Genomic DNA, 57671 nt, shown 5'->3' on the forward strand with positions numbered 1-57671 from the left:
TGATTTTAAATCACCCTAACCTTCCTTCAGTCTTGTCTTATGGTACTCTGGCTGCTTAAAAACTGTCCGGAGTATTGATATAAGTAAAGGTAATCTAATTTAGCCGGAAAAAACCTAAAACCCTATCAGGGATTGAAACCCAGGAAAACTGGTTTACGCTGTTCGACGGGCAATGCCGGAGCCGGAAAAAACCTAAAACCCTATCAGGGATTGAAACACGCTGGGGAATTGGTTGCTCAGGGATTGATCACCGGCCGGAAAAAACCTAAAACCCTATCAGGGATTGAAACTAAAACAATCAGCCCCGAACAGTGGAAATGTTCAGCCGGAAAAAACCTAAAACCCTATCAGGGATTGAAACCATGTCAGTCCTCTTGTGGGATTAGCCACCGCTTAGCCGGAAAAAACCTAAAACCCTATCAGGGATTGAAACAAAATATACCTGCGGATACGTAGCAGTTGTCTTGGCCGGAAAAAACCTAAAACCCTATCAGGGATTGAAACAAATAGAAATAGAACTTTACCTTTCAGCTTTATGAGCCGGAAAAAACCTAAAACCCTATCAGGGATTGAAACGCTTAAACGCCGCTCTAGTCCCGTCGTGTCGCCGCCGGAAAAAACCTAAAACCCTATCAGGGATTGAAACCCAAAAAATCTATCCACTCGCACCAGTGGAAATTGCCGGAAAAAACCTAAAACCCTATCAGGGATTGAAACAAAGTCTAAATCCCTAAAAGTTGTTGCCGTTAAGCCGGAAAAAACCTAAAACCCTATCAGGGATTGAAACTTAACCAGATTTTTTGAGGCGCATTCCAGCTAAAAGCCGGAAAAAACCTAAAACCCTATCAGGGATTGAAACTAATCAACTCCCCGACTGGTGTGTTGAGTGTTTTGCCGGAAAAAACCTAAAACCCTATCAGGGATTGAAACGAGCTTGAAAAATGGCGATTTTCGTTTCACATCGCCGCCGGAAAAAACCTAAAACCCTATCAGGGATTGAAACCAATACTGGCGACACCTGCCAGAGCTAACGCTGAGCCGGAAAAAACCTAAAACCCTATCAGGGATTGAAACGAGTGAAAGCTTTTGTTGACTCTGAGCTTCGAGCCGGAAAAAACCTAAAACCCTATCAGGGATTGAAACGTAAGCATCCAAAAGCAAACTCGCACGAAAAATGCCGCCGGAAAAAACCTAAAACCCTATCAGGGATTGAAACTACTTGGCTTACAAAGAACAAGTCTTTTCGCTATGGCCGGAAAAAACCTAAAACCCTATCAGGGATTGAAACGATCGCCATAAGGCCGGCACTCATCGGGCCCGTAAGGATAGCCGGAAAAAACCTAAAACCCTATCAGGGATTGAAACAAGTCAGGAAGCCGAACGTGCGCGAATAATGAAAGGCCGGAAAAAACCTAAAACCCTATCAGGGATTGAAACTTTACGGCAAGCTGAAGAAGCTTTGGGGTTGACAGAGGCCGGAAAAAACCTAAAACCCTATCAGGGATTGAAACGCTCTTACTGATGTTTTTGGAGAAAGCTCAATCGGGCCGGAAAAAACCTAAAACCCTATCAGGGATTGAAACTAAATAATTTATCGAGAGTATCATACAATCTTTGGCCGGAAAAAACCTAAAACCCTATCAGGGATTGAAACGCGGAAGCGTCGGCGGCTATGGGTGTAGTGGATAATGCCGGAAAAAACCTAAAACCCTATCAGGGATTGAAACGTGTATTTTGGATTATGGTAGCGGGCGGGCAATCGAGCGCCGGAAAAAACCTAAAACCCTATCAGGGATTGAAACAATAAAGGCCGCGCTAGCAATCAATATGTGGGGGCCGGAAAAAACCTAAAACCCTATCAGGGATTGAAACATAGGCTAAGGATTTACTAGACTTGTCTTGCGCTGCCGCCGGAAAAAACCTAAAACCCTATCAGGGATTGAAACTTAGGGATTTACTTTTAGGAGTTTCCGGGCTTCGCCGGAAAAAACCTAAAACCCTATCAGGGATTGAAACCTCTTCCTGAAATTGCCACCAAGTCAGAGCTTGAAATGGCCGGAAAAAACCTAAAACCCTATCAGGGATTGAAACATAGTTGCAGCAAAATTTGCATCATTATTAATGGCGCCGGAAAAAACCTAAAACCCTATCAGGGATTGAAACTGTGAGCCAAAAATACCATCACCAAGTAGTGGAGGGAGCCGGAAAAAACCTAAAACCCTATCAGGGATTGAAACAATTGTTCTGTGTCAAACGGTCTAGGAAATTGAGCCGGAAAAAACCTAAAACCCTATCAGGGATTGAAACGGAAGCAACTAAGATTCCTGAGTATTTGTTAAGGCCGGAAAAAACCTAAAACCCTATCAGGGATTGAAACCTGTGATACTGATTCCGGCAGTCGGGTTAGGACTGCCGGAAAAAACCTAAAACCCTATCAGGGATTGAAACGGAATTGTAAAGTTTTCGCACGCCCTGGTGTTGGTCACTCTTGCCGGAAAATACCTATTTCCCCATCTAGGGCTTGAAACGCCCAAACTACAAAATTATTGGCTCAAAAATAGACCTCTCCTCTCTCTTTTTATCTCCTCCCATAACCTCAAGCAATCGATCGACTACGCGCCTCCAAGTAAAATTTTCAGCCACAAAAGCCGGGCCCGCAACCCTCGCTTTCGCAGCCAATCCAGGCTGTTCGATCGCCCTGCACATCAAATCAATCAAATGTTCCCCCTCTGGAGCTAAGATAAATAACGTTTCCCCGTCACTTACCACACTCATAAATTTACTTTCAATCCGCAGTGCAAAGTCCGATCGCGTAAAATCATCTGTAGCGCCGCCCGCCGTGCAAATAACCGGCAAACCACAAGCAGCAGCTTCCAACACCGGCAGATTAAAACCTTCTGCCAAATAGGGAGAAACATAAGCATCGGCTGCTTGGTAAAACTCAGCTATTTGAGCAAAAGATAGCTGGGTACCAGTATAAATTAATCTCGGTAAAACCCTCGCTCTTTCGGCATCGTTGAGCATAACTCGGCTGGCTTCAGCAATCTCATCTCTCGACGGATAAAGCAGTTCAGAACCTTTTAAAACTAATCTCGCATCTGGATATTTGTCAACTACCGCAGCGAAGGCTTTTAATAAAGGGCGAATACCTTTGCGATCCGTTTGTCCTCCGATGTTTAAAAATATAAAATAGTTTGACCAGCCGAAACTTTCGCGCAGCGATTGACGCCGATCGCCCGCAGCAGGATAATAAATCTTAGGATCGACTCCCAAAGGTACGACGGCAATGCGATCGGCCTCAACACCGCTGCGAATTAAGCCGGCTTTTGACCAGGCCGACGGTGTAATAATTTTTACTTCTGAGTTAATCTGAGTTTCTGCGATCGACTTAACCCCGATCGCCCTTAATCCTCTACGAGTAATAATACCCCATTCTGTCGCTGCAAATACCCAAGTTTCGGCGCTGCTGGATGCCCAGAAGTTCCACGGGCAGTACATTCGCAGCGTAACATCGGCTGACTGATTTACCGCCGGACTCTTAACGCTGCGGAGTAATGTTTCATTTGGGCGATCGAACAAACTAATTTTCGTCTCCCAAGCTGCATCTATGTAGGGCATATCGCGGTGGAAAAGCTCAATTTGTCCTCGCGGGCGATCGAGCATTTCCAGCAGTTGAAATTGATTGACTACGCAATAGGAATGATAAATAAAACGCCAGCCTTCAACAATAATCTGCACTTCAAAACTCCCGCTTTTGGAATTATATCATTTCCGGTAACACCGGAATGATGTTGACTGTTCACTGTTCACTTTCAACAGTCAACAGTCAACAGTCAACAGTCAACAGTGAACTCGAATTTACTATTCCGATGCTAACGGATTTGATATTAAAAACTCACCTAATAATCAGAAATTGGGAATTAGTAATTAGCAAGCAGAAATTACCAATTACCAATTACTAATTACCAATTTCTTACTTAATCACTTGCCAATCCATAATCCGCCACTGTCCCTCTTGGCGGATCAAGTCGTAGCGCACCCGCAGGTTTTCATTGCGGGAAGAAACGAGTTGAGAACGATCGAACACTTCGGCTTTTTCCGCTACTTGGGCATCTACTTGGGCGCGATCGGGATTAGTCGGATTTGTGGTAACTCCATTAACTTGCAGCTTGTGTACATAACGCTGGTGCGCGTTGTTACGCTGTTGAGCTTCCGCCATCAATTGCCAGCGAGACAAAGCCGGTTCTGTGAGAACTTGCTTTAATTCTTCGACAGCGTGATTGGGGCCCAAAGCCGCTGCTTTCGCCGATAGCCAGCTTTGAACTATTTGTCCGGCTGATTCCTCAGTGATTGCTCCCGATACTGCGCCTGTGGCGCTCGGTTCTGGGGTTGCGGCCAAGGCAGGGATTTCTATGGGCGGTTCTTCCAGGCGAACGAGGGCTTGCTCTCCTTGGAGGGGGCCTGATAGGGCTTGCATCGCGCTAGCCAACAGACTGAGTATTAACCACAGGAATAACAGGCTCAGGACACCTGCCACTAGAAGCAAAGCCAGCTTGTTTGGAGGCATGGACTTGACTTGGGCGGTAATTTCTGTTGCCTTGGTGCGCGCTCGATCGACAAAATCGCCCTTTAGCCCCTTGCCACTTGCTCCGCTGCGCCCTGAATGTTGGCGTCTGCGATGTTTGGAAGTCGATTCTGCAGGGTGTGGCACTGTAGCTATCGGGAGAGAGACAGGGGCAACAGCGCTCGGCGTGGCCACCGTTGCCGGGGATTTCGTTCCCGAAGCTGCGGTGGAAGCCTCGCCCGGTACGGGGGTCAAAGTGACCGTACTGGCTCCCTGCTTGGCTGTGGGTGGCTGTGCGGGTATGGCAGCGGGCGATCGGCCTGCTGTCGGTTGCAGTCGCCCTGGCTGCTTGCCGGCGCGGGGCTGCACGACGACCCATTCGTTGGCGGTTTCTGCGTCTTGTGGCAAAGCTTCTAGGTAAGCTTGTACTTTCGGGTCGGCAAAGTAGTCTTTCAAGGACACTGACTCGTTGGCCAAGTCGCGGAAGTGGGGAAACACTTCTTCTTGTAGCCAGTGTTCGGCGTACAAGCACAGTCCGGGCAACAAGTCGGGTGAATCTTGGGAATGTTCGCGAATGAAGGCCAGGGGTTCTTTTTCCGAACTGAGTTCGAGGGCTCTGCTGGCTTCTTCTGTCTGGCCCAGCAGCAGGGAACAGACGGCTTTTTCCAGGTGAACGTCTTGGCGGCGACCGAGCTGCATCAGCATCAGCTTGGCCCGACGGATCATCGATGGCTGTCTGGCGGCAAATCCTTGGGCTAACAGGGTGTAGACCGAGAGGTAAGTGGCGACTGCGGAGGGGCGACCGGCTTCGGCTTCAAATAGCGCCTGCTGCTCGCTGCTAGTTAGGTGTTTACGCATTTGCTGCACGAACCGGAGGAAGTCTTCTATTCCTAAACCTGATCGATCGTCTCCCGAACCGTCGATACCGCCTCGTTCTTGAAGCATTTCTCGCAGGATTTCCAGTCCCTTGCGACGCTCAGCGACTTTTTCTTCGGGAAGTGATAATAGCTCTAAAATGTTGTACGGACGGAGTTTGTATATGTCGGCTTGCATTTCACCCCTCACGCTTGCAAATAGGCTTTCGCGCAGCAGCAATTCTTGACCTGCTTCTAATGATTTTGCGGCATTTTCGTACTGACCTTGCTGCCACTGTTCGCGGCCGAGTTCTAGACAGGCAAGGCTGACGGTTAAAACTATATCTGGCCTCACGAGCTGCGGGTCGCCGAAACGACCTTCTGCGATCGCGATGCTGCCATTGTTAAGATACGGGCGACCCAGCTTCTGTACGAGTTCGTATTCTCCCAGTTCTTGCAGTATGAGCAGGGCTCCTACGAATTGGTTGTCATCGATTTCAATACTTGGAGTGTGGGGGTCGGGAGCAGCCTCTAAAGCCTTGGACTCTGCCGGAACGGTTTCTCCTGCGTCTTGCAGGAAGGTGGCCGGGCCTGCTGAGGTTTTTGACCTCTGGTGCTTGGCTTCCTGTGCCGCTTCCGACTCTCGATCGTAAGTTTTGGCTAAAAAACTGGCATCGTAAGCTTTGCGCCCCTCTGAGTCTGACAGAACGGCGCAGGCTTCATCGAGCAGTTGTTTGCGGGCGACGATCGCAACTTCGGAATACTCCCGGCGCGGAAGCTGTAAAGTTCGATCGCGGTGAGCCTGCTGCAACTGTTCGGCAGTAGCTTGAATCGGTAGACCCAAAATCCGGTAGTAATCTAGTGGAATTAACATAAGTTAAAGAACTGTCCACTTCCCCAAAGCGCTAGCAACTGAATTAGCCTATCTTAAGTGACATACTCCCGCAAACCAAATCAAAAATTCTGGTGTTGGCTTCCAACCGCCCCATTCACGGTATGTTGGACTTGCCGTAGAGATACTCTGATTTTTTTCCCTCTAGGGCGTTTTACAGTGAGGAAAATGCAAAGGCCCATGGCCCGTCAGCTAAATGAGTAGTTTGACTCTTGAGCATTTTCGGGTTTGAGAGTAATGGAATTATATCATTCGTGTGCATGGGGTTTAGATGGGAGTTTGTTCTCCGAGTCCCGGCAATCCGCCCCGATGGCCAAACTCATTTTAACAATTGGTGAACTGCTGCGGAGTCAAGGTGCGATCGTTTTCGGCTGCGGTTGTGTCCCATCTGGGTTTAAACTGAGATGTTGCACCATTGTGAATAAGCCTTTTATGAACGGGTTCTCCGGCCCGTTCCACAAGAAAATCTATTCTTTGTGGAACAGGCATCTTGCCTGTTCTGGAGAATGGTGCAAGATGTGGGTTTAAATTTAGATGTCTAGGAAACCGATCGTCGGGTATTATAAAACTTCATTAAGATGGTAAGCATCAATAAACAATAGGACTATTATATAGTCACGAGAGTTAAATGAAATTTTTTCGCTCGTTACGAATGGAGAGTCTGGATGCAACTAACAGAACGACATATCATTAAATCTACGGAACACCGTTTCCCACTGATTGATGAATTAGCTTTTAAATCCAAAAATCTCTACAATGCCGCTAACTACGTCATTCGTCAGAGTTTTATCTATGGATGGGGCTATATCAACTACAACGAAATGAACCGTTTGATGAAGCATCATCAAGCCTACAAGGCTTTACCTGAATCGGTTAGCCAACAAATCTTGATGATATTGGATAAGAATTGGAAATCATTCTTTGAAGCGGTCAAAGCTTACAAAGCCGATTCCTCTAAATTCACCGGTGGCCCAAAACTGCCGAAGTACAAAGATAAAGCTAAAGGGCGAAACATTCTTGTCTACACGATTCAAGCGATTAGCACTACACAGTTGAGAAAAGGAATTATCAAGCTTTCGGGTACGAAGCTTTTAATCAAAACTCAAGTCAATTCCGCTCAAATTTGTCAAGTTAGACTGGTTCCCAAATGCGATTCCTATGTAATTGAGGTGATTTATGATGAACCGGAGTCCACCGTTAGTAACGGCAACTCTGTAGCTAGTATTGATTTAGGATTGGATAACTTAGTGGCGTTAACTTCAAATCAGCCGGGTTTTATCCCTCTGTTGATTAACGGGCGACCATTGAAATCAATCAACCAGTTCTACAACAAACGTAAAGCACAGTTACAATCTCAGTTGAAAGGAAGCCGCAAGAGTTCACCCCGCATTCAACGCTTAACTCGCTGGATCCACCAAAAAGTCAATAATTACTTGCATCACACAAGTCGCCTAATTGTTGACCATTTGGCAGCGAAACAAATTGGGACGCTAGTAATTGGTAAGAATGCACAGTGGAAAACCGAGATTGATTTAGGAAAGCAAACTAATCAAAACTTTGTCAGTATTCCTCACGCTCGATTAATTGAGATGTTGGAATACAAGACTCGGTTGGTTGGGATTAAGGTGATCGTGCAAGAAGAATCTTACACTTCGCGCGCAAATTTTCTGAATCTAGACCCAATCCCTGTTTACGGAAAAACCGATAAAGACCCTGTGTTCCAGGGTAAGCGAATCAAGAGAGGTTTGTACAAAACATCAGTCGGTCAATTAATTAATTCTGATGTTAATGCTGCGTATAACATCCTGAGAAAAGCAATCCCAAATGCCTTCAGCAATGGGATAGAGAGCTGCGTAGTTCAGCCGAGGCGGGTTAATCCGCTCAAAGTGAAAGTGAAGGGGGAGGGACTTGACGCCTCCCATGTCCTGTGCAATAAATGACTATACTTTTGCCATCTATTAATTATTTATGGTTCAGGAACGGACTTTACCAGTTTTTGACGCGCAAAGCGTAACCATTTCTCGGGATGAGGGCTTGATGCTCTACGAGGATATGGTCTTGGGGCGCTATTTTGAGGACAAGTGTGCTGAGATGTACTACCGGGGCAAAATGTTTGGTTTTGTCCACTTGTACAACGGTCAGGAAGCTGTGTCTACTGGCGTGATTCGATCGATGCGCCGGGATGACACCGATTACGTTAGCAGCACCTACCGCGATCACGTTCACGCTTTGAGCGCGGGCGTGCCGGCGCGGGAGGTAATGGCGGAGTTGTTCGGGAAGGAAACTGGTTGCTCGAAGGGCCGCGGCGGTTCGATGCACATGTTTTCGGCAGAACACCGACTGTTGGGAGGTTATGCTTTTGTGGCTGAGGGGATTCCTGTAGCTACCGGGGCGGCTTTTCAATCGAAGTACCGGCGCGAAGCTTTGGGGGATGAGAGTTCCGATGGCGTGACTGCTTGTTTTTTTGGCGATGGTGCTGCAAATAACGGGCAGTTTTTTGAGTGTTTGAATATGGCGGCTTTGTGGAAGTTGCCGATTATTTATGTTGTGGAAAACAACAAATGGGCGATCGGGATGGCCCACGAGCGAGCTACTTCTGACCCGCTGATTTACAAGAAGGCTCATGCTTTTGGCATGGCTGGTTTTGAGGTTGATGGGATGGATGTTTTGGCGGTGCGGGAAGTGGCGAAGGAAGCTGTGGCGCGGGCGCGGGCCGGCGAGGGGCCGACTTTGATTGAGGCTTTGACTTATCGCTTTCGCGGCCATTCTTTGGCCGATCCTGATGAGTTGCGTTCTAAGGAAGAGAAGGAATATTGGTTCCCCCGCGATCCGATTAAGAAGTTGGCTGCTGAGTTGATCGATCGAACTTTGGCAACGGCTGAAGAATTGAAAGAGATCGATCGTAAGATTCAAGCAGTAATTGACGATGCAGTGGATTTTGCTGAGAAAAGCGCTGAACCAGATCCTAGCGAATTGTATCGGTTTATCTATGCAGAAGATGAGTAAGCTGTTGTGCATTTAACTTGTATGTTTAGGGCGGGCTCTTAGGCCCAACCCCTACTCCCCACAAGAGTGATAGAACCCCGTAGGGATACGGCGAAAGCCTTTGTCCCTACTGCACTTCCTAAACCAGAAATACGCTGTAAGACTTACGTACAAACTCTACTTGTAGGGTGTGCATTGCGAACCTTACAACCATCAATTAGGGCTAGAATCAAAGGTAGACTTTCTAGACGAAAAGAGGCGATATGATAAATCTCGATCGCGCTCAAACTCAATCCCGCAAAAATATGGGTGCAGTTCGAGTCAAAGTCAAGCTAACGAATGCCTTTGATGCAGAGTTAGTCAAGAGAGGATTGCTCAATCCAAATCTGTTGCGCGTGTACGAAGCAGAAGCACTCATAGATACTGGTACGGTACGCACAGCTATTCCTGTAGAAGTCTGCGAACACCTGGGTTTAAGAATTAGGAGTCAATCGATTTTAGATTTTAGATTTTAGATTTTAGAGGCGACCCCACAGATAAATGCGGGGGCTCTTCTGATTTTCGATTTTCGATTTGGGATTGATTCCACGGATAAATCACGTGGCAACTACCACCTTTGAAATGGGTGGTCAGGAAATAGCAAAATATGCTGATGGCCGACAAGAAACAGTGGGTTTTACTGGGCCGATTATCATTGAAATGCAAGGGCGCGAAACGATTGATGCGGTAATGGTTTTAGGCGATATCATAATCATCGGTCACACTGTGTTAGACACTTTCGATTTGCTAGTAGATTGCAAAAATCCGCGTCTAATTCCCAATCCCGAAAATCCCGAAAGGTTTGTATTGAGAGTTCACTACTATATCCAACTTCAATACCTCCCCGGAGGCTAAGCTGTTCGATCTTTAAAGGAGGATAGTAGGGGGCCCAGCGTCAATAAGCGTTTCCCATGTATAGTAAGTGTTCGCGAATGGCGCACCTTACCTGGATCGTTAATGGTTTAAATGCTCCACAGCTTAGCGAATTTTGGATAACCTGCTTTCCCCGAACGATATCGACTAAACGCATCTTTCAAGTCAATCAAAGCATTTTGATAAACTCGACTATACAACTGGTTCATCCAAACGAATTTAGGCTGTTTCTTGACGTGGTTGGTGAGAATTTTTTTGACTTGGTTGAGTACCTTGGAGTCAGAAAGCTTCCCATCGCTATACATTTGGGTTCTCCGGCTTAATCCACAATTAAATACTACGTGCCAAAATCCTAGGTGTTTGGCCACCAAGGTTGCTTCATTGTTATTCAATTTTAGCGATAGTTTGACGCCAAATATAGTTAAACTTACTTGGAGCTGCTTACTTGATTCACTATAGAGGAATCCGAACAAGGATCTATACCCTCTACAATATTCTTAACTTTAGCTTTGTATTTCCGCAGTCCGTAGAGGCGGGAAGAAAAACAGTGGATTATGGAAAGCAAGTCTTGAGTCAATTCTTCATGCGGTGAAAGGCTTTCGGCGTTGGCGACGATAATTGTCCCGCCATTCCACTCTAGAATTTGCTCGACAAGTTCAAAACCAAATCGGCACAGGCGATCTTTATGGGCCACGTACAATACCCTAACATCGCCCAGCATCGCCCATTGTAAGATTTGCAGAAATTTGGGACGTTTGAAATTAAGTCCACCCCCAATCTCCTGAATGGAGTCTGTGATAGCAACTCCTTGCGCCAAGCAGAATTGTTCCATAGCTTGTGTCTGACGAAGTAAGTCTTGTTTTTGTCCAGTGGACGAGACGCGACAATATACGATCACCCGATGGGGTGGCGTTTTACCGGTTTTGAGGTTCCGGACTATATTTAGGTGACTTTCTGAATAAACACGCTGGTTACCCAGTGTCCTCTCAGGGATTAACTTGCCTTCCTTTTCCCAGCGCCGTAACGTAGAGCTTGAGACTCCCACTAATTTTGCGAATTCTGCCACTTTCCACATAGAACTTTCTCTCGGCGATTAACTATGGATAAGTTTAGCAAATTATTTGACACTTAAGTCTTGCTCAAATGCCATAGTAACCCCTAATCATAAGGATGGTCGCATCGGGTGAGCGACATCCCCTAAGCTGTGGAGCATTTAAACGAGTAACGAGGCTTAGGATCGGGAATTAAATAACTTACAATTTTAATTGTTATTGTGGGATGGGCCTAAGAGCCCGTCCAAAAAGGACGGGCTCTTAGGCCCATCCCACTTTCAAGAGTGGTAGTTATTTAATTCTCATTCCTTATGTGGTGTTAATCGGTAGGGTGCGGATCTGCTTCATATTTGATAAAGATTGTAGATTGACGGGTGTATCTGCACCTTACTCGCGTCTCTCTTCTTGTGTGTACTACATATACATGGAATATGCTGTATTTCTTTGATCTGCTATTCCTTGATTGAGAGAAGGATAAATTTCCGAGAAGTAGGCGCGAAATAAACACAGTAAAACCGGGAGCATCTCAATGAAAGCAGCTAAGCTAGAAATTGGAGTTTTGAGGCTCTCTTGCTGCGGAGCAGGAGGCAGGAGGAAAGAGTCAGAAGGAAGCAGCCAGAAGAAGTGTTTTTACAAATATGAGATGCTCCCGTAAAACCACGACTGGAAACTCTCAGTTACAAGGTTGTTAAATATTGCTATCCAAGGAACTTTTGCCCAAGAATCTTTCCCGGCTGAAGCTTTTACGCTATATTTCGGGTAATTCCAATTAAGCACTTATTGATTTCGCCAGTACATTTATGACATATAGCCTTTCTCAGAAAGATGGAGTACGCCAAAACCCTGTGTTATCAAGCTTTTTTAGTGGAATTGTGTACCTCATTTACCCCAGAACCGCTATAATTAGCAAAGTAATGTCCGTTGAAGTTGTCATTACTGAGCAATGGATATTTTCCAGGGATTTTTTCCATGGGATATGTAAGCGCCCGAATCAATAATTAAGGTTGGATATTCAATTTAATTATCCTGCCTCACGAACAGCTTTCAAATATTAACTCTGTTGATAAGGCTTTATGATACCGCAACGGCAGTATAACATTTTATACTATTTGTTATGCAGCAAACAACCACAAGATTAGCCGATCGCCCGATCGCCCCTCCTGTATATCGCAGTAAATACAGTGCCGCCCCCAACCCGCAAATCTCCCTTGCAGAAAGTACCACAAATGTGATACGGTTGAAGCTTGTGTCCAAATAACACCAGTCCATGCCAAAACTCAAAACTCGCAAAGCAGCCGCAAAGCGCTTTAGAGCGACCGGCAGCGGTAAAATTGTGCGCCGCAAAGCTTACAAAAGCCACTTGCTACAGCACAAAAGTTCAGCTCGCAAAAGCCGTCTCTCTAAGCTGGTCGTCATCGACGAGACCAACGACGCTAACGTGCGGTTAATGCTTCCATACTTGTAAAGTTTAACGGAAATTAAAGATGACACGGGTAAAACGCGGTAATGTCGCCAGAGCGCGCCGCAAAAAAATTCTCAAATTAGCCAAGGGTTTCCGAGGCGCACAGTCGAAACAGTTCCGCACAGCTAACCAACGGGTGATGCAGGCCCTGCGTAACGGTTATCGCGATCGCAAAAAACGCAAACGCGATTTCCGCCGCCTGTGGATTGCTCGGATCAATGCTGCATCGCGCCAGCACGGCACGAGCTACAGCAGACTGATCGGCAACATGAAAAAAGCCAACATCGAAATCAACCGCAAAATGCTGGCACAAATGGCGATCATTGACCCGGCAACATTCGGTAAAGTCGTGGAAATGGCTAATCGAGCCGGAGGCTGAAAGTTAGCTTGATTTTCAGAAGGCAGAAAGCAGAAGTAAGAAAGATTTAACGGTCTGCCAGAGAAGGAAAACTCCTGATAAATTTAGGAGGTTGAGACAAACTTTCCTTCTTTGTTCTTACTTCTGGACTCTTGCTTTTTCAGAAATCGCGATCGGGCCAGTCGATCGCTATTTCGTTGTTTTTTATACAGTTGCAGAGGCAGATATCAGAGATTTCTACTGCCTTAAAATAAATAAAACCTTCCACAGACCTACCTAATTTTAAGAAAAACATGGATAGTAATTTGCTCATTATTTACTTGTCAGTCCTGCTCGCTATACTCGGCAGCACTTCCTGGTTTGTGGTGCGCCAGATTCTCAAAACTCGGAAGCTGGAAATGTCTCTGGAACGCTTAGAAAATAAGCTGACCGTAGAAAAAGGAACAGCGCAGGAATACTACGAATTAGGAAGTATCTATCTAGATAAGAAGCTTTACTCCCAGGCGATCGTACTGTTTCAAAAAGCCCTGAAAGCCAAAGACTTAGAAGGCGAAGAAAATCAAGCTGTTATCTACAACGCCCTCGGTTTTGCACACTTTGGCCAAGAACAGTACGACATCGCCATCCGCAACTACAAAGAAGCCCTGAAGTTGCAGCCAGAATACGTTACATCTCTCAATAATCTGGGTCACGCCTACGAGCGCAAAAAATTAACAGCTCAAGCCTTGGAAATCTACGAACAAGCTCTCGCCTGCGAGCCAGACAATACCACGGCCAAACAGCGAGTAGAGTCCCTCCGGAAGCGTTTGGTAATCTATAATTGAGCGCCCATGTTAGGAGCAATAGAGATCCCGCAAACCTGGTTTCATTCAGAAACCGGGTTTTTTCTTCACATAGTCCAAGATACTAAACTATCCAATACATTAATGCGTTAGTTTTTAAGAACAGGAATTGCAAGTGAAGCTCGATCGCACACCGTCTCAGCACTTTAAATTACTGTCAAGATAAAAGCAGTACCTGCAACGCCGGTCAGTCCTAAACAATAGAAGGAGGAGAACGTAGTGACATCAATTCTCGTTGTCGAAGATTCGTGGTTGACTCGCAGGGTAATCTGCAAAATCCTGCGAGCAGAAGGATACGAGACTTGGGAAGCATCCAGCGGCCCAGAAGCTCTAGAACTGCTCGGCACTAAAACCCCAAACTGTATGCTCTTGGATTTGCTGATGCCGGAAATGGAAGGTAGGGAAGTCCTGCAAGCCATGCGCGATCGAGGATATAAAATTCCAGTGATCGTCATTACCGCAGACATCCAAGCCAGCACACGCTCCGAGTGCATGGAACTCGGAGCCCTAGCAGTCATTCACAAAATGCCCAACTCAGACGAACTAATCGGGTGGATCAAAAAAGCTCTCAGTGTCAGCGAGGAGAACACCCAATGAAATTAAGCACTCGACAGCTCGATGCTTTGCAAGAACTCGTCAACATCGGGATCGGTCAAGCCGCAGGGGTTTTGAACGACATGATCGACTCCCCGATTCGCTTGCAAATTCCCTACCTTCAGATTCTGACTCCCATCGACGTGGCAGAAGAGTTAGAGCAACACCTCAACGGCGAGCAAATCGCCGCTGTCCAGCTCAAATTCACAGGCTCCTTTGGAGGCATTGCCCAGCTAGTCTTTCCCACAAACAGCGCTGCCCTGCTGGTGACAATGCTGACAGGGGAAGAAGCTGGAACTCAGGATCTCGATTCAGTCAAAATTGGTACGCTAAGTGAAGTGGGAAATATTGTAATTAATGGGGTCATGGGTGCAATCAGCAACGTACTTCAGCAGCGCCTGAACTATTCAATTCCCACTTATAGCGAAGGGACGATTGCTAGTTTGCTGATATCTGGCGGTTTAGCTACTGATACAGTTGTTTTATTAGCCCAGACCAGTTTCATGATTGAAAGGCTTCACATTGAAGGAGATATCATTCTTATTTTCAATGTTAATTCCTTTGACACCTTGTTGACTGCTATCAATCAACTTGCCGGGGGTCTATGATTGAGGAGAGCAAAAGTATTAAGGAAAAGTTTGGGGTTCTCGACAGCGTACCAGTCGGCGCCTGCTTGCTGCAAGATGATTTTGTGGTGCTGTTTTGGAACACTTGTCTCGAAGAGTGGACTAAAATTTCCCGCAGCCAAATATTGGGAACAAAGATCACAACCCATTTTCCTCACCTGAGTCAGTTAAAGTACGCCACTCGCTTCAAGCAAATCTTTGCAGGAGGCCCGCCAACAATTTTTTCTTCTCAAATTCACAAACACCTGATTCCGGCAACTTGGCAAGACGGCCAGCAGCGAATTCAGCAAACTACTGTGACTGCTGTGCCGGCCGTAGAGGCTGGCATTGAAGAACAGGAGATTAGAGACTGGGTTCTCCATACTCTTGAGTTGGAATCAGACGGTACTGTCGGCTCCCGATCGTCAAGAAGTGCTTTTGTGTCTAGGGAATCTCCACCCTCAGTTTCGTCATCAATATGGCCGGGGGTCAATGCCCCATCGTTCTACGCGCTGCTGGTGATTCAAGACGTGACCGACCTCACCCATCGCATCCAAGCTTACCGCACAATGCGGGATCAAGCTGTGGAAGAAGTGCAAGTGCGTCAGCGGGTGGAGGAAGAATTGCGATCGAGCCAGCATTTCATCCAGCAAATTGCTGACGCGGCGCCTTATTTGCTCTACATCTACGATTTGACCCAACAGCGCAACGTCTACGTCAACGGTCAAGCTTCTAAATTGCTGGGCTACACTCCCCAAGAAATTTTACAGATGCAAACTGCTTTGTACTCCAGTTTGGTGTACCCAGAAGATTTGCCGAGGCTCAAAGCCCACCAGAAAAAATTTCCCTCGACTCAAGACGGGCATATTTTGGAGTTGGAATATCGGCTCAAACATCGATCGGGCCAATGGCGCTGGTTTCGCTGCCGCGACCAAGTTTTCGCCCGCACAGCCGACGGCTGTCCCAAACAAATTTTCGGCACCGCTCAAGATATCACTGAGTACAAGCGGGCAGAAGAGACGCTGCGGCAGCAGAACGAACGAGAACTGCTGATGGCGACGATTACTCAGCACATCCGCCAGTCTCTGGATTTGGGCGAAGTGCTCCGCACAACAGTGACAGAAGTGCGTCAGTTCCTTCAGGCCGATCGAGTGATGATCGTCCGCTTTAACACCTGTACCGGCAGTTTCGGCGCCGGCCCGGCGACGGGGGCGGTGACAGTGGAATCTGTAGCTGCCAACTGCCAGCCGATGTTGGGGGAAACCCTGGAAAATTTCTGTTTTGACCAGTTTTATCTCGAAGCGTACCAACATCGAGCGATCCGACCGATCGCCGATATCTTGGCTGCAGATTTGCCACAATATCAAATTGACTTGCTCGCACAATTCGCGGTGAGAGCTTATTTGGTTGTGCCTTTAGTGCAAGGAGACGAGTTGTGGGGGCTGCTGATGGCCCACCAGTGCAGTCCCCGGCAGTGGATGCAGTTGGAAGTAGAGTTGCTGTCTTCTCTGGCCACCCAGTTGGCGATCGCCATCAAGCAAGCAGAACTCTACCAGCAGTTGCAAGCGGCCAACCTCAAGTTAGAGCGTTTGGCAACTTTAGACGAACTCACGCAGCTAGCCAACCGCCGCCGTTTCGATCAGTATTTAGAAATGGAGTGGCACAGACAAGCCAGGGAACAAACGCCTCTGTCCCTGATTCTCTGCGATATTGATTCTTTTAAAAGCTACAACGATACTTACGGGCATCAAGGCGGAGACGAATGTTTGCGACAAGTCGCCGCGGCGATCGCCGATGCAGTCAATCGGCCAGCAGATTTAGTAGCTCGCTACGGAGGCGAAGAATTTGCCGTTATTTTGCCCAATACCGCGATTCAAGGCGCGGTGTTGGTAGCCGAACACATACAGCTCAAAATCGCAGCTTTGGAGCTGCCTCACGCTGGTTCTCAGGTGAGCCCCTACGTCACTCTCAGCCTGGGCGTAGCGAGTATTGTTCCTGGATCTGAATCGGGAGCCGAAATTCTGATTGCAGCAGCCGACCAAGCGCTGTATCAAGCTAAACGACTTGGGCGCGATCGTATCCAACTTTACCAGCCCGATCCTGCTGGCAAGCCGAATGGCACAGGCACTTCGATACTTCCTGTAGATTTTTCTCTACCTAATACTAATTTACCCTCTCCCACTAGCGCTTGAGGAATTGCCATATTTGTGGATTCCGAGTAGTTATGCCACTCCGCAAAAAAAATGCCACTGTAAGCCCGCGATCCAAACCCTGATCTCCCTCTGCTGTAACTTATCACCACAACTCCAGCACAACCAACTTTCTTTCTGAGCTCCGTTACATCAGAAGAAAGCGAATCCGTTGCCGAACTTCCTTCTTCAACATCTGCTATATCCTTGAGGGTTGCAGGTTCGGGATGCTAAAGAAAGGTTTTGCACAAGTTGCCAAGTATCTCGATCTTCAAATAACAGCCATTCTGCACTTTCGCAGTATAATTTGGCTAAATCGACGCTACCACCAATTCGCTCGATCGCCCTACGAAATTATATCATTGGTATTTCGCCGCTTTCGCTAACTGTCGATCGGGTTTTTGCCGAAACTTCCCGAATGTCGAGGACTACTTTACCATCTCGACATCCTACTGCTTCCATAAAATATGTAAAATTTGCGATTTGAGATTGATGTTTGAGATAATTTTCTAGGTATGGAGTAGCTTCGTAGGCGTGAATTACGGCTTGGGGAAATCTGTTCCTCGCAGCAATCGGAAATAAGCCGACATTGGCTCCAATATCAATAATTGTTGTCGTCAGCGATTCAGATAATTTCTCGACTCCGTAGCAGTCGTCTAAAAGCACTTCTATAAATTCTCCGTCCATGCCTTTCTCTAAAGGCACGTTTACTTGATGCAGTTTTCCTTGCACAATTAATTGTTCGGGTAATTGAAAGTTAGCAACTCTGTTAAATTTAATCCCTAAATTTTTTGCTCTAATTTGGCCCTGCACGAGTTGCTGAAGTTTATGGACAAGCATAGGGAGAGATGGAGATTTGTTTTCATTTTTTTAACATAACGTTCGATGATGGAAAAGCCTCTAAGGATCGCGAATTAAATAACTTACAATTTTAATTGTTATTGTGGGATGGGCGTTCCGCCCGTCCACTCATGACGGGCGGGACGCCCATCCCACACACTTGTGGAAGTTATTTAATTCTCATTCCTAAGTAATAAGCTGTTCGGCATTTAAAGGGCTTGCGTAAGGTGCGTCAGCATCTAAGGTTTTCCGTTTCAGCGTAAGGGTTCACTCCTGACGCACCCTACTAGCCTCCTTACTGGTTTAAATGCTCCACAGCTTAATTCACATTTTGCACCGCTTGTAAATCGAGTTGAACTCTGCAAATTCAACCTGAAGGCGATAGTTTTAGTCAACCAATCCGGCTGATTCCGAGTTTGTTGAGAAGGCGCTAGATATCATTACAGAGAGTTATTTTTTTGTTCATAAGAGTAAATATGCTTTAATATATGTCAAAAGGCGCTGCAAAACACGGAATTGAAAAATGTTAGAGTGCGATCGACTGCTCCCAACAATTGAACAGTTAGTAAGGCTCCACTTCGCCAGGGCTGCGGAGTCGGAAATTAACTAGCGGTTGAGGGAAAAATTCGCCAGCCCGCGAGTGAATGCTTGGCTCGATCGTGCAAACAATGCGATCGCCCTAATTCCCGACCGCAATCCCCAAAAGTCGATCGCCCTTACCGCTGGCAAAGATGAAATTCGCACCCTAGAGAATCTAGCACTGATGCAGGCTCTATTCGATAACCACTCAGAGTGCTTCCTATCCTGGATACAGTAGACTTGTTGCCTGAATCAAGTTAACAGAGGTTTGTGCTGCTGACAAAAAGCCCATTATTCTCAAACGCAACATTTGTTCTTGAACACCTGGGTTTTAGCACCTGCTTGTACGTCCGGTGAGGCTGGCCACCACCGCCACTAACTCGGCAGCATCTACGGGTTTGGTCAAATGCATCTGAAAACCTGCTAATAGTGCCTGCTGACGATCGTCATTCCGGGCATAAGCCGTCAGCGCGATCGCGGGTAGCCTACCGCCCTGCAGCGCTTCAAGTTGACGCAACTTGCGGATCAGCGAGTAGCCATCCTCATCCGGCATCCCAATATCGCTCACTAAAACATCGGGGCTGCGATCAGTTGCGGTTTCGATAATGGTCAATGCCTCCTTGACCGAAGCCACAGCCATGACATCAGCACCATACTTTTCCAGAATTGTACTCAGCAACTCTAGCGCGTCAGCCTCGTCCTCTACCACTAAGATTTGTAAGCCTTCAAGGGTGGGCGAGGCCTGAAACCTCCCATTCGCCTCGACGATCGAGTTTAATGGCTCTGGATCGCTCGGTGGTAGATGGATAATCATCACCGGCAGTTTGACTGTAAAAGTCGTCCCCTGTCCTATCCCTGGACTCACTACCGTTACAGTCCCGCCATGTAATTCAACTAATTGACGCACAATGGCTAACCCTAAACCCAACCCCCCATAACTGCGAGTAGTCGTGCTGTCGTGCTGGCTGAAGCGATCGAAGACAAACGGTAGAAAGTCCGAGCTGATGCCTGCCCCAGTGTCGCTGACAGTAATTTCAACATGGGAATTAACCCGCTGCAAACGAATCTGGACTCGCCCGTCTTTAGGGGTAAATTTGAGGGCATTAGAAAGTAGATTCCACACAACTTGCTGCAACCTATCGGCATCACCCAAGAGCGGGCCAGCTTCAGAATCGAGCACGCTTTGCAGGCGAATAGACTTTGCCTCAGCCGCCAATTGTACAGACTCAATCGCCGATTCAATCACCGGCACGAGGTTGACAGGCCGGACTCGGAGGCGCAGTTTACCTGTGATGATGCGAGAAACATCGAGGATGTCTTCGATGAGCTGGGCTTGAGACTTTGCGTTTCGCTCGATCGTCTCCAAAGCCCGCGCCACCTTATCCTCACTCAGGTTTTTTTGCCGTAACATCGTTGACCATCCTAAGATCGCGTTGAGAGGAGTTCTGAGTTCATGAGAAAGAATCGAGAGAAACTCATCCTTGGCACGGTTGGCGGCCTCTGCCTCTGCCCGAATTACTTGTTCACGCATCAATAATTCGTCTTTGGTGCGATTAGAAGCTTCCAGTTGGGCTGTGCGTTCCTGCACCCGTTGCTCTAGTTCCACATTAATCGCCTGGATACGGCGGCGACTCTCTTCTAGTTCCTGGTTTGTAAGGGCGAGTTGAGCTGGACTTGGCGCATCAAGCGCCACTGGAATTAAGGGAATCAGTAAAAAGGTGAACGTATAGAAAGACCAAACACCAGTGAGAGCTTTGATCAGTCCTGAAACCCAATAAATGGGGTGCCAAAGTGTCACTATTCCCATTAGGTGCGTCGTGCCACATAAGGCAAAGATAAAAAAGAAACCCACCAGCAGCATCACGGTGTGAGCAGGCAGATCCTTACGCTCATTCGTAAAGTAAACAATGGCAAACGCCACCGAGTAATAAGCGAGGGTAGTCAAGGCATCGGACGTTAAGTGCAGCCAGACTAACCCCGGTTTCCAGAGGTAACAATGCCCGTGAGGAATGAAATTATTAGAAAAGAAGGTGCTCAAGAGGTCAGGCATATTAGTTTACGGCACTGTCAAGTTAATTTAGGGGGGGTGTCATCAATTCAACCCGATGACGGCAGCAGCCAGAAGAATCGCACGCCGGAAAGTTCACAGCCCTAGGGTGATAGCGCGTGGCGATTGCCTGATACTGCTTGAGCTTGGGGAAAAAGTTCTCAATCAAATGACCGGCTTTGTACAATTGAGCATCGTAAGTTTCCAGGGTCTTGCAATTGCGGCGAGGTGAAATGACGGTGATCTTCCCCTCGACATTGAGGCGGTCAATCACACGCTGATCTGGATCATAGCCCTTGTTAGCCAGCAGTGTATCCGCCACCAGTAATGGCTGCAGTTGGTCGCCTCCTGCTCGCGTCACCAGTTTGTCGGGGGGTGAGGTGAAACTCCAACGGATTGCCCAACGCATCCACGCGATCGCATGAATCTTGTTACTCAATCGCCCTTTGCTGCGTCCAATTGCTTCATTCCTACGCTCCTCAAAAAGCTCAGCAGGAAGATGTTTCTTTCAAGTGGGAAAATGCCTGAATTAAAACTAAGTGTACCGCCGGGGAAATAGTAGGTAAATGTGCTTTAATATATGTCGTCAAAATTCGCTCCTAAAAACGAAAATAAAAAATGTTAGAGTTCGATCGCCTGTTCCAAACAATCGAAGAATTAGTAATGCTGCACTCACCCAGCGGTGCGGAATCGGAAATTAACCAGCGGTTGATGGAAAAATTCGCCGCCCTGGGAGTGAATGCTTGGGTCGATCGCGCGGACAATGCCATCGCCCTAATTAAGGGTCGCAATCCCGAAAAGTCGATCGCCATTACCGCCCACAAAGACGAAATTGGGGCCCTAGTTAAAACAATAGGCGAGAGTGGCCGCGTGGAAGTCCGCAGATTGGGCGGCTCGTTTCCTTGGGTTTACGGCGAAGGCGTGGTGGATTTGCTCGGAGACAAGCAAACAATTAGCGGCATTCTCAGCTTCGGTTCCCGCCATGTTTCTCACGAATCTCCTCAGAAAGCTCAGCAGGAAGATGTTTCTTTAAAGTGGGAAAATGCCTGGATCGAAACTAAGTGTACCGCCGAGGAATTAGCCGAGGCCGGAATTCGACCGGGCACGCGGATGGTGGTGGGAAAGCACCGCAAGCGCCCGCTGCGGTTGAAGGATTGGATCGCGAGCTACACTCTGGACAACAAGGCTTCAGTGGCGATTTTGCTGGCTCTGGCGGAATGTTTGAAAGAGCCTGCGGTGAATGTTTATTTGGTAGCGTCGGCGAAGGAGGAGGTTGGGGCGATCGGAGCTTTGTATTTCACGCAGCGCCAGCCGTTGGACGCGCTGATCGCTTTGGAAATTTGCCCTCTGGCGCCGGAATACCCGATTCGTGACAGCGAAAACCCGGTTTTGCTGGTTCAGGACGGCTACGGAGTCTACGATGAAGGATTGAACGCCCAATTGCGCGCAGCCGCAGCAGCAGCCGATGTAGAGGTGCAGTTGGCCGTAATTAGCGGTTTTGGGAGCGATGCTTCGATCGCCATGAAGTTCGGCCACGTAGCCCGCGCCGCTTGTTTGGCTTTCCCCACCCAGAACACCCACGGCTTTGAAATTGCTCATCTCGGGGCGATCGGCAATTGCGCGGCCATCCTCAAAGCCTACTGTGACGTGCTTTGGGACGAGTAGAAAAAAAAGTTTCGCAAAGTAGTTGACAGATTGGGAAAGATTAGTTAAGGTAATAAAGGTGCGGAACACAAGCAAACGCAACGACCCGCCCCCATCGTCTAGAGGCCTAGGACACATCCCTTTCACGGATGCGACGGGGATTCGAATTCCCCTGGGGGTATTGAAAATTTAAGTCTGATATCAAATTGATATCTAGTATGTGGGGTGGGCATTTTGCCCGCCCTTATTGCTATTCGGTTTAACATTAAGCTGATTTGATCGCACATCTTGCACCATTCTCAAGAACAGGCAAGATGCCTGTTCCACAAAGAGTGAATTTTCTTGTGGAACAGGCATCTTGCCTGTTCATAAACAAGTAATTGAGAATGGTGCAACATCTCAGTTCGATCGCACTTTCGTTAGTTTGCACCATTGCCATTGATATCGAAGTTTTCTATAATGGGAATTTCTGAAGGTGAGGAGGCGACTATTCGCAGGTTTATATCAACTATGATTTGATTTTTATCAACAACTACATTTGCTTTTTTTATTAAGAATTTTATTGGTAAACAATCACCTGATTCAGGTTCGGCAGATGGCTGAGTTTTATATCCTGCGTCCTCCAGCCATTCACAAATCTTCCTCCAGTTTTCTACTTTTTCATCAGCTTTACCTACAAGATTTTTTACGTATTGGTATAAAGTATTACAGAAATCTACGGCAATTCCCTTGGGGTTTTTACTGAGTCTTTCGGCAATTTCGGCGGGACTGTAGCCGCAGAGTAGACCCCGTAGATGTTGTTTCTCTGTGGGCGTGAGCCGCTTTCCCTTGGCGGATGCTAGGTCTGTGTAAAGAGTTTCTAAGTCCCAGTCGCGGGCAGCTTCGGGGAAGCGATCGTTAGAGGATGCCATTGCAGGGGATAGGTTTCTGGATTTTTTATAATCAAAGTCTAACACGATTCCTAATGCTTATTAGTTTCTTTGTTAAAGGTAGTTAGATTAGGATCAGGGAAAGCAGGATCGTGATTAATTTTACACCTGGAATCGGGGGAAGGCTCACTGCTTGCGCGGTAGAGTTATCTGCTGGACAGAGTTATCAACACAAACTCCTCATAATTAGGTATTTACCCGTAAATGTTTAACCACGAATACAAAAAAGAGGCACAAGAGAAACTGCGCCGTGCAGTAGAAAAGTACCAAAGAGATTGTGAGTATTTACAAAATGCCGCTGGAAGTCTTTATCAAACGCGAGTTAATCGTGGGGTTGAGATTATCCAACTATGCGAAAATTACATTAACACGCTGGCCAATTCGCCAAAAGAATTTAGCAAAGTTGTTACAAAACTGAAGTTTCAGCTCAAGGAAATTACTGGCGAAGATTGGGATCTAATTTATTCGGCTCATAACAGCAATGTAGCCGCCGCAGCAGGTGGTGCCGGAGTCATGGCTGGAGCAGGAGTTGCCTGTTTTGGGCCAGCAGCAGCAATGGCAATTGCCACAACTTTTGGAACAGCCTCAACAGGTACTGCGATTGCTTCTCTTTCCGGTGCAGCCGCCGTTAATGCTGCTTTAGCCTGGTTAGGAGGTGGCGCTCTTACTGTGGGTGGTGGCGGTATGGTGGCTGGAAATGCACTGCTGGCACTAGCAGGGCCGATTGGCTGGGGGATTGGTGGTGTAGCTTTGGCTGGTAGTGCTTTTTGGACAAGTAGCGAGAATGAGAAAATTGGGAACGAAGCCAACAACCGCGCTCTTGAAATTGAAGGTGACACAGCTAAAGTCAACATAACCAAGAAAGAAGTCAATCTTCTTGAGGGGGAAACTGTCAAACTAGCTAACTTGATTCAAAGTGAACTGCAATACTTCAAGCAGAATGCACCTTTGAATTACCTGAATTTTAGCCAAGCTCTCAAACAAAGGCTGGGGACTTTAATCAATTCCATTACTTCCCTGAGCGAGTCTATTAAAAAGACCGTAGACCTGAAAATGTAATTATAATTTGGAGTGCAGCATTATCCTCTAGCAATTAGGGAGTAATGCTGCTATTTTTTTAAACATGGAAAACAGAGAAGATAGACATCTGACAACTCAATTCGTTGCTGCAATAGTAGCCCAGGAAAATCTGCGCCATGCAGAACAGCTTGCAACGGAACTCAGTAAACAAGACCGAGCGTTTTTTGCAGCGGTCGGAGAGATTGATAAAGTTCGTGATTTTGTAGGTAGTCCCGAAAAAATTCTGGGAAACACAAGCACAAAACACGGTGAAATAGCTGAGCAAGTGGAAGTTGGTATTCGCAATGCAAAATCTCTTTTGAACTCCTCTGAAACTCGCGCTACTTTTGAGGGAGTGGGTAGAACAGCACCGGAAGATTATTTAATTGATGGTATTAAAGTACAGTCTAAATTTGTGAATGGGGTTGGCAATAATTTAGACCACGTTCTCGACCACATGAAGAAATACGAAAACTTTGGCAGAGATGGGTCATATTACCATATCCCTAAAAACCAATATGAAATTATTGATAAAATATTGAAAGGGCAACAAGTCGAGGGAATAACAAGTCGTACTGCTCAAAAAATACAAGAAAAAGCTCAAGAAATAGAGCAGATGTCGGGTCGTCCTTTCAGTCAGACTGTTCAAGCTGGATCGTCTAACTATGAAGATGTGCAAATAGGCAAAGTTGACGATACGCTAGACCGCAAAGAGCATGAATTAAAGCAAGAACACAAACAAATTAAGGATGGGATACGCTACGAGGCTCAACCTACTCTGGCTGATTTTGGTAACGTTGCTGTTAAAGGCGCGGTTATTGGTGGTAGTATTCGATTTGCTACTAAGCTTTACGCTAAGTATAAGCAAGGTAAAAACGTTTTTAAGGGTGAGTTAACCCCCGAAGACTGGCAAGAAATTGGAATTGATACCGCAAAAGGAGCTGCACTTAGTGGTATATCGGCAACAGTTATTTATGGGTTAACCAATTTTACCCAAATGTCTGCACCTTTAGCTGGTGCTTTTGTGAGTGCAGGCTTGGAAGTTGCTAGTTTAGTCGGTAGTTTGAACCGAGGGGAAATTACTGCCGATCAATTCGTTGAATTAAGTTTATTTGCTTGTGCTGATTCAGCCATTGTTGCTGCTGGAGCTACTATCGGACAAGCTTTGATTCCGATTCCTGTTGTTGGCGCTGTCATTGGTGCGATCGCGGGTCGAATCGTGACTGGTTTTTGCAAGCAGTTATTGGGGGAAGACACTCATCTTGCTCGACAAGTAGAACAATATTATCAGCAGTCCCTCGCTCAAATTGACCGAGCTTACAAGGGAGTTGTTGCTAATCTTGTTTCTACCTACGAACGACTGGGCAATTTAGCAGAAGCAGCTTTCGATCGTAACTTAAACCTTGACTTGAGATTGCAAGCTAGTATCGAATTAGCTGAAGCCTATGGCGTTCCTGATTCCAAGATTATTCACAATGTAGATGAGCTTGACTCTTTTATGCTGGGTTGAGCGAATACAAAGGAAATCAAATTTAGTATTGTTAACGCAGATTTAGTATAAGGTGCGCCGCAGCGCACCCTAAAGAATTAGATCGCAGCTATCAATTCTGCAACTTCAGCAACGGTTCAATCTGCTGCCTTTGAAACTGCAATTCATCCGCCAAAGGCTGGTAAATTTCCCGATCGCCCGATTCATTGCAATAATCCCACAAACCATTGTAACAGTGCCTGTCGTCATCCCAACCCGGATGGTTAACAATCGGATACAAGCAGATTCCCTCTATCGGAACTCCTGCTTTCATCGCCGCCATTACCTCAGTGCACACATAATTAAACCAGACAGGTCTAAAATCGTCTTCAGTCCCTGTTTCTGCTACGAATAAGGGGCGGCGGTAGCGCTCAAAAACTTCTTGCAGCAGTTCGCGAAACGGGCGGTACAGCGGATCGGTGTATTTCATTGGGTCTTCATTGTGAATCCACTGATTGCGATCGTAATAATTCACCCCAATAATATCGAGATATTTTTCCTTACCGCCAAGTTCCGGGCGAAAACGTCCAGCCAACATATCCCAAGCTTGATATTGAGATAAGCGATAACCTTCCGCCGCGTCCCGATCCTCCGGTTTGTCAGGGTCAGCAATAATGTTAATTGTGGGATCGATTTGAACGATCCGGGTGTTGGGATTAACTTCCCAAACTGATTCTATCGCGGCGATCGCAGCTTTGATTAACTGGACTTTTAGCTCGTCTCCCCGCCCTTTTGCGAACGGATTGATGTAGGCGACATCGCCGCCTGCCCAAGCAATAAATGAAATTTCATTGACAGGTGTCACGAAAGGTGTTTGGTCTGTTTCGTTCGTTAGCACTTCCATAAAAGCGCGCACCATGCTTGCAAACCTGGACACAAATTCGGGACTGAAAATATCAATATCGTCAGGCCAGCCGTAGTGAAACAAATCCCAAATTACCTGCATTTTCATGTCGCGGGCGGCGCGGATAATTGGCAGGGAACTGGAAAAATCGTATTTTCCGGGCGACTGTTCAATTAAGTGCCAGCGGAGGCCTTCGCGGACTGTGTAAATGCCTTGTTCCTGCAAGCGTTGGTAGTCGGCTGCTGCAAATTTATCGTGGCCGGTGGCGGCTGTGACATCGAGGCGTTTTCCAGATTGCACTCTGTGGGTGGAACATTCAAATCCGCCCATGAAAAAACTTTGAAACATCAATCGAATGGGTAATGGGTCATTGGGCATTGGGCATTAGGCATTGGGCATGGGGCATTGGGCATTGGGCATTAGGAATTTAGAAATTGGTAATTGTTAACTAATAACTAATAACTAATAACTAATAACTAATAACCGATCCCCCATGCCCCATGCCCCATGCCCCATGCCCGATTAGCACTGAGTAATAGCTTGCGGCTGTGAACTTTCTTCGGGAATATCCCAGCCGAGAGTTGCCGCCGCGATCACCTCTAGGGGAAACTTGGGAGTGCGATCGGCATACAGCAAACCGTTAGCTTCTTGGAAAGTATCGGTCAACTGCGTGTAACAAAATCCGCTGAACATTTCCACTCGGTTTACCACCTTCAACAGCGCGCTGTAGCGCCTTTGCAGTTCCAGCGTGTCCGACGCGCGCACGTAGCCCCAAACCCTGTAAAAATCGGGGTTTTCGCGACCGGCGCAGGCAATGCCACCGAATTCTGTCAGCATCATCGGCTGTCCTTGGTGCGGGTGCCCGTCGAGGGTGAGGATGCGCCCTCCCGGACGCCCGCGATCGAACAAATCGGCTAGCTGGACTTCGGGCCCGTAGCGCTTGGCTAGGGTTTGCGGATTGTTGTCGTAGTCGTGAATCGCCAGGATGTCGGTATCGATGCTTTCCCAGCCGTCGTTACCGATGACGGGACGAGTCGAATCGAGGGTTTTTGTCAAGAAATACAGCGCTTGCACGTAGTTGCGGTGGGCTGCCGCTTCAACTAAATTCGGAACTCCCCAGGATTCGTTGAACGGCACCCACACTACGATACAGGGGTGGCTGCCGTCGCGCTCAATGACTTCTGTCCACTCCCGCGTCAGCCGTTGCACGGCTTTGGGAGTGAAGCGGTAGGCGCTGGGCATTTCTTCCCAAACTAGGAGCCCCAGCACGTCAGCCCAGTACAAAAATCGGGGGTCTTCGATTTTTTGGTGCTTGCGGACGCCGTTGAAACCCATTGCTTTGACTAATTCGACATCGTGGCGCAAAGCTTCGTCGGAAGGGGCCGTCATCATGGTGTCGGGCCAGTAACCTTGGTCGAGCACCAGTCGCAAATAGTAGGGGCGGCCGTTTAGCATGAAGCGATCGCGCTGGATGCTGACCGTCCGCATGGCGGTATAAGATTTAACCTCGTCGAGCAATTTGCCGTCCGCCCACAACTGCACTTGGGCGTTAATTAGCGTCGGTTTTTCGGGACTCCACAGCAATTCGTTACGGTAGTCGTCGATACCAGGGTCGGAGAGGGCGATGCGACGGTGGATTTCGCCGTTGAGGACTTCGTAGGTGTCGTTGACTAGCAACAAACAGCCGATCGACAGTTTAACTTTAATCTGGATTCCCGACTGGCGATCGCCCGCGACAAACGCTTCAAAACCGATTTCCCAGCGTTCAAACTGGGGAGTCCAGCGGATGCGCTCGATATAAGTGTGAGGCACCAATTCTACCCAGACTGTCTGCCAAATGCCGGTCGTGCGCGGATACCAAATACTGTGGGGCTCTATTTGCCAGTCTTGCTTGCCCCGCGGTTGCTCCAAATCTTGCGGGTCGTCGTGGGCCCAGACTGTCACCCGCTGCATCCCGTTGAGGTTCACAATTGCTGTAATGTCTGCGGTGAAAGGAGTGTGTCCGCCTTCGTGTTCGATGACAAACTGACCGTTCACCCAGACGCGGGCGCGGTAGTCTACGGCCCCAAAGTGGAGGAGAACTCTGCCTTCTGTGTGGGGTACGTCAAATTCGCGTTCATACCAGCAGTTGGGGTGAAAATTCGTGTCGCCGATCCCGCTTTTTGCCGATTCTGGAGCAAACGGCACTTCTATAGTGTGAGTCCACTCAGAAATATCGATCGGCTGCACGCAGTGGCCCGCGTCATCGTAAGCAAACCTCCACTGACCATTGAGACAAATCCAGTTGCTCCGGCGCAGTTGGGGGCGCGGATAACCTGTTTTCCGTCCTTGAACTGTCACCTTACTATCAAGAGTTGCAGACTCTTCTATCTCGCAATTTTCTAGTTCTCTACCTAACCAACTCATCGGCACATCTACCCAAAGTTATATTTATAGGTTAGCTACAATTACCCCCACTTTGACAAGTTTTTTGCTGATTAATTTGCAAAAGTTCTGCCTATTAAAACAGCCTCATCTGAAGGCTCTCTTGTGCTGAAGTCATTAGTCAGAAGAAAAAAGAATAAACCAGGAAGATTTTTCCTATCCCCCACTCTCCCTCTCCCTCTAGCTAGCAAGACTTGGCAAACCTCCTAACTGTTCAGTTAGCTCACTTGTGAGAGAAAATTCTTCTGCAAACGGCAAACACTGAAATATTTGCTGTAGTCCCGTGAGTTCAAATAGAATTCTAACTTGTTCGCTCATGGCAGAGATCAAAAGTATACATTGGCTGTCTCTCACTAATTTTACGATCGCCACTACAGCCATTAACTCGGAATTTTTCAGGAAATTGATTTTAGAGAAATCCAGCATCAGAATTTTGCCACCGCTTTCAATGAGGCGCTGTATTTCTTTCTGAAACTGAGCAAACTGAGAAATTTCCAAAACCTCATGAGACAAAATAATTTTAACTAGAACGTTCATTTTTACCTCAATGCTTGTTTGAATTATTAAATAACTTTTGATGAAAACCGAGTAAGGTGCTCATAGAGCACCTTACCTTTTTACCCGTAACTCGCAGCTTCCAGCTACTTACTAGGAGATTTACCGTTGCCGTTGCCGTTGCCGTTGTTGACAGCAGCGACTTCTAGAGAAGCTGCGGCTGGGCGATGGGCGACTCCATTGGATGAGCTGACATTAGAGGCAGAACCGTTAACATTTTCTACCAATTCAATCATCGGCTTGGTAGTAATTTGCGTGTAAGTTGTTAGAGCTTGAGCGACTACTTGATCCATGTTGTAATACCTGTAAGTCGCCAGCCTTCCGACGAAAGAGACTCCCGGAGTTGCATCAGCCAAAGCCTTATATTTCTTATAAATTTCGGCATTTTCTGGACGCGGAACCGGGTAGTAAGGGTCTCCCTCAGCTTGGGGATATTCGTAGACAATGCTAGTTTTTAGATGCTCTTGTCCGGTGAGGTATTTAAACTCGGTGCAGCGAGTATATAAATGCTCGTTGGGGTAATTTACCACCGGTGCTTCTTGGTGTACGGCTACGTTCAGTGTTTCGTGCTTAAATTCCAAGGAACGGTAAGGAAGTTTGCCGTAGCAATAATTGAAATAGGAATCGACTGGCCCGGTGTAAATCATTTCCCCGTAAGGAATAAAACCCTCAATCTCCCGGTAGTCGGTATTCAGCATCACCTTGATGTTTGGGTGAGAAAGCATCTTTTCAAACATCCGAGTGTAGCCGTGCAGGGGCATTGCTTGATAGGTATCGGTAAAATAGCGATCGTCCCGGTTAGTGCGAGTAGGTACGCGCGCAATCACTGAGTTGTCGAGTTCCGACGGGTCCATTCCCCACTGTTTGCGGGTGTAGTTGCGGAAGAATTTTTCGTAAAGTTCGCGACCGACTTTGCTGACAACGACATCTTCGGAAGTGCGAATGTAATCCTTTGGTTCTGCTACTTTTGCGAAGAAATCTTCAACTTCAAATGAGGTGAGATTCAGTCCGTAAAGTTTGTTTACGGTGTTGAGATTGATCGGAATTGGCAGCAGTTGACCGTCAACGCTGGCGAGGACGCGGTGTTCGTAGGGCCGCCACTCGGTGAACCGCGAAAGATACTCGAAAACAGGGCGCGAATTGGTGTGAAAAATGTGGGGGCCGTATTTGTGTACGAGGATGCCATGATTGTCGTAGTGATCGTATGCGTTACCGCCGATGTGGTTGCGGGTATCAATTATCAGAACTGTTTTTCCGGCCTCATTTGCTAGTCTTTCGGCAATGACGCTACCTGCAAATCCGGCTCCGACGATTAAATAGTCAAACATTAAAACACCTCTGATTGTGGGTAAGGGTAAGGGTAAGGAATAATTGGTAATTGGAGATACAGCGAGGAATGTTGAGTGCTAATTTTTGAATCTGTAAAGTGTAACTCTTTAACTTCAACCTCAACATTCCTAACTTAAAACTTTCATTCTGCCTTCGGCTTTCTGCCGTTTCTCGTCGATCGCACTTTCGATCAAGCCCAGCATTTCGCCCCAGGTATTGTCCCAAGAATTGTCTGCTAAAAAGGCATCTACTTCACTCAGCCACTTGGTGCGAACGTCCGAACTTTCGTTAAGGATTTCTTCGGCACAAGCAACGAATTCTTCCCAATTGCTAGCAATCCGAACCAAGCCGTTTTCTCCGTAGGGCCGCACCACGTCGCGGATAGGAGTAGAAATCACAGGTTTGCCGGCAGCGAGGTATTCGGGAGTTTTCGTGGGACTAATAAACTTAGTCGATTCGTTAATCGCAAAAGGCAGCATGGCGATATCCCATCCGCCAAGATACGCTGGCAATTCTTGATAAGATTTGCCACCGAGATAGTGGATATTTGGGTGAGTTGGCAGAGTTGCCCGATCGATTTTCACCACCGGGCCAATGATGACTAAATGCCAGTCCGGCCTTGCTTGGGCCATGCCCGCCAGCAGTTCGATATCCATGCGTTCGTCTATGACGCCATAAAATCCCAAACGCGGGTGAGGAATGTCTTTTTGATCCGCCGGTTCTTCTGAAAGGTTCCTGGCTGTCGCAAAGTGTTCTTTTTCGATGCTGCTGGGGAAGGGGTGAATGTTTGGGTGCTGGTGCTGTTTGGCTTCGTAAAGGTTGTGTCCCCCGGTAAATACTACGCTGGCGCGCTTTAATAATTGGTTTTCATTGGCTTTTAAATCCGGGTGCGCGCCTTGAAATGCTGACAGTTCATCCATGCAGTCGTAGACTACAGCTAGTGGCTTTAAGTGGCTTGTGAAAGTGACAGCCATTGGTGTGTAATACCACAGAATGTACTGGCTAATTTCTGCCGCTCGAAACAAATCATCTAGCATGGCTTGCTGAGCAGTTTGTGCTGTTGCTTCGCTGGTTCCTTCGCTCAGGTGCGGTACTATTACCCAGACTCCGCTTTCGTGGATGCTGACATCCAGCCACCAATCTGTAGCCTCACTAAAAACTGGTTCTTCTACAAAGAATACGCGACGTTTTTTGGCACAGCGACTCAATAGATGTTGCGGACGCTGATAGACAAAATTCCACCGCAAATGAGACAGGCAAACTAAATCTGGTGCATCTAAAGCCTCAGTGTTTGATAAGTTGGCTCGCACTGCGGGCGATGCAGCGAATTGAGAGGGGGATTTTGCTGGATCTATAGAGGTAAATCGGATCTCCCATGCTCGATCTTTATTGCTATAATTATTGTTTACTGAGTTTTCTGGGGGCGACATATTAGCCTCTGGAATTTGTCAATGAAAATTTGTCAGTTAAAATTGGTCAAGAGGATATATTTCTCAGCAGGGTCTTACTGAAAGTCGCAAGCATAAATCTGAGAACTTTTATTGACGAGCAAGCGCCGCATTCAGTGAGCCAAACAAAGAAACTGTTTAGCTGCGGTAAAAACCGGCTTATCTGCTTTTTTCAGAATTGAAAGTTTGAGATAAGTTAATATTGTTAGACTTGCTATTGTTGTTAAATGTAACCCAGTTTTTCTGCCCTAACTTCTATCTGAAGGATGACTTTTATCTCAGGAGACACCTAGCTTGCACGCTGGGTTCAAAAGCCTTTAAAATGCCGATCGACCTTGTAAAATGACTCTTAACTGGCAGGTACGGGGTGAAAAAAGAGCGAGTTTTATTGCTTTATTTGAAGATGAGAGAAAATTTGCCATCAAGTTTATGTTGCTTTTTGATTTGACAAACCTTGCTTTTTTTAACTCATCCGATCGCTAACTTGGAAAATTTGTATCCGAATATACACAGTTTCGTCAAAGATTTCTAACTTCCGATAGATTAACAATTAACAGTTTATGCAGTGGGGTTAAACTGACACAATATCACCTGTCTCAACAATATCAAATAAAACAGGTAACGGCAACGATAAACCTAAGATTTTGCGCGAGTATATGCCAAGAAACCAAGATGATGACATTTGCGCTGTGGGCGTCAGTTTAATCTCGCGCCCACAGCACCAATGTCAATCATCCCTCTAAGGGCGGGTTCGCCGATATCTGCAATCAAACGCCAAATATCCACGTAAACCCGCAACTAGAAAATAGCAGCAACTTTACAGTCGGCGGCTGTCAATTTTAGCGATTCCTCCTCCAAAGGCAAAATCTTGCACCGTTGAACTCTTTAAGAAATCGTGAGGGAAACCCAATTCAATTGCACTTACTTTGTTTAACTGCTGCATTTGTTCGGGGGTTAATTCAAACTCCAAACAAGCCAGATTTTCCTGAAGTTGCGAGAGTTTGCGCGAACCCACAATCGGAATAACTTCGACTGGCTGTTGGATCAGCCAATTTAGGGCTACTTGAGAAGCAGGTTTGCCAATTTCGGCTGCTATTTTGCTAACTTCGTCAGCAATTTTGAGGTCTCGTTCGTTAATTTTTCCCGATTCAGGTGAATTAAGGCGTTTAGCTTCGCTGGCTGTTTCTGAAGTGTTGTATTTTCCTGTTAGCAAACCGCCTGCTAGGGGACTCCAAGCTGTGACGCCAATATCAAAGGCTTTTGCCATAGGGATCAAGTCCCGTTCAGGAGTTCGCTCTTTTAAAGAATATTCGATTTGCAAGCCGATAAATGGTGTCCAACCGCGCAGGTTGGCGATCGTATTTGCTTGAGAAATAATCCAAGCCGGCGTATCGGAAATGCCGATGTAAAGAACTTTGCCGGCGCGTACCAAATCGTCAAAAGCGCGCATTACTTCTTCGACGGGTGTGGTAAAATCCCAAGCGTGCAGCCACAGCAAATCTATGTATTCAACTTGCAATCGCTTCAAACTTGCCTCTACTGCTTGCACCATATTTTTGCGGTGGTTGCCAAAACCATTGATTTCGCCATTCTTCATGTTGAGGCTATACTTAGTGGCAACTACCCATTTTTCGCGATCGGTCCCGATGAACTCACCGACATATTTTTCGCTAGTACCGTTGGTGTAGAGATTCGCGGTATCAATGAAATTGCCGCCGGCTTCTGCAAAGGCGTCGAACATTTTCCGGCTTTCGTCGTAGGAACCGCCCCAACCCCAATCTTCGCCAAAAGTCATGGTTCCGAGGCAGATTTCCGAAACGCGAAGTCCGCTGTGACCTAGTAGTTTGTATCTCATGTCACCCTTCCGCTAGTTAGTGGTTGTTAACAGTTTAGATCGGGATTTCCCAAACTGTTGCCATCAGTCGGGGTGGCGGGCTTTTGTAATCTGTTAGCGCTGCGCTGAAAGTTGAATATTTTGCCAAGTCAATCAAAATGTCGTAGCAGGGGCGATGCTGTCTCGCCCCTGCGTTTAGTTTAAACAGCGCGCAGGGGCGATCGGCTTACCAATGTATTTAGGATTACATTTCTAAATTAAAATACAGTAAAATCGGTAAATTATAATCTACCTTTAGGTAGGTATTTACTGACATGAGTTATATATAAAAAAATGTTCTATTTTATATAAGAAAACCAAACTGAACGAGAAAAAATATCTGTAGCTAAATTAACTTTTTAGCGTTATAGTGATTTACAGATTACAAAAACTAGGTGACTCACTTGGCTGACATCGTTGATACCGCCGTTTCGGCAGGCTCTTTTACTACCCTAGTTGCTGCCGTCCAAGCCGCTGGTTTAGTAGATACTCTCAAAGGCGCTGGCCCCTTCACAGTTTTTGCGCCTACAGACGAAGCTTTTGCTAAGCTTCCCGCAGGTACTGTAGAAGCACTGCTTAAGGACATTCCTAAGCTGACAAAAATCTTGACTTATCATGTCGTTTCTGGCAAAGTTATGGCCGCTGATGTGGTCAAGCTGAAATCTGCCAAGACAGTGGAAGGTTCAGAAGTTAAAATTGATGCTTCCAATGGCGTCAAAATCAATGATTCTACCGTTACAACAGCCGATGTTGCTGCTGATAATGGCGTCATCCACATTATTGATTCAGTCTTGCTTCCTGCGTAAGCACAGACTTAGATAGCGCAATACTATCTTGAGGGCGGTGGCTGTTGTTAGCCACCGCCCTGTTTTAATTGAGATTTAAATATTTTACGCAGCTCGATAATTAAAACTATTATAGAGTAGCGGGAATTTGCCGATCGCACTCAGCATGACTTTGCCCCAAATTTGTCGCTGCTGAATTTACCGGGAAAACTGGTTGCAGGCTAACTCCCACAGGTACTCTGGAAAAAAAATTATCAAAAAAATAAAAAAGTGCGACCGCGTTAACAATTGCCGATAATTAGCGGCCCACTTATTTTGCACTCTCGGGCTGATTCCCGGTTGATGCGTAGATACCATGCCACCAAACCCAACATTTCTCCGAGAAACTGGGTTTACCAGGCCTTGTCCTAATTAAGATACAATAAGAGCCACAAAGAAAGTGCGATCGACATTATTTGACATTCAAGCTATGCAATCTACAACTCAGTCCGAGACAGAACCGGCGATGGACGCTCCCAAACACGGCTTACCCGTTACCATCATTACAGGATTTCTCGGCAGCGGCAAAACAACCCTGCTCAACCACATCCTGACCAACCAGCAGGGTTTGAAAACAGCAGTTTTGGTAAATGAATTTGGCGAAATCGGCATCGACAACGAACTGATTGTCACCACCGACGACAACATGGTTGAGCTGAACAACGGCTGCATTTGCTGCACTATTAATGAAGATTTAGTTAATGCAGTTTACAAAGTTCTGGAACGTCAAGAAAATCTCGATTATCTGGTAGTCGAAACAACCGGACTCGCCGACCCGCTGCCAGTAGCAATGACTTTTTTAGGAACAGAACTGCGCGACCTGACTCGTCTCGATTCGATAGTTACAGTAGTAGACGCAGCCAACTACAGCTTAGATTTATTCAACTCTCAAGCAGCTTACAGTCAAATAGCTTACGGCGATATAATTATCCTCAACAAAACTGATTTGGTTGAAGAAGCAGATTTAGATTTGTTGGAAGTTAAGATTCGGGATGTCAAAGAAGGTGCTCGAATTCTGCGAACAGTAAAATCGCAAGTTCCCCTACCGCTTGTCCTCAGCGTCGGATTGTTTGAATCCGACAAATATTTCCAATCTGAAGAAACTCCTAGCAGTCACGACCACGAACATCACGAACATCACGACCACAGCCATCACGACCACAGCCATCACGACCATCACGACCACAGCCATCACGACCATCACGACCACAGCCATCACGACCACAGCCATCACGACCACTCCGACCATTTAGAAAATGACGGATTTACCTCAATTTCCTTCCTGAGTGACAAGCCGTTTTCTCTGAGAAAATTTCAATATTTCTTAGACAAACAAATGCCAACAAATGTGTTTCGCGCGAAAGGAATTATGTGGTTTGAAGAAAGTCCCAAACGGCATATTTTTCACTTGAGCGGCAAGCGATTTACGATGGACGACGACGAGTGGAAAGGCGATCGCAAAAACCAGCTTGTTCTCATCGGTCAGGGTTTGGATACCGAGACTTTGCGATCGCAACTCGAAAACTGTCTTTGTATGCCTTCAATCAATCGCGGCAAAGGTTTTGGGAAAAACTAAAGGTTACTGGTTCCCAGGCTCTGGCCTGGGAACCGATGTAAGCGAGGCTCTGCCTCTCTGGTACTTAGGAAGATAGGAGGCAGAGCCTCTGGATCTGCGTTACCAGGCCAGAGCCTGGTAACGAGTAAGGATCGCGAATTAAATAACTTACAATTTTAATTGTTATTGTGGGATGGGCGTCCCGCCCGTCATGAGTGGACGGGCGGGACGCCCATCCCACTTTCAAGAGTGGAAGTTATTTAATTCTCATTCCTAATTACCGATTTCCCATGCGAGTCATCCTCCAGCGAGTCAAATCATCTCAAGTCGAGATTGACGATCGAATTATTGGCAAAATTGGCCGCGGACTTAACTTGCTTGTAGGTATTGCAGACACCGACACCGAAACAGAACTCGATTGGATGGCTCGCAAATGCCTGGAATTGCGTTTGTTTCCCGACTCTGCCACGGATACCGGGCGCTGGGACAAGTCAGTACAAGACATTGGCGGCGAGTTGCTGGTTGTCAGTCAGTTTACGCTCTACGGGGACTGCCGCAAAGGTCGGCGACCTTCCTTTGACCGAGCAGCGGCTCCTGAACGAGCCGAAATTTTTTATGATAAATTTGTCGAAAAGTTGCGCCAGAGCGGCTTAAAAGTCGAAACAGGCTTGTTTGGAGCGATGATGCAAGTCTCGATCGAGAATGACGGGCCGGTGACTTTGGTATTAGAGAAAGAATCAGGGTGAATTGTTTGCAAACAAAGCTCTGTGTGCTTCTTTCTGATTCCTTCTTCCTTCTTGGATAAGATCAAATTTTCAGATTAACCGGGTTTCCTAACTGCTGTTGCGTAGGTTCTGAAGACATTGCAGATAGCTACACTCTGCCAAGTCTCGATTCCACAATCTCTAACGGCCAAAACCCCCTCAAATAGCCAGTTATTAGATTGTCCACTCAGCGGCCTCGCAGCACCCTCAGTTTTCCTGGCGATCGCCCCACCCACATAACAGCTCAGAATGCTTGTAAAGTAAGGCTTTAACGGCAATAAAACCAATCTTCCACAGCCAGCGATTAGAATCAGATTCAGCAGCCAAAAACTGTTGCATGAGAGAGTGGAACACTGGCATAACTACGGTTATCTCTACTTCCGTAACATTCAATGTATAGAGAGTTGAATCCGCACAGCAAGCGAAACCGCCAGCAACTGCCGCCTCACACTCTGACAAATGTCCTCGCACACCCGCTGTGCCCTACCACCCGATAAATGCCATGACTGTCAAAACTGCCACCACCGTCAACTGCAACAACGCTTCTGGCTTCAACTGCATTCCGGCTACCTCCAGCGAACCAAACGCCGAAATCAATACTGTTCCCAGCATCGATATCCTCGCTTTGGCTGACTTCGCCCTCAAAGAATTGCAAGCCGAAATGAAAACTTCCAGCCGCAGCGCTCAAGCAGTGGCGATGCGGATTGCTAAGGAAGTCGAACGGATTTGCCAAAAGAGCGATCGCATCCAAATTTCCGGCGAAGTTGAAGCTTGGCAAATCACCTTGGCCGAGCACCGGTTGCAAAAAACCCTGCAATACTACCGCCTCGGTTCCAAACAAGGCCGCGTCGAACTGCATTCTCACCTCGCGGCGATGATTTACCGCCATGTTGCTTCTTTCCGATCGAACTTGAACTTCCAAGCTCGCTACAACATGATTGAAGACTTTTTGCAAGGCTTTTACATCGAATCTCTGCGAGCTTTCCGTCGCGAACATCAACTCGATGTCACCTACCAGCCCCGCACGCAGCTAGAATTGGCTGAGTACATGGCTTTCACCGAACACTACGCCAAGCGCCAAATCGGTTTGCCCGGCCGCAACCGCCAACGCCTGATCGTGTTGCGCGCTCAAGGATTTGCCAAGGGTCAGCCTCCCGAAACTGCGATCGACATTGAAATGGCTGTAGAATCCGGCAAGGGAGAAGATGCGGAAATTTACAGCCGCTCTCCGGCGCTGCAACAAGTGCGCGAGCAAATGGTATCGGAAACTGTCGATCCGGCTGATGCTGTGCTGCGCGATCGAGTAGTCTCGGAATTGATCGCCTATCTGGAATCGCAAAATCAGCCAGAATGCGTGAATTACTTAACTTTAAAATTGCAAGACCTTTCGGCTTCGGAAATTGACCGCGTGCTCGGTTTGTCTTCCCGCCAGCGCGACTACTTGCAACAACGTTTCAAGTACCACGTCGAAAAATTTGCCCGCACTCAAAATTGGAAACTCGTCCACGAATGGCTGGGTGCTGATGTCGATCAAAAGCTGGGAATGACTTCGGACAAATGGGAAGCTTTTCGCGCTCAACTGTCGCCGGAAATGCAGCAATTGTTAGAAATGAAGCGGAATCAAGAAAGCGACAAGGCGATCGCCACCGCGATCAAATGCACTCCCAAACAAGTCCAAAAACGCTGGGCGCAACTGTTGGAGCTGGCTAGCCAGACTCGCAACAGCAACCAAGCTTAAGTGGTACTCAAATATGAATGCAACTGTTTTCTTGAGACTGGAAAATGCGATCGGGTGCGGCATCTACACAGGACTGCCCGCCCCGGCGTCCGCTCTCAACTCAACAAGGGCTGCTACTAATTTATCGCCGCTTATTGGCAAATTCAATTTATTAAAACAACATTACTTTTTTTAATATCTTTCCTTCCCTGGTTAGGCCGGGGAATTTGTTTTTATTAGTCATTAGTCATCAGTCATTAGCCATTAGTCATTAGTCATTAGTCATTAGTCATCAGTTAGGACAAATTGCTTGCTGAAGAGGCGACCGGGCATATATTCATAATGATATTTAAACATAGGGTGTAGCATAATCAAGGCAAAGTTTTTCAAATGTGTTTGCCCAAAATATCTCACATAAAAGTCTATTTTTAAAGTAATAAATTATGTATATAGCAATCCTAAATCATTCATGTAAATTTGTAGGGGTAGTGCTACCCCTACTCCCCGTGCCTACCCCCTATCTATCGGGGCAACCACGGGGAGTAGGGGTCGGATTGCCCCTACAATAATTACGCGAATAATTTAGGGTTGCTATATATTTTTTATGCGTTAATGTAGAGGATCAAAGTCTAATTTATAAGTGTATTTTTTTATAAAAATAGTTAAAAACCGATTGTGACACTTGAGAGTGCAGAAGGTGGATAAAAAATGACAAGTCATCTATCCAAAGACAGAAAAAAATTAAAATAAATATACTCATCCTACTATTTTGTTTCACTTAATCCTTCATAAGAAGGAAGCATCAAATTTGAGATATATCTAAAATGGGGTCATAAGTTGATATAGATAGAAAAGGAAGGACTGGTATGTTACTTTACAAAATTGAAGATTTTAATCCCAACTACCGCGAAGCTGCTTTTAATGGCGAAGATATCAAAGGTCTGGATATCTATGCTGGAAATACAGATGAGAAGATTGGCTCAATTGATACAGCGCTAGTTGATGAGACAGGACGTTTCCGATATTTTGTGGTTGACACGGGTTTCTGGATATTTGGCAAGAAGGTATTAGTTCCAGTTGCACTTTGTCGAGTTGAGGTTGATGCAGAACGCATCTACGCGACGGGTTTGAGGAGTAAAGACCAAGCAGAAAGACTACCCAGGTATGAGGATGGGATGGTGGTTGATTACGATTATGAAGAACAAGTGCGGGGTGTTTATCGTACTCGAACTGTAGAAGGGTCTGCACCTGTAGAAGCATCATTGCCTTTAGAAACCTCATTGCCTGTACAAGCATCTGCACCAGTTTCTAGGCCGCGTCCTGTCTCTAACCAAGCTAGCGCTGCTGGTTATGACCGCAACACTTACACTTACGAACAAGAGCCTCAATTGTATCAGATGAACGAGCGCGAGCATCACAAATTCCGACTCTACGAAGAACGACTGGTTGCAGAAAAAAGCCGTCACAAAGCTGGCGAGGTAGCAATTGGCAAGCGAGTTGAAACTGAAACGGCACGAGTTTCAGTTCCAACAGAAAAAGAGCGAGTTGTAATTGAGAGTGTAACTCCAGCAAAGGCAGGTGCCCCAGTAAATCGGGATACTCCCTTCCAGCAGGAAAAGGTGATGCGTATGGACGTTTACGAAGAAACTGCTGATATCAAAAAAGAAGCTTTCGTGCGCGAAGAAGTTAACATCAGGAAAGAGGTTGAAACCGAGACCGTTGAGGCAACGGAAACACTGCGGCGTGAAGAGTTGGATGTGAAGAGGGAAGGGCGTTAGAGTGCAAATGAATTGAATAAGGTTTTGTAGTTGCGCTGTCTTCGCCCACATGAGCGTTGAAGCGCAAATACGAACCTAAAAAATCACTACCACTGCCAAAAAAGGACATGATTTCTCATGTTTAATTTCTGGCCTTGACCCCTAATATGTGCAGCATTCCTAGCTTTATCGTTTAGCATCGGTGCGACCAGTTTTTTAGGATATCCTCGATCGCTACTTCTTTTATTAGCCCAACTTAAACAACAACAGCGGTAGTGCATCCAATCAAGCAAAGCATAAAAATTCATTGGAGGCGGTTAGCACGATCGAGCGTGCGGTCGGTTCTGTTGCTCGCGCTCTTAATTGCCATAACGATAACGTGTATTACCCCGAATTCCGCAGGCGCGCAAGACGAACGGGTAACAGTGCGTTTAGATGGTCGAGCAGTGTTTCGGGTGAGTGCGGTAGAAAACGTAGATGCAACCGCACGTGCGCGGCAGATTGAGCGGCGCATGAGCCGACTGTTGGAGAATCCTACGGCGATCGCACCTCCCCGCATTGAACCGACTCAAGGTAGCGATCAGCGGGTGATTACGATTGCTGGAGTCCCTGTTGTCACCGTAACTAAAGCAGACGCTCAGGATAATTTGACAACGGTTGATACCCTGGCAACTCAGTGGTCAGGGGCGATTGCTACCGCTCTAACGCGAGCCAGTCAGCGCCGTCTTTCCCCTTCGGAACGCTTTGTGGCAGAGGTGCAATCCTCGGTGCAAACCGGATTTGGACGACTGGGTGAATCTGCGATCGCGATTATTCCCCGCGCGCTAGCTGCATTACTGGTGATTGGAGTATTTTGGGCGATCGCGGCTTTGGTGCGCTGGTTGATGCGCGTGATTTTCCGTCACATTGTAGAAGACTTAACAATAGAAAACCTAATCAAACAAGTCGCCTACTATGTTGTCTGGAGTCTCGGTTTTATTGTGGCCCTCGATGCCTTTGGGTTCGATCCGCAGGCAGTTGCCACCGGATTGGGTTTAACGGGTCTTGCTCTCGGCTTTGCTTTAAAAGATATCCTTTCTAACTTTATCAGCGGCATTTTAATTCTGGTATTGCGTCCTTTTGAACTTGGGGATCAAATTGTTGTCGGGGAAACTGAAGGCAATGTCGAGCGGATCGAATTGCGGGCAACCCAACTCCGTACTTATGATGGTCGAGTGGTATTGGTTCCCAATGCGGAATTGTTCACCTCGCGCATTACCAACAACACCGCCGCCCCGATTCGTCGCAGCAGCGTGACTCTGTTTATCGGCTACGATAGCGATTTGCAAACAGCGGTAACTGTGATGACAGAGGCAGCGCAAGCTACGGAAGCCGTGCTCAACGATCCGCCAGTTTCCGTGCGAATTCGAGATTTGGGACAGGATGACATATTGGTTGAGGTGCGCTTTTGGACGGACTCGCGGCGTACTGACTTTGTGGCGACAACCTCAGCCGTGAGAGCGGCAATCATTCTTGCCTTCAAAGATGCTGGCATCGGCTTGCCCGATCCTGATGTGCGAATACTGATGCCGCGCCATCCCGATAAGTGGCGAACCGCATTGGGTTTGGGAGATAGCGATCGGACTCAGGATTCTGACAATGCTAGTCGGTAAGTCAGTAGCATCATAATTACCAATCAACTTTTTGTCAGCCCTGGCACTACTTTTTCGCCAAACGCCTCAATAAACTGCTCTTGCGATCGGTTAACGTTGTGCAAAATTAGTTGATCGAACCCCAATTCAATATCTTTTTGCAACCACTCAATATGCTGGTCTTGGTCTGCCGAAATGCGGACGTGTTGATATAACTCCTCTGGTTGCACAAACTCCCCGGCCGCATCAAATTGATCGGGTGTTATCAGTTCTGTCAGCATTTTACTTTTGAAGATATTACTACGCCATTGATGATGAGCGCCTTGTAGTGCTTTCTCTGCATTACTGTTATAGGAAAGCTGCACTTTCAAAATCATTGGTTTCCCTTCTCCGCCACCGCGACGAAACGCATCGACGACTTTTTTTAACTTTTCAGGTGGGCGAGAAGTAGTAATTAATCCATCTGCCCAACTGCCCACCCATTCTGCGGTTTCTGGCGTAACTGCGGCGCCGATAATTAATGGGAGAATTTCCGGGCGGGTATAGAGTTTTGCATCTTCTACGCACACTAAACCGCGATGGGTGACGGTTTCTCCTGCCCAAAGGGCGCGGATAATATCGACACATTCTTTGAGCCGCGTGTTGCGATCGCTCTTAGTAGGCCACTTATCCCCAGTAATATGTTCGTTCAACGCTTGACCGCTGCCAACCGTTAGCCAAAAACGATTGGGAAACATTTCTGCCAACGTTGCCGCAGCTTGGGCAATAATAGCCGGATGATACCGCTGTCCGGGAGCGCAAACAACCCGATAGGAAAGCCTCGGCGTTGCTTGCATTGCTGCACCCAACCAAGACCAAGCAAAACCACTTTGTCCTTGCGCTTCACTCCAAGGATGAAAGTGATCGGAAGAAAGGGCATGGGTAAAGCCAGCTTGTTCTGCCATTTGGACATATTTCAGCAGTTCACTGGGCTTAAACTGTTCGTGGGAAGCATGATAACCAATTTTTGCCATAAGTTTTTAGGAGTTTTGAGTACAGTAGGGGCGGTGCCCCCGTGCCCGCCCTGAGTTTTGAGTACAGTAGGGGCGGTGCCCCCGTACCCGCCCTGAGTTTTGAGTTAAAATATCCAGACTTAAAAGCAGGTGATTTAATCAGGACGGATTGTAAAAATTTTGAGCTTTGAGTTAGATAACTTTTTAATTTAAAAAAAATCTTGTACTCAAAACTTATAACTTTCTGCATAACGGGCAAGCTTATGAACTAAAAATTCGCCGATAGCGAGCTTCAATTACCGAGTAGATGCCATAGGCAATTAAACCCAAAGGTACTAGAGCCAAAATCACTGGACTAAAAGGCTGTTGTGCCACAATTCCCAACACCTCGCCCAATCCTTTCGTTTGACTGGCATCCGATAGCCTTGCTGCTTGAATTAAGAAAAAACCGATTATAACGAAAACAACTCCACGGGCAGCAATTCCGAATCGACCCAACCGTGTCGCCCAAGTTTGCTCGGTTTGGCTCATTTCATTTAGCTTGAAATGGCGGCGAAATTTGGCTTTATATGCTTGGTAGAAATAAGAAAAACCTACACCAATAACAATTGAGCCTGCCAATCCTACCAGCCATTCTCCAAACGGTTGCGCTAAAACTTGGGCGGTCAAATCTTCGGTTGTATCGCTATTACCACCGCCCGAACCCATTATCAGTTTTACAGCCGTTAAAGCCAAACCTGCGTAAGCTAAAGCACTTAAGGCGTAGCCAATGCGTTGGGCAATTCGCTTGGCATCCATTTTCTGTCCTTGGTGTTCTGGGTCGAGAATTGTCTGAACGATACGCAAAAGGGCATAACCAATAATGCCAATCGTTACAAGAAATAGCAGAAATTTACCGAAGGGTTGGTTAACAATTTCTGATAATGCACCGCTAGTATCTGTTGTCCTGCCGCCCATACTGAAGACGGCTTGTGCTGCTAAAAAACCGACAATAAAGTAAACTAAGCCTTTGGAAGCATATCCCAATCTTGCCAGTCGCTCAAACCAGGGATGAGAAGCTGCCTGTCCAATTGAGTCTTTAATGCTGTCGGTGGGTGAGTTGTCCCGTTTCATATTTTTTGACAATTTAGTTGTTAACGACTGCTGCCATACCCAATAGTGCATTCCTGTCCAGCTAACTGAGTTCTTAAACAGATAATTTATGTGATTATTTATTAATTTAAAGATTAGCTTGTTTAGATTTTTTTTAAATCTGTCTTGAGCGGGAGTGTCATCGGTTGATTGAGTAAGAAATTTCACATAGATTGGGCTTGACAAATATAACTTTATGGGTTATCGACTGGCTCTGATGGAGCAGTCTGCCAGCGGTCTAGTATATCTTTGATTAAAACTTCTTTAACCCAAATTTGAATAACAATTAGAATTGGTAGCGCTAAAAATAATCCCAAAAAACCAAAGAAAAATCCGAATGCTGTCACGAGAGCTAAGGTGTAAGCGGGAAGCAGAGATACCTGCTTTTCCATAATGATAGGTGTGACCAAGTTGCCTTCAATTTGTTGAATTAGGAAATAAAGCAACAACACCGCGCCTGCTTTTGCAGGCGAATCTAATAAAGCCAGCAGCAGCGGTGGAATTACGCTTAACATTGCGCCCATGTAGGGAACTAAGGCTAATATGAATGCCAGAATCCCGTTCACAAAAGGCAGTGGAACTTGCAAAAAAAACAAACCAATAATGCTCGTAATACCAATAAAACTCATGCTTAATGCAACGCCTGCCAACCAACCCATTAAACCCTCTTCGCATTTTGAGAGAATTTCATCGGCTCGCTGACGGTAAAAAGCCGGAAAAAGGCTGATAACTGCGTGGCGGTATGGCATCGGATTTACCAGAAGCATACTTGTCAAAACGGTAATTAATAAGGTATTGAGAATCAAGCTTAGATAGTTGGAAAACAACTGATAAATATGCGAACTTGTCCACCGAAAAAGCGTTTGAATTTCTTGGGTTAAATCGTCAATACTGGGAAGGTTATCAAAAATTTGTCCGGGTAATCTTGCTTGCAACCAATAGAACCCAACTCGCAGTTGTTCTATCCCTAGCGGGACGAGTTGGGACAACTCTTGAAATTGATTGCTCAGGCGCGTTACGATGAGAGTTACCAAGACAGCGCTCGCTGTGACTAGAATCGCAACTGCTAAGGCGATCGCCACTCCCCGCTTCGCACCCGACTTCTGCAATCTTCGCACTAAACGGTTGAGAGCGATCGCTAAAATTACGGCGGTAAAAAACAGTAAAACAATCGTTCTAATTGTCCACAAAATATAGAGCGAGGCTACCAAAGCCAAAAAACCGATCCACTTTCCTAAACCCATAACAAAAGCCTCTCTATTCACCCACACTTAACTCTAGCAGGGAGATTTTTTTGGCTAAACTTTCTACAGCGAGAGTGAGCGATCGCATCAATTCCGAATCCTCACTGTATTCTGCAGAAGCCAAATTCATCAGCCGCTGACTTTGGCTAATTTCTATTTCCTGACTCCAATCTTGTGCGGTAGTATCTTTATAAACCCCAAAATCCCGCAGATTGAACTGAATGCCGGAGCCACTTGCATGATATTCTGCGAACGTAAAACTCACAGCAGGTATTGGCTAATTGCAAATGAGGGTACGCGCCAAGCCAAAAAAATTGCTGCTATTCTCAAAAAAACGGCAATGTCTATCACGAATGCGATCGCACTCAGGCTTGACTAGGTTCTCAAATTTGAGAGAGGAGTTTTCCTTCCCAATTACAGCGATCGAACCAGCTAGAAGCCTCCACAATCGCATTCGTGGTTGAATTTTTGAATTGGTCAGGTTTTCTTGTACTCAAGGAATTAATTTTGTACAAAGATGCCTCCTAACACTGCCACTCTTACATTTTCACCCTACACCTCTGTATGGCAAAGATTGTGCAAAATTAAAGCAAATAGCGGAATATCTTACTTAAGATATATTGCTTTTACATTCAATTTTAAAATCACCAAACTTAAGATAGATGTTGCACAACTATTTTTTCTCTACAGACACTTTTTAGAAAAACCCAAAGCTCATTCTCAGGTTAGGCGCGTCGCTATTGTTTAGTTTGTATCCTGAGAACTACGAAGTTCATATAATTTAACAAGAGCGAGATGACACAAAATAGCGATCGAGCCAGCGAAGCAATAGAATTGCTGGGTCAACAAAAGTTGGAACTAAGCGATCGCGATCGTGAAGAGATCATTGAGCGCATCCGTCCCACTGCCTTAATCATTCACGAAACGATTAGGATTGAGGGTGAAAGTGAGTTGTTGCGTCCAGTTTCAGCCCTAGCTTGGTCTGGATTAGCCGCAGGACTATCTATGGGATTTTCCCTGGTGGCTCAAGGTGTACTCCAAGCAAATTTACCGCAGCAATCTTGGAGTTCCATCATTGTCAGCCTTGGGTACAGTATCGGCTTTGTCATTGTGGTGATGGGGCGTCAGCAGTTGTTCACTGAAAATACCCTGACTGTCATTCTGCCTTTGTTAAACGATCGCAGACGCAAAGTTTTTATGCGAGTGCTGCGATTATGGGGAATTGTGTTAGCCAGCAATTTGTTAGGTGCATTCATATTTGCCTCAATAGTTGCACAGGTTGGAGTCTTCCCGCCTGAAATTCAAACAGCGTTTGGCGAAATAGGTTTAAGAGTTATCGATGGAGGATTTTGGATAACTTTATTGCGGGCAATTTTTGCGGGTTGGTTAATTGCTTTAATGGTGTGGCTTCTCCCCGCCGCTGAGTCTTCCCAACTGTGGGTAATTGTTATCATCACTTCCCTGGTTGGGCTAGGTGAATTTCCTCATATTATTGCCGGATCGGTGGAAGTTTTCTATGCAGTGGCAATTAAAGCTGTTTCGTGGCCCGAATATTTTGGCAAATTCATGATACCTACTCTAATTGGTAATATTTTAGGCGGAGTTACCTTAGTCGCTGCCTTAAACCATGCCCAAGTTGCTCAAGATGACCTCTAGAAATTGATCTCACATAAACCACATAAAGGGCATGGAGAACCCCGATTTCTCTAAGAAGTCGGGGATGTGCGAGCTTAAGATAGAAGGAGATTGATGATGACTACAAACTGGCGTGGCTATCGAGTTGCAGCTTGGGTAGGACAGGCGTTATTAACAATAGCAGTAATAGGTGCTCTGAGTCAGGGAAAATGGCAAAATGCCTTGGGGTTAGCCTTATTCTTAGTAGCATCCCTGGCGTTTGTGGTGATGGTCGATCGCTTGCCAACGCTGTTTGATTTCCTGTTTGTGCTTGCTGCCTTACTCAACGCCGGAGGCTGGGTTTTCGGACTATTTTACCAACCGGGACTTTATGATGAAATTGTTCATGCTTTCACGACTTTTGCCGTGACTTTAGCATTTAGTTTTTTAGCATACAGTTCAATGCTGACTATTTTTCGCAACCATAAACTGCTGTACTTGCTAACAATAACCAGTTTTGGGATTGCGATTGGTGCTTTGTGGGAAGTTACCGAGTGGACGGCTGGTATTGTTCTCTCAACCGAAGTGATTGGGAGCCTGGATGATACGATTATTGATTTGATTATGGATAGTTTGGGAGCTGCAATAGCTGCCCTAACTAGCTTATGGACGTTGCAAGAATGGATGCGTCCCAGTGCGACAGTTGGGAATCAAGCATCTATCGCCAATAGTCCGAGCGATCGCACTTAACTGAACTGAAAGGAATATTATCATTTTTTCTTCAATCATCTTTCATCAGATAGATATTTTCTTATTGCCTCCGACAGATGGCAAGCTTTGGAGACTTGAGGTTAAATGGATATATAAGCAACATTTTGAAAGAATGTAGAACGTAGAACACAGACAATCGACCTTGAGCCAAAGTAAATTTTTAATAATTTAAATTTTCTTTTCACATTACTGCAAGAGGTTGGTTGTTGCGATTTAGGAGGATTTTATGAAAATAAAATCATTTTCAACGGCAATTGGACTGGTTCTGTTGGGTTCAACCATTTATTTACCGGAAATTGCCCTAGCTAGCGCCAAACCCTCTATCCAAGTAGCTCAACGAAGAGTAGTCGGCTCGGATATAGACAGTTTTACCGCGTATCCAGTACAGCGATTAGATCCGGGAACTCAACTCTTTTTCGTGCTGCGAGGAACCCCGTATTCTAGAGCTACCTTGACTATCCCAAATGCAGTGCAAAATCTGCCGATGCGGGAGGTTCAACCCGGAGTTTACGAGGCAAACTACATGATTCGCGAGGGCGATCGTATTTCCGAAAATACTGTTGTGCGGGCAAATTTGCAACAAGGCGATCGCATCAGTAGCACCCGCTTGCAACAACCTCTAGTTGCGGGTTATAGCGATCGGCGCTTTCAATCTTTGTCTATTAACCGCTTCAGTGCTCAACCAGTACAGCAGTTAGATCCGGGAACCACGCTCAATTTCAAATTGCTCGGCACTCCCAACGCTACAGCTAATTTCTCCATTGAAGGAGTTGCTTATAACATCCCCATGCGGGAAGAATCCAACGGCGTTTACACAGGGGAATATACGATCCGCAGCCAAGATTATTTCCCCCCTGCTGGTGCGGCGGTTACTGCTAGTTTGCAGTCGGGAAATCAAGTTATTCGTTCCCGTTTAGATCGAGAACTAATTGCTGGCGATGATGGCAGTTCCAACACTGCCGAAATCCCGCTAGAAATTATCACTCCCGAAGAAAATGCTCGCGTCAGCGGGACGGTTGAAGTGGAAGGACGCAGCGCCCCAAATGCGACAGTTAATGTCAACGTTCAGGCTACCTCTTCTGTGGCAGGTTTATTTGGAGTTGAACGAAATATCCTCGAACGCACAATTCGGGCGGATGAACAAGGTAAATTCAGCTTTGCTTTTAAGCCGACCATTTCTCTACCAGGAACCCGATACGAGGTGAATCTCACTTCTAGCAGAGGCGATCGCACCAGCGAAGAAACTTTGGTACTGTTTCAAAATTGAGCGGTGACTCGCGACTATTTGCCCGCGCAAAATCGGGCACACCTGACTAAATTTGAAAGATTCCATCAGGAGATATCTATGTATCAACTAAAAAATCCCTGAAAAAAAACGCCAGGGATATTACAAATCATCTCTGGCAGTTTATTAATCGGTATGCCAACCATGCCTCTTGTTGCATCAGCAAATCCTCAGATGAAACGACTAAATAGGATGGCAATTAAGGAGTTTTAAGAGTTCACCCTGACGGTCAAGTGTTTTTGAATTAGGCTATAAAAAAACCCGGTTTTAAACACAAATTCTGTAGCTTCATCAACAAAATAAACAGAAAAAATCAAGGAGGTTTTTCAATGGTTAATAATCGTTTGAACAATTACACTCAAAAGCTCTCGAATGCTAAGGGAGGAGCGATCGCCCTCGCACTAGCAGCTATCCTGCTTCCGGCTTGTACTACCCCACAGCGACAAGCAACGGCACCTGCACCTGCACCTGCAACACCCGGTACGGTTCCCACGACAACCGAGAATGTGGTTGATAAAACAGCACAACTGCTTGGCAAAACTGTGACCATCAGAAGCGAACCAGTCAAAAAATTGGGGCCATCGACCTTTACAGTTAGCGATAAGGAGTTTTTTAGCACCGAATCGATTTTGGTTGTCAATGCCACCGGCAAGCCTTTTGTGCTGCCGACTGAATCAGATCAAGAAGTTCAAGTAACAGGAACAGTTCGCAATTTTGTCCTTGCAGATATTGAGCGCGAGTACAAATTAGGCTTAGAGCCAAACTTGTACGCCGAGTACGAAAGTAAACCTACGATCGTTGCACAATCGATGGCGCTAGCCCCCACACCGGGGGAACTCACCTCAGACCCCCAAAAATACTACGGCAAGACACTGGCGGTGAGCGGTGAAGTCGAAAGCCTCAGAAGTCCAAACTCGTTCACCTTGGATGAAGAGAAATTAATTGGCGGAGAAGACTTGTTAGTGATACACACAGTTCCACAACCAAGCGTGCGAGAAGGTGAGAAGGTGGCTGTAACCGGCGTGCTGCGTTCGTTTGTCGTCGCTGAACTTGAGCGGGACTACGATCTGCAATGGGATTTGACCTTGAAGCAGAAGCTAGAAGCCGAGTATACCAACAAACCTGTCTTAGTTGCTACAGGAGTATATCCGTCAGCCATTCCTCAGTAACCAATACACCTCTCTCATAACTACTGCGGGGAGTAGGGGTTAGGCATCCTGTCCTGCCCTTAACCGAGTTTTCTGCAGAAGTCTAATAGCTAACCACCAGGCGATCGCTTGCGACAGGAAGACAAGCAGAACCTCTTTCTTACCTCGTTTATTTTGATGCTCAATTCAGCAATAAGGTGGATATAATGAATCAACCAGAATCCGTGCCGCAACCGCTGACCCAAAGCGAATTCGTCGCAACTTTTCGCTTGTTTAGTAGATTTAGCTTCTGGATACAGTTATTCTTGGGTGCTGTTTCCGGCATTGTTTTATTATTTGCTATGTTGGGTCGCAACATGGGCGAACAAACCAATAATGCAGGTATTGGTTTCGGGGTAGTTTTAGCAATAGTGGGCCTGTTATTGCTGGCGTTTAGAATATTTTGGGATTTTCGCTATCGGCTTTTAGGCCGACTTTTGCACGCCGAAAATTCCCAGGTATATCCCAGCAAAGAACATATTACTCACACCTTACGGATTGGATTAGTTTCTAGTTTGGTGGGGGTATTAATCGCGTTTGTCGCATCTGAAGAAACAGTGGCTGTAGTCCTAGCAAAAACTCTGAGTCAACCGCAAGCGCTCGCAGCTTATACGCCAGAAAATGTGATTCGTTCTCTAGATATTTTTGTGACGATGGCCAACGTCAATCTGATTGGCGCTCACTTTTTTGGAGCTGTTACTTCTCTTGGGTTACTCAATTGGGTAGAAGAGTAGTTGGCACCATGGGCGATCGCTAAAGGCAAACACAACTCCTATGCCGTCAGGACTTACAAGGGCTGACCGATTTAACTAAGGTTGGGAATTTTGCACTGTCTTGGCGAAAGAAAGCGAAGACAGTGGAGCTACAACCTCAACAAGTTGGCTATTGGCATGAACATCTAATCGGAAATTGGTAGCGATCGCTCCTGCTAATGGTAGTCAGTCTGAGCAACCGTTTTTTTTTCGTAATTGATTTATTATAGTGACAGATATTTCATCGAGCTTGAGATGGATAGATTTTGAATCTGGACAAACATAACTTAGGCTCATCTTCCGAAAGATGAGCTATACCCGTGGCATTCAGCTTCCTAAATGGCCCTGTGACCGGGTTTCTGAACAAAGCCATTTCCAACAGTTTCTCTATTAAGAAATTTACTGCAATGAAAGACCTCTGGTATAAAAACGCAATTGTCTACTCCCTCGATGTTGAAACCTTCATGGACTCGGACGGGGATGGTGTCGGCGACTTTCATGGACTGATCAACCGTCTAGACTATTTATCCGCGCTAGGAATTACTTGTTTGTGGTTGCTGCCGTTTTATCCTTCCCCTAACCGGGACAATGGTTACGACGTGATGGATTACTACAACATTGATCCGCGACTGGGAACCCTGGGAGATTTTGTCGAGTTCATGCACCAAGCAAGGGAACGAGGAATTCGCGTGCTGATCGATATGGTAGTAAATCATACGTCCAATCAGCATCCTTGGTTTGTGGCGGCTAAAAGCGATAAAAATTCCAAGTATCGCGATTACTACGTGTGGTCAGAAAATCCACCCAAAACTGATCCAGAACAACTGATATTTCCCGATGTCGAGGACAGTATTTGGGAGTACGATGAACAAGCAAAAGCTTACTATTTGCATCACTTCTATAAAGAACAGCCAGATTTGAATATTGGCAATCCGGCTGTACGAGAAGAAATATGCAAAATTATGGGTTTCTGGCTAGAACTGGGCGTGTCTGGATTTCGCATTGATGCTGTTCCGTTTTTAATTGAAGGAATTGGCATCGAAGGTGCAGACCCCGAAAAGCTGCGAGGTTTCTTGGAAGAAATGAGAGATTTTGTGTCATCGCGTCAGGGTGATGCTGTGTTGCTGGCAGAAGCAAATGTCGATCGCGAGCAAATTTCTATCTACTTTGCTAAGGGCGACAGAATGCACATTCTGTTCAACTTTTTGCTGAACCAGCATCTGTTTTTGGCCCTGGCGCGTCAAGAATCCACAGCATTGCGCGAGGGACTAAAAACCTTACCGGATATTCCTGATATTTGTCAGTGGCTTAATTTTGTGCGCCACCATGATGAACTGACGCTAGACCGCATTACTTCATCGGAACGAGAGGAAATTTTTGCAGCGTTTGCCCCTGAGAAAACTATGCAAATTTTCGGGCGCGGGATTCGTCGTCGCTTACCACCGATGATGGGAGGAGATCGCCGCCGGATTGAACTGGTCTACAGTTTGCTTTTCACCCTGCCGGGTACACCCATGCTGCGCTATGGCGAAGAAATTGGCATGGGCGATGACCTTTCGCTGGAAGGTCGAGACAGCGTGCGGACGGTGATGCAATGGTCAGATGCAGCGAATGGTGGCTTCTCGACGGCTGCAACTGATACTCTTGCCAGACCTGCGATCGCCACGGGAGAATATGGTTACAAACAAGTCAATGTCGTCGCAGCGCAGCGCGATCCTGGCTCATTAATTAACTGGATGGAACGTGCAATCAGCATCCGCAAGCAATGTCCTGAGTTGGGTAGGGGCAAGTGGCACCTTCTGGAAACCGACTCTCCCTCGGTGTTAGCCCACTGCTGCGACTGGGAAGGCAGGACGGTGATTGCTGTCCACAATCTCGCCGACAAGCCTTGTACCGGTACACTGAAATCTAACGAATACAGCAATCTGTGCGATTTATTTGGCGATCGGCTGTATGAATCTCTCGATGCCGACTCGCCATCTATTCCCTTGAAAGCCTACGGCTATCGCTGGTTTCGAGTCAATCGAATCCAGGGGTAAAAAAGTTAAACTTGATGGCAGAACTAGCGACGTGGGCTCGTAGGAATGTACTTAGCACTATCCTTGTCGGGAAGCGGTTCTATCTGACCTTGATTGACCAAAGCTTGATGAATTAGGGCAGTAGCACTACCGCGACTCAGCAACTCGTTCGGATTAAGAGCTCTCGGATCTGGATAGTTGACCACTATCTTTGCCTTTGTCGCTGCTGCCACGGGTTCAACCGCATATTTAGGAAGTTTCTCGGCATCTTTATAGTACGAATTGAGAAAATCTAATGCCGAATTTTTAGCAGGCGCAGTTGCAGCTTTTGTCGTTGTTGGTGGAACAGTTTTAGCCGATTTAGGTGTGGGGGCAGCCGCAGGCTGCAGCCTTGCGACTACAGGTAATAACGGCTGCATCAAAACAGTCGCTGCGAGGGGAAATGCCAAACGGTTCCTAGCAATTCGACGTTTATTTACTGGAGTTGGGCTTGCTGGAGTTGCAGCAGCTCGATCGGTTTTGACAACAGGGGGATTGTAATCCATATTTAAACCCCTCATTAACACAACTAATGCTTGTGCCTTAGTCAAGGACTGCTTCGGACGAAACTCATTTCCGGGAAAATCATTCATAAATCCCGTTTCATAAGCTTCTTGAATCGGAGTTTCTGCCCAGTAGTTTTTAGGCACATCCTTAAAGTAACTTCCACTCGGTATCTTTCTAACGCTGGCTCGATTAAAAGCTTGGCGGATCATCGCCGAAAATTCATCCCGATCCACAGCCTGTTTGGGTCTAAAAGTTCCGTCTAGATATCCGGTAACAATCTCTTTTTCAGCTAAGGAATCAATAAACGGACGCGCCCAGTAATTCGGCGGTACATCAGGAAATTTCGATTTAGCTTGTTGAGCAGCAACTTGCTGGGAAGTTAGCACAAAGCCAGTGCCACTGACACTAATTGCTAAAGCTAAAAAGGCTACGCTGATTGACGGTAAATGCCTGCGATTAGTCATGATAAATTTCCTCCTGATTTTTGCATTTTTAACGATACTATTTGGCTGAGTTAAAGCGGATTACGTTTTTTTCTATCCGATTCCCATTCTGTTTTTACAACATCTAACTCTTCGCGACGTACTGTGTCTGTTGCCTCAACCGTATCTTGCTCAACTTCTTTTCTGATTTGCACTTCCTCGCGCACGAACGCTTGCTTTTTGATATTGACGGTTTCTTCGTAGATTTCCAAATGTGCCATTTCTTCTTGATTGAAAGCGGTATCTGGAGTTACGCGACTCCCTACATATTCGGGAGTTGTGTGCTCAATCACAACTCGCTCTTTTTCTACAGGAACTTCCAGTTGTACCGTTTTGGTCTCAACTTGTTTGCCAATTATTACCTCGCCTGTTTTGCGACGGGTTTTATCTGCAACTAATCGTTCTTCGTACAGTTTGAGTTTTTGATGATCCTGTTCGTTCATCTGATACAATTGGGGCTCTCGCTCGTAAGTATAGGTATCCCGGTCATAAGCAGGATTACTAGCTTGAGGCAAGACAGAATGCGTTGTAGAAACTGGAACGGGTGCTTCTAAAGGTAATGATGCTTCTACTGGTACAGACGCTTCTACTGTTGAAGTTCGATAAATACCCCGCACTTGTTCTTCATAATCGTAATCAACTGCCATCCCATGCTCATACCTGGGTAGTTTTTCCACTTGGTCTTTACTCCGCAAACCTGTAGCGTAAACACGCCGCCCATTAAAATCAATGTGACAAAGAGCGATGGGAAGTAAAACTTTTTTGTCAAAAATCCAAGAACCAGTCTCTACCACAAAATAGCGGCAACGTCCTGTCTCATCTACCAGCACAGTATCGATCGTGCCAATTTTATCATCGGTACTTCCGCCATACACCTCCAGCCCTTTGATATCGTCGTCATCAAAAGCGGCTTGGCGGTAGTTGGGATTAAAATCCTCAATTTTGTAAAGTAACATTGTTATTTCCTGTACTATCTAGATCAACTTGTGTACCTACTTTAGATAGATATCAGTTCTAATACTTCCTTCTTATGAATGATTCAGCAAATTGAGAATCATCAAAAGAGCGATTTTTTTTTATATTTTTCTATCTTTAGGTAGATGAATTTATCTCTCCCCTACTGATTGTGATAAATTTATCTAATTATTCGTAGGTTGGGTTGAGCCAACTTACAACCTTTATGCCAAAATATCTCACAAGGATTTCTCAGGTTTTATTATCACTTCAACTACGCGAGAGCCTACAAAATTAAGGAAATTTCTAACTAGCTGCTGGGGTTTTTTCTGGATGAGATTTCGCTCATAAATCGAAATTACTACTTTCGATCGTTAAAATCATCAAATAAGAAAATATTATGCCCCTCGGTAGATATTCTAGTAATACTTATTAAGTAAAATTAAACTACAAGCAACGGAAAACAAGTAACAACGTAACGCAGGGGTTAATCTTTTATGACTTATCCAGATCGATCGGGCAGTGAACTCACTGAGCCTACAATCGTCAATCCGCTGGTGGATTACCACGATCAAGTGAGGTGGGGGCCAATTTTGGCAGGAATTGCGATCGCTCTGGGTACTCAACTAATTTTAAGCGCTTTGGCAATGGCGATCGGATTAACCGCAGGTGCAACAGGCGCGGATGCAGGTTCCGTTGGTATTGGGGTCGTAATTTGGTCGATTATCAGTTTGCTGATTTCCCTTTTTTTAGGCGGTTGGGTGATGGCTCAAAGCTGCGGCCCGATGACCAAGAAAACAGCATTTTTGAATGCAGCAATTCTTTGGGGAGCTACATTAGCACTTAGTGCTTGGTTATTAGGAAGCGGGATATCGGGTGCTGTTGGCGCTGCGGCTGCTAATGCTGGAGAAATTGCCAATCAAGTACAACAACAGGGCGGCGTTAATATACCCAATCAAGCCCAGAATGTAGGCCCAAATCAAGTTCGCGATCTAGCTGGTAATACAGCTAAAGCTACTTGGTCATTTCTACTTGGCTCTTTGCTGAGTTTGGCAGCGGCAATGATGGGTGGTGCTGTTGGCGCTCGCAAACCTCGCGTTTATGCTTGATTAGCGATGATAAAACCTGAAAATTTAACAAGCACAGGAGGGAGTCGAATTATTTTATACCATTGGGATGATGATTCATGCTTTCTTGGAGAAGATGAACAAGCTAAAAACCTTTTCTAAGGTTTTGGCATAGAGATTTAAAAGGAGATAAAGCGATGCAACAGCAGAGTATCTGGCAAAAATATACCAGGTTAACAAGTTCGATCTTGTTAACGGCAACGGTATTAGTTGCTCCCTCGTTCGCCGCTAATACAAATCAAAAACAGATTCAAGGTGACTATCTACTAGCGCAAGCTTCAGACAACTGTCGCCAGGTTATTGCGAGGAATGGTCTTAATGTTCGGCGACAACCGACGGCTAACAGCGAAGCGGTTGGCATTATCGGTTCCGCACGAAATGTGACGATTCAAAGTCTTGGTGAGAATGGCTGGGTACCAATTACAGCCCCGCTACAAGGCTACGTATATGGTGGTTTTCTCGGAGCGTGTGAAGCCGCAACCGCCCCGCCTCCTACTAACTGCCGCCAAGTTGCAGCCGTCAGAGGAATTAACGTACATCAAGCACCTTCCACTGATGGGGAAAGGGTTGGAGTCGTCGCGGATGGACGAAGAGTGACGATTGAAAGTATAGGAACGGATGGTTGGGTGCCGATTACAGTGCCTCTGAGAGGCTACGTCCAAGCTGAAAACCTGGCGTATTGTAGTTAATTGAAAAAACAGTGATGGATGACCAATCAAACCTAAAAAAAGAAACTAATTCACAGCAAAAACCTGGTTTGTTAAATTTCATTGCCGAGACAACAGAATCTGCACTGAATACAGGCAAAGCGGTTGTTGATACAGCAGTTGATTGGGGGGAAGCTGCTGCTAAACAAACTTATCGATTGATTGGACAAGCGACGCAAGGAACCGGAGATGCGGTAACTTATGT

The 57671-nt window shown here is 46.3% G+C and carries 54 protein-coding genes, 1 tRNA gene and 1 CRISPR repeat array (1 of these 56 running past the window's edge); of the genes, 31 read left to right on the forward strand and 24 right to left on the reverse strand.

The features are described from left to right. Positions 1-102: 102 nt before the first annotated feature. Positions 103-2448: a CRISPR direct-repeat array (repeat unit 37 nt; unit sequence GCCGGAAAAAACCTAAAACCCTATCAGGGATTGAAAC). An 87-nt stretch (positions 2449-2535) separates the two neighbouring features. From QUB20_RS08425 to QUB20_RS08435, 3 genes are all read right to left on the reverse strand, one after another. Then, positions 2536-3738, reverse strand: a complete 1203-nt coding sequence (locus tag QUB20_RS08425; RefSeq protein ID WP_333248095.1) for a glycosyltransferase family 4 protein — start codon at positions 3736-3738, stop codon at positions 2536-2538. 235 nt (positions 3739-3973) lie between these two features. After that, positions 3974-6292 carry an IMS domain-containing protein gene (locus tag QUB20_RS08430; protein WP_333248098.1) on the reverse strand — a complete coding sequence of 773 codons (2319 nt, stop codon included), beginning with the start codon at positions 6290-6292 and terminating at the stop codon, positions 3974-3976. A 342-nt stretch (positions 6293-6634) separates the two neighbouring features. Further along, positions 6635-6799: a hypothetical protein gene (locus tag QUB20_RS08435; RefSeq protein WP_333240015.1), complete on the reverse strand. Its 165-nt coding sequence runs from the start codon at positions 6797-6799 to the stop codon at positions 6635-6637. A gap of 176 nt (positions 6800-6975) precedes the next feature. Here QUB20_RS08435 and QUB20_RS08440 point away from each other — a divergent pair, with 176 nt between their 5' ends. The 4 genes from QUB20_RS08440 (at position 6976) to QUB20_RS08455 (ending at position 10189) form a co-directional block, all read left to right on the forward strand. Further along, positions 6976-8250: a transposase gene (locus QUB20_RS08440; protein ID WP_333248100.1), complete on the forward strand. Its 1275-nt coding sequence runs from the start codon at positions 6976-6978 to the stop codon at positions 8248-8250. Positions 8251-8278: 28 nt separating this feature from the next. Next, a complete protein-coding gene (gene pdhA / locus QUB20_RS08445; protein ID WP_333053708.1) occupies positions 8279-9316 on the forward strand; it encodes a pyruvate dehydrogenase (acetyl-transferring) E1 component subunit alpha in 1038 nt (345 codons plus the stop codon). 242 nt (positions 9317-9558) lie between these two features. Continuing rightward, complete coding sequence (locus QUB20_RS08450; protein WP_333248102.1) at positions 9559-9810, forward strand: hypothetical protein; 252 nt, start codon at positions 9559-9561, stop codon at positions 9808-9810. Positions 9811-9895: 85 nt separating this feature from the next. Next, positions 9896-10189: a hypothetical protein gene (locus QUB20_RS08455; protein ID WP_333248104.1), complete on the forward strand. Its 294-nt coding sequence runs from the start codon at positions 9896-9898 to the stop codon at positions 10187-10189. Between the two features lie 107 nt (positions 10190-10296). Here the strand turns inward: QUB20_RS08455 and QUB20_RS08460 are convergent, their stop codons facing one another. The 3 genes from QUB20_RS08460 to QUB20_RS28655 form a co-directional block, all read right to left on the reverse strand. Next, the gene (locus QUB20_RS08460; RefSeq protein ID WP_333291289.1) at positions 10297-10599 is read right to left on the reverse strand and encodes a hypothetical protein; all 303 of its coding nucleotides are present in this window, start codon (positions 10597-10599) and stop codon (positions 10297-10299) included. Between the two features lie 35 nt (positions 10600-10634). Continuing rightward, positions 10635-11282, reverse strand: coding sequence for an IS607 family transposase (locus QUB20_RS08465; RefSeq protein WP_333053712.1), 648 nt, complete (start codon positions 11280-11282; stop codon positions 10635-10637). A 607-nt stretch (positions 11283-11889) separates the two neighbouring features. After that, a complete protein-coding gene (locus tag QUB20_RS28655; RefSeq protein ID WP_445299385.1) occupies positions 11890-12036 on the reverse strand; it encodes an MrcB family domain-containing protein in 147 nt (48 codons plus the stop codon). Positions 12037-12373: 337 nt separating this feature from the next. Between QUB20_RS28655 and QUB20_RS08470 the strand changes: the two genes are divergently transcribed. From QUB20_RS08470 to QUB20_RS08500, 7 genes are all read left to right on the forward strand, one after another. After that, on the forward strand, positions 12374-12517 hold the full coding sequence (locus QUB20_RS08470; protein WP_333272014.1) for a hypothetical protein: 144 nt from the start codon (positions 12374-12376) through the stop codon (positions 12515-12517). A gap of 9 nt (positions 12518-12526) precedes the next feature. Further along, positions 12527-12724, forward strand: a complete 198-nt coding sequence (gene rpmI / locus QUB20_RS08475) for a 50S ribosomal protein L35 (protein ID WP_006634164.1) — start codon at positions 12527-12529, stop codon at positions 12722-12724. A 19-nt stretch (positions 12725-12743) separates the two neighbouring features. Next, complete coding sequence (gene rplT / locus QUB20_RS08480; protein WP_190658174.1) at positions 12744-13100, forward strand: 50S ribosomal protein L20; 357 nt, start codon at positions 12744-12746, stop codon at positions 13098-13100. Positions 13101-13372: 272 nt separating this feature from the next. After that, complete coding sequence (locus QUB20_RS08485) at positions 13373-13903, forward strand: tetratricopeptide repeat protein (protein WP_333231755.1); 531 nt, start codon at positions 13373-13375, stop codon at positions 13901-13903. A gap of 237 nt (positions 13904-14140) precedes the next feature. Further along, positions 14141-14518 (forward strand): response regulator, encoded by a 378-nt coding sequence (locus tag QUB20_RS08490; protein ID WP_333053715.1) that lies wholly within the window; start codon positions 14141-14143, stop codon positions 14516-14518. Beyond that, entirely contained in the window at positions 14515-15123 is a 609-nt protein-coding gene (locus QUB20_RS08495; RefSeq protein WP_333053716.1) for a chemotaxis protein CheC, read from the forward strand. Before QUB20_RS08490 ends, QUB20_RS08495 begins: the two co-directional genes overlap by 4 nt. Beyond that, the gene (locus tag QUB20_RS08500) at positions 15120-17312 is read left to right on the forward strand and encodes a diguanylate cyclase domain-containing protein (protein ID WP_333240023.1); all 2193 of its coding nucleotides are present in this window, start codon (positions 15120-15122) and stop codon (positions 17310-17312) included. Before QUB20_RS08495 ends, QUB20_RS08500 begins: the two co-directional genes overlap by 4 nt. A gap of 351 nt (positions 17313-17663) precedes the next feature. Here the strand turns inward: QUB20_RS08500 and QUB20_RS08505 are convergent, their stop codons facing one another. Next, positions 17664-18149: a hypothetical protein gene (locus tag QUB20_RS08505; protein ID WP_333248108.1), complete on the reverse strand. Its 486-nt coding sequence runs from the start codon at positions 18147-18149 to the stop codon at positions 17664-17666. Between the two features lie 613 nt (positions 18150-18762). Here QUB20_RS08505 and QUB20_RS08510 point away from each other — a divergent pair. Continuing rightward, positions 18763-18966 carry a hypothetical protein gene (locus QUB20_RS08510; protein WP_333248110.1) on the forward strand — a complete coding sequence of 68 codons (204 nt, stop codon included), beginning with the start codon at positions 18763-18765 and terminating at the stop codon, positions 18964-18966. Positions 18967-19059: 93 nt separating this feature from the next. Here QUB20_RS08510 and QUB20_RS08515 read toward each other — a convergent pair whose 3' ends face one another. Both QUB20_RS08515 and QUB20_RS08520 read right to left on the reverse strand, forming a co-directional pair. Further along, positions 19060-20778, reverse strand: coding sequence for an ATP-binding protein (locus tag QUB20_RS08515; protein WP_333248112.1), 1719 nt, complete (start codon positions 20776-20778; stop codon positions 19060-19062). 22 nt (positions 20779-20800) lie between these two features. Beyond that, on the reverse strand, positions 20801-21214 hold the full coding sequence (locus QUB20_RS08520; RefSeq protein ID WP_333248114.1) for a hypothetical protein: 414 nt from the start codon (positions 21212-21214) through the stop codon (positions 20801-20803). Between the two features lie 179 nt (positions 21215-21393). Between QUB20_RS08520 and QUB20_RS08525 the strand changes: the two genes are divergently transcribed. Together QUB20_RS08525 and QUB20_RS08530 are read left to right on the forward strand one after the other, a co-directional pair. After that, positions 21394-22440: a M42 family peptidase gene (locus QUB20_RS08525; protein ID WP_333248116.1), complete on the forward strand. Its 1047-nt coding sequence runs from the start codon at positions 21394-21396 to the stop codon at positions 22438-22440. Positions 22441-22527: 87 nt separating this feature from the next. Continuing rightward, positions 22528-22600 (forward strand) — tRNA-Glu (locus QUB20_RS08530). 32 nt (positions 22601-22632) lie between these two features. Here the strand turns inward: QUB20_RS08530 and QUB20_RS08535 are convergent. Next, positions 22633-22776 carry a hypothetical protein gene (locus tag QUB20_RS08535; RefSeq protein ID WP_333291291.1) on the reverse strand — a complete coding sequence of 48 codons (144 nt, stop codon included), beginning with the start codon at positions 22774-22776 and terminating at the stop codon, positions 22633-22635. Between the two features lie 62 nt (positions 22777-22838). Then, entirely contained in the window at positions 22839-23330 is a 492-nt protein-coding gene (locus QUB20_RS08540; protein ID WP_333211210.1) for a helix-turn-helix domain-containing protein, read from the reverse strand. Between the two features lie 222 nt (positions 23331-23552). On the opposite strand from QUB20_RS08540, the gene QUB20_RS08545 reads away from it, so the two are divergent. Together QUB20_RS08545 and QUB20_RS08550 are read left to right on the forward strand one after the other, a co-directional pair. Further along, positions 23553-24407 carry a hypothetical protein gene (locus QUB20_RS08545; protein ID WP_333248118.1) on the forward strand — a complete coding sequence of 285 codons (855 nt, stop codon included), beginning with the start codon at positions 23553-23555 and terminating at the stop codon, positions 24405-24407. A gap of 64 nt (positions 24408-24471) precedes the next feature. Next, a complete protein-coding gene (locus tag QUB20_RS08550; RefSeq protein WP_333248120.1) occupies positions 24472-25917 on the forward strand; it encodes a hypothetical protein in 1446 nt (481 codons plus the stop codon). 91 nt (positions 25918-26008) lie between these two features. On the opposite strand, the gene QUB20_RS08555 is transcribed toward QUB20_RS08550, so the two are convergent. The 6 genes from QUB20_RS08555 to QUB20_RS08580 all read right to left on the reverse strand — a co-directional run bounded on the left by QUB20_RS08555 (position 26009) and on the right by QUB20_RS08580 (position 34390). After that, on the reverse strand, positions 26009-27127 hold the full coding sequence (locus QUB20_RS08555) for a beta-glucosidase (protein ID WP_333291293.1): 1119 nt from the start codon (positions 27125-27127) through the stop codon (positions 26009-26011). A 174-nt stretch (positions 27128-27301) separates the two neighbouring features. Next, complete coding sequence (locus QUB20_RS08560) at positions 27302-29185, reverse strand: glycoside hydrolase family 2 TIM barrel-domain containing protein (protein WP_333248124.1); 1884 nt, start codon at positions 29183-29185, stop codon at positions 27302-27304. A 198-nt stretch (positions 29186-29383) separates the two neighbouring features. Continuing rightward, positions 29384-29740: an STAS domain-containing protein gene (locus tag QUB20_RS08565; protein WP_333248126.1), complete on the reverse strand. Its 357-nt coding sequence runs from the start codon at positions 29738-29740 to the stop codon at positions 29384-29386. A 104-nt stretch (positions 29741-29844) separates the two neighbouring features. After that, positions 29845-31086, reverse strand: coding sequence for a UDP-galactopyranose mutase (gene glf, locus QUB20_RS08570; RefSeq protein WP_333248128.1), 1242 nt, complete (start codon positions 31084-31086; stop codon positions 29845-29847). Between the two features lie 129 nt (positions 31087-31215). Then, positions 31216-32517 (reverse strand): glycosyltransferase family 1 protein, encoded by a 1302-nt coding sequence (locus tag QUB20_RS08575; RefSeq protein ID WP_333248130.1) that lies wholly within the window; start codon positions 32515-32517, stop codon positions 31216-31218. An 835-nt stretch (positions 32518-33352) separates the two neighbouring features. Then, positions 33353-34390 (reverse strand): aldo/keto reductase, encoded by a 1038-nt coding sequence (locus QUB20_RS08580; RefSeq protein WP_333248132.1) that lies wholly within the window; start codon positions 34388-34390, stop codon positions 33353-33355. Between the two features lie 422 nt (positions 34391-34812). Between QUB20_RS08580 and QUB20_RS08585 the strand changes: the two genes are divergently transcribed. The 3 genes from QUB20_RS08585 to dtd all read left to right on the forward strand — a co-directional run bounded on the left by QUB20_RS08585 (position 34813) and on the right by dtd (position 37533). Further along, positions 34813-35214 carry a fasciclin domain-containing protein gene (locus QUB20_RS08585; RefSeq protein WP_333053794.1) on the forward strand — a complete coding sequence of 134 codons (402 nt, stop codon included), beginning with the start codon at positions 34813-34815 and terminating at the stop codon, positions 35212-35214. 448 nt (positions 35215-35662) lie between these two features. Further along, on the forward strand, positions 35663-36808 hold the full coding sequence (locus QUB20_RS08590) for a GTP-binding protein (RefSeq protein WP_333248134.1): 1146 nt from the start codon (positions 35663-35665) through the stop codon (positions 36806-36808). Positions 36809-37077: 269 nt separating this feature from the next. Next, positions 37078-37533 carry a D-aminoacyl-tRNA deacylase gene (gene dtd / locus QUB20_RS08595; RefSeq protein WP_333248137.1) on the forward strand — a complete coding sequence of 152 codons (456 nt, stop codon included), beginning with the start codon at positions 37078-37080 and terminating at the stop codon, positions 37531-37533. 225 nt (positions 37534-37758) lie between these two features. Here dtd and QUB20_RS08600 read toward each other — a convergent pair whose 3' ends face one another. After that, a complete protein-coding gene (locus tag QUB20_RS08600; protein WP_333248139.1) occupies positions 37759-38010 on the reverse strand; it encodes a hypothetical protein in 252 nt (83 codons plus the stop codon). Positions 38011-38053: 43 nt separating this feature from the next. On the opposite strand from QUB20_RS08600, the gene QUB20_RS08605 reads away from it, so the two are divergent. From QUB20_RS08605 to QUB20_RS08615, 3 genes are all read left to right on the forward strand, one after another. Then, positions 38054-39289: a HetZ-related protein gene (locus QUB20_RS08605; protein WP_333248141.1), complete on the forward strand. Its 1236-nt coding sequence runs from the start codon at positions 38054-38056 to the stop codon at positions 39287-39289. An 845-nt stretch (positions 39290-40134) separates the two neighbouring features. Then, positions 40135-41046, forward strand: coding sequence for a DUF2382 domain-containing protein (locus QUB20_RS08610; protein WP_333248143.1), 912 nt, complete (start codon positions 40135-40137; stop codon positions 41044-41046). Between the two features lie 404 nt (positions 41047-41450). Further along, positions 41451-42677, forward strand: a complete 1227-nt coding sequence (locus tag QUB20_RS08615) for a mechanosensitive ion channel family protein (RefSeq protein WP_333248145.1) — start codon at positions 41451-41453, stop codon at positions 42675-42677. 23 nt (positions 42678-42700) lie between these two features. On the opposite strand, the gene QUB20_RS08620 is transcribed toward QUB20_RS08615, so the two are convergent. The 4 genes from QUB20_RS08620 to QUB20_RS08635 all read right to left on the reverse strand — a co-directional run bounded on the left by QUB20_RS08620 (position 42701) and on the right by QUB20_RS08635 (position 46288). Next, entirely contained in the window at positions 42701-43669 is a 969-nt protein-coding gene (locus tag QUB20_RS08620; protein WP_333248147.1) for a TIGR03885 family FMN-dependent LLM class oxidoreductase, read from the reverse strand. Between the two features lie 240 nt (positions 43670-43909). Then, positions 43910-44761, reverse strand: coding sequence for a DUF1206 domain-containing protein (locus QUB20_RS08625; RefSeq protein ID WP_333240817.1), 852 nt, complete (start codon positions 44759-44761; stop codon positions 43910-43912). 212 nt (positions 44762-44973) lie between these two features. Beyond that, positions 44974-46023: an AI-2E family transporter gene (locus tag QUB20_RS08630; protein ID WP_333240819.1), complete on the reverse strand. Its 1050-nt coding sequence runs from the start codon at positions 46021-46023 to the stop codon at positions 44974-44976. Between the two features lie 13 nt (positions 46024-46036). After that, on the reverse strand, positions 46037-46288 hold the full coding sequence (locus QUB20_RS08635; protein ID WP_333240823.1) for a hypothetical protein: 252 nt from the start codon (positions 46286-46288) through the stop codon (positions 46037-46039). A gap of 530 nt (positions 46289-46818) precedes the next feature. Here QUB20_RS08635 and QUB20_RS08640 point away from each other — a divergent pair. The 6 genes from QUB20_RS08640 (at position 46819) to QUB20_RS08665 (ending at position 53671) form a co-directional block, all read left to right on the forward strand. Beyond that, positions 46819-47679 carry a formate/nitrite transporter family protein gene (locus QUB20_RS08640; RefSeq protein WP_333240827.1) on the forward strand — a complete coding sequence of 287 codons (861 nt, stop codon included), beginning with the start codon at positions 46819-46821 and terminating at the stop codon, positions 47677-47679. Between the two features lie 93 nt (positions 47680-47772). Beyond that, positions 47773-48387, forward strand: a complete 615-nt coding sequence (locus tag QUB20_RS08645; RefSeq protein WP_333248150.1) for a hypothetical protein — start codon at positions 47773-47775, stop codon at positions 48385-48387. Between the two features lie 247 nt (positions 48388-48634). After that, positions 48635-49675, forward strand: a complete 1041-nt coding sequence (locus tag QUB20_RS08650; RefSeq protein ID WP_333248152.1) for a hypothetical protein — start codon at positions 48635-48637, stop codon at positions 49673-49675. Positions 49676-50022: 347 nt separating this feature from the next. Next, positions 50023-50862, forward strand: a complete 840-nt coding sequence (locus tag QUB20_RS08655; RefSeq protein WP_333240837.1) for a hypothetical protein — start codon at positions 50023-50025, stop codon at positions 50860-50862. Between the two features lie 185 nt (positions 50863-51047). Further along, complete coding sequence (locus QUB20_RS08660) at positions 51048-51614, forward strand: DUF3611 family protein (protein WP_333053759.1); 567 nt, start codon at positions 51048-51050, stop codon at positions 51612-51614. Between the two features lie 425 nt (positions 51615-52039). Beyond that, complete coding sequence (locus tag QUB20_RS08665) at positions 52040-53671, forward strand: alpha-amylase family protein (RefSeq protein ID WP_333248154.1); 1632 nt, start codon at positions 52040-52042, stop codon at positions 53669-53671. Positions 53672-53694: 23 nt separating this feature from the next. Here QUB20_RS08665 and QUB20_RS08670 read toward each other — a convergent pair whose 3' ends face one another. Both QUB20_RS08670 and QUB20_RS08675 read right to left on the reverse strand, forming a co-directional pair. Then, positions 53695-54660, reverse strand: coding sequence for an S-layer homology domain-containing protein (locus QUB20_RS08670; RefSeq protein ID WP_333248156.1), 966 nt, complete (start codon positions 54658-54660; stop codon positions 53695-53697). A 50-nt stretch (positions 54661-54710) separates the two neighbouring features. Next, the gene (locus tag QUB20_RS08675) at positions 54711-55634 is read right to left on the reverse strand and encodes a DUF2382 domain-containing protein (RefSeq protein WP_333240847.1); all 924 of its coding nucleotides are present in this window, start codon (positions 55632-55634) and stop codon (positions 54711-54713) included. Positions 55635-56129: 495 nt separating this feature from the next. Between QUB20_RS08675 and QUB20_RS08680 the strand changes: the two genes are divergently transcribed. The 3 genes from QUB20_RS08680 to QUB20_RS08690 form a co-directional block, all read left to right on the forward strand. Then, positions 56130-56741, forward strand: coding sequence for a hypothetical protein (locus QUB20_RS08680; RefSeq protein ID WP_333248158.1), 612 nt, complete (start codon positions 56130-56132; stop codon positions 56739-56741). A gap of 155 nt (positions 56742-56896) precedes the next feature. Continuing rightward, a complete protein-coding gene (locus QUB20_RS08685; protein WP_333248160.1) occupies positions 56897-57448 on the forward strand; it encodes an SH3 domain-containing protein in 552 nt (183 codons plus the stop codon). Between the two features lie 14 nt (positions 57449-57462). Next, positions 57463-57671: the beginning of a hypothetical protein gene (locus QUB20_RS08690; protein WP_333248162.1), read on the forward strand. 913 nt of this gene lie beyond the right edge of the window; the window shows 209 of its 1122 coding nt (coding positions 1-209); its start codon is at positions 57463-57465; the stop codon falls past the right edge of the window.

The sequence above is a fragment of the Microcoleus sp. B4-C2 genome (assembly GCF_036705265.1).
Taxonomy (GTDB): domain Bacteria; phylum Cyanobacteriota; class Cyanobacteriia; order Cyanobacteriales; family Microcoleaceae; genus Microcoleus.

Excerpts from the sequence above, each read along its gene's own strand:
- QUB20_RS08430 (WP_333248098.1), bottom strand. The coding sequence starts at position 6,292 with ATGTTAATTCCACTAGATTACTACCGGATTTTGGGTCTACCGATTCAA.
- QUB20_RS08435 (WP_333240015.1), bottom strand. The coding sequence starts at position 6,799 with ATGCCTGTTCCACAAAGAATAGATTTTCTTGTGGAACGGGCCGGAGAA.
- QUB20_RS08440 (WP_333248100.1), top strand. The coding sequence starts at position 6,976 with ATGCAACTAACAGAACGACATATCATTAAATCTACGGAACACCGTTTC.
- pdhA (WP_333053708.1), top strand. The coding sequence starts at position 8,279 with ATGGTTCAGGAACGGACTTTACCAGTTTTTGACGCGCAAAGCGTAACC.
- QUB20_RS08450 (WP_333248102.1), top strand. The coding sequence starts at position 9,559 with ATGATAAATCTCGATCGCGCTCAAACTCAATCCCGCAAAAATATGGGT.
- QUB20_RS08465 (WP_333053712.1), bottom strand. The coding sequence starts at position 11,282 with ATGTGGAAAGTGGCAGAATTCGCAAAATTAGTGGGAGTCTCAAGCTCT.
- QUB20_RS08470 (WP_333272014.1), top strand. The coding sequence starts at position 12,374 with ATGCAGCAAACAACCACAAGATTAGCCGATCGCCCGATCGCCCCTCCT.
- rpmI (WP_006634164.1), top strand. The coding sequence starts at position 12,527 with ATGCCAAAACTCAAAACTCGCAAAGCAGCCGCAAAGCGCTTTAGAGCG.
- rplT (WP_190658174.1), top strand. The coding sequence starts at position 12,744 with ATGACACGGGTAAAACGCGGTAATGTCGCCAGAGCGCGCCGCAAAAAA.
- QUB20_RS08485 (WP_333231755.1), top strand. The coding sequence starts at position 13,373 with ATGGATAGTAATTTGCTCATTATTTACTTGTCAGTCCTGCTCGCTATA.
- QUB20_RS08495 (WP_333053716.1), top strand. The coding sequence starts at position 14,515 with ATGAAATTAAGCACTCGACAGCTCGATGCTTTGCAAGAACTCGTCAAC.
- QUB20_RS08500 (WP_333240023.1), top strand. The coding sequence starts at position 15,120 with ATGATTGAGGAGAGCAAAAGTATTAAGGAAAAGTTTGGGGTTCTCGAC.
- QUB20_RS08505 (WP_333248108.1), bottom strand. The coding sequence starts at position 18,149 with ATGCTTGTCCATAAACTTCAGCAACTCGTGCAGGGCCAAATTAGAGCA.
- QUB20_RS08515 (WP_333248112.1), bottom strand. The coding sequence starts at position 20,778 with ATGCCTGACCTCTTGAGCACCTTCTTTTCTAATAATTTCATTCCTCAC.
- QUB20_RS08525 (WP_333248116.1), top strand. The coding sequence starts at position 21,394 with ATGTTAGAGTTCGATCGCCTGTTCCAAACAATCGAAGAATTAGTAATG.
- QUB20_RS08535 (WP_333291291.1), bottom strand. The coding sequence starts at position 22,776 with ATGCCTGTTCCACAAGAAAATTCACTCTTTGTGGAACAGGCATCTTGC.
- QUB20_RS08540 (WP_333211210.1), bottom strand. The coding sequence starts at position 23,330 with ATGGCATCCTCTAACGATCGCTTCCCCGAAGCTGCCCGCGACTGGGAC.
- QUB20_RS08545 (WP_333248118.1), top strand. The coding sequence starts at position 23,553 with ATGTTTAACCACGAATACAAAAAAGAGGCACAAGAGAAACTGCGCCGT.
- QUB20_RS08550 (WP_333248120.1), top strand. The coding sequence starts at position 24,472 with ATGGAAAACAGAGAAGATAGACATCTGACAACTCAATTCGTTGCTGCA.
- QUB20_RS08555 (WP_333291293.1), bottom strand. The coding sequence starts at position 27,127 with ATGTTTCAAAGTTTTTTCATGGGCGGATTTGAATGTTCCACCCACAGA.
- QUB20_RS08560 (WP_333248124.1), bottom strand. The coding sequence starts at position 29,185 with ATGAGTTGGTTAGGTAGAGAACTAGAAAATTGCGAGATAGAAGAGTCT.
- QUB20_RS08565 (WP_333248126.1), bottom strand. The coding sequence starts at position 29,740 with ATGAACGTTCTAGTTAAAATTATTTTGTCTCATGAGGTTTTGGAAATT.
- glf (WP_333248128.1), bottom strand. The coding sequence starts at position 31,086 with ATGTTTGACTATTTAATCGTCGGAGCCGGATTTGCAGGTAGCGTCATT.
- QUB20_RS08575 (WP_333248130.1), bottom strand. The coding sequence starts at position 32,517 with ATGTCGCCCCCAGAAAACTCAGTAAACAATAATTATAGCAATAAAGAT.
- QUB20_RS08580 (WP_333248132.1), bottom strand. The coding sequence starts at position 34,390 with ATGAGATACAAACTACTAGGTCACAGCGGACTTCGCGTTTCGGAAATC.
- QUB20_RS08590 (WP_333248134.1), top strand. The coding sequence starts at position 35,663 with ATGCAATCTACAACTCAGTCCGAGACAGAACCGGCGATGGACGCTCCC.
- dtd (WP_333248137.1), top strand. The coding sequence starts at position 37,078 with ATGCGAGTCATCCTCCAGCGAGTCAAATCATCTCAAGTCGAGATTGAC.
- QUB20_RS08605 (WP_333248141.1), top strand. The coding sequence starts at position 38,054 with ATGACTGTCAAAACTGCCACCACCGTCAACTGCAACAACGCTTCTGGC.
- QUB20_RS08610 (WP_333248143.1), top strand. The coding sequence starts at position 40,135 with ATGTTACTTTACAAAATTGAAGATTTTAATCCCAACTACCGCGAAGCT.
- QUB20_RS08620 (WP_333248147.1), bottom strand. The coding sequence starts at position 43,669 with ATGGCAAAAATTGGTTATCATGCTTCCCACGAACAGTTTAAGCCCAGT.
- QUB20_RS08625 (WP_333240817.1), bottom strand. The coding sequence starts at position 44,761 with ATGAAACGGGACAACTCACCCACCGACAGCATTAAAGACTCAATTGGA.
- QUB20_RS08630 (WP_333240819.1), bottom strand. The coding sequence starts at position 46,023 with ATGGGTTTAGGAAAGTGGATCGGTTTTTTGGCTTTGGTAGCCTCGCTC.
- QUB20_RS08640 (WP_333240827.1), top strand. The coding sequence starts at position 46,819 with ATGACACAAAATAGCGATCGAGCCAGCGAAGCAATAGAATTGCTGGGT.
- QUB20_RS08645 (WP_333248150.1), top strand. The coding sequence starts at position 47,773 with ATGATGACTACAAACTGGCGTGGCTATCGAGTTGCAGCTTGGGTAGGA.
- QUB20_RS08650 (WP_333248152.1), top strand. The coding sequence starts at position 48,635 with ATGAAAATAAAATCATTTTCAACGGCAATTGGACTGGTTCTGTTGGGT.
- QUB20_RS08655 (WP_333240837.1), top strand. The coding sequence starts at position 50,023 with ATGGTTAATAATCGTTTGAACAATTACACTCAAAAGCTCTCGAATGCT.
- QUB20_RS08660 (WP_333053759.1), top strand. The coding sequence starts at position 51,048 with ATGAATCAACCAGAATCCGTGCCGCAACCGCTGACCCAAAGCGAATTC.
- QUB20_RS08665 (WP_333248154.1), top strand. The coding sequence starts at position 52,040 with ATGAAAGACCTCTGGTATAAAAACGCAATTGTCTACTCCCTCGATGTT.
- QUB20_RS08670 (WP_333248156.1), bottom strand. The coding sequence starts at position 54,660 with ATGACTAATCGCAGGCATTTACCGTCAATCAGCGTAGCCTTTTTAGCT.
- QUB20_RS08675 (WP_333240847.1), bottom strand. The coding sequence starts at position 55,634 with ATGTTACTTTACAAAATTGAGGATTTTAATCCCAACTACCGCCAAGCC.
- QUB20_RS08680 (WP_333248158.1), top strand. The coding sequence starts at position 56,130 with ATGACTTATCCAGATCGATCGGGCAGTGAACTCACTGAGCCTACAATC.
- QUB20_RS08685 (WP_333248160.1), top strand. The coding sequence starts at position 56,897 with ATGCAACAGCAGAGTATCTGGCAAAAATATACCAGGTTAACAAGTTCG.